52 protein-coding genes, 1 tRNA gene, 2 pseudogenes and 1 other annotated feature (1 of these 56 running past the window's edge) are annotated in these 57671 nt (G+C 51.9%); of the genes and pseudogenes, 38 read left to right on the forward strand and 17 right to left on the reverse strand.

Going from position 1 to position 57671, the window contains the following annotated elements; genetic code table 11:
- The first annotated feature begins 12 nt into the window (after window positions 1–12).
- From dnaA to yidA, 6 genes are all read left to right on the forward strand, one after another.
- Window positions 13–1416 carry a chromosomal replication initiator protein DnaA gene (dnaA, locus tag ACU8XX_RS00005; RefSeq protein ID WP_000059111.1) on the forward strand — a complete coding sequence of 468 codons (1404 nt, stop codon included), beginning with the start codon at window positions 13–15 and terminating at the stop codon, window positions 1414–1416.
- A gap of 4 nt (window positions 1417–1420) precedes the next feature.
- On the forward strand, window positions 1421–2521 hold the full coding sequence (gene dnaN / locus ACU8XX_RS00010; RefSeq protein ID WP_000673464.1) for a DNA polymerase III subunit beta: 1101 nt from the start codon (window positions 1421–1423) through the stop codon (window positions 2519–2521).
- The gene (recF, locus tag ACU8XX_RS00015) at window positions 2521–3594 is read left to right on the forward strand and encodes a DNA replication/repair protein RecF (protein WP_000060112.1); all 1074 of its coding nucleotides are present in this window, start codon (window positions 2521–2523) and stop codon (window positions 3592–3594) included. Before dnaN ends, recF begins: the two co-directional genes overlap by 1 nt.
- Before the next feature lie 28 nt (window positions 3595–3622).
- On the forward strand, window positions 3623–6037 hold the full coding sequence (gene gyrB, locus ACU8XX_RS00020; RefSeq protein WP_000072067.1) for a DNA topoisomerase (ATP-hydrolyzing) subunit B: 2415 nt from the start codon (window positions 3623–3625) through the stop codon (window positions 6035–6037).
- Window positions 6038–6276: 239 nt separating this feature from the next.
- A complete protein-coding gene (locus ACU8XX_RS00025; protein WP_000522208.1) occupies window positions 6277–6675 on the forward strand; it encodes a YidB family protein in 399 nt (132 codons plus the stop codon).
- Between the two features lie 114 nt (window positions 6676–6789).
- Window positions 6790–7602 (forward strand): sugar-phosphatase, encoded by an 813-nt coding sequence (gene yidA, locus ACU8XX_RS00030; RefSeq protein ID WP_000985541.1) that lies wholly within the window; start codon window positions 6790–6792, stop codon window positions 7600–7602.
- A 45-nt stretch (window positions 7603–7647) separates the two neighbouring features.
- Here yidA and ACU8XX_RS00035 read toward each other — a convergent pair whose 3' ends face one another.
- Entirely contained in the window at window positions 7648–8304 is a 657-nt protein-coding gene (locus ACU8XX_RS00035; RefSeq protein WP_000772934.1) for a YidX family protein, read from the reverse strand.
- Window positions 8305–8581: 277 nt separating this feature from the next.
- Here ACU8XX_RS00035 and dgoR point away from each other — a divergent pair, with 277 nt between their 5' ends.
- The 5 genes from dgoR to ACU8XX_RS00060 all read left to right on the forward strand — a co-directional run bounded on the left by dgoR (window position 8582) and on the right by ACU8XX_RS00060 (window position 13304).
- Window positions 8582–9271 carry a D-galactonate utilization transcriptional regulator DgoR gene (dgoR, locus tag ACU8XX_RS00040; protein WP_000174305.1) on the forward strand — a complete coding sequence of 230 codons (690 nt, stop codon included), beginning with the start codon at window positions 8582–8584 and terminating at the stop codon, window positions 9269–9271.
- A complete protein-coding gene (gene dgoK / locus ACU8XX_RS00045) occupies window positions 9268–10146 on the forward strand; it encodes a 2-dehydro-3-deoxygalactonokinase (RefSeq protein WP_000127105.1) in 879 nt (292 codons plus the stop codon). Before dgoR ends, dgoK begins: the two co-directional genes overlap by 4 nt.
- Window positions 10130–10747, forward strand: a complete 618-nt coding sequence (gene dgoA / locus ACU8XX_RS00050; protein WP_001198699.1) for a 2-dehydro-3-deoxy-6-phosphogalactonate aldolase — start codon at window positions 10130–10132, stop codon at window positions 10745–10747. The genes dgoK and dgoA overlap by 17 nt, the downstream gene beginning before the upstream one ends.
- The gene (gene dgoD, locus ACU8XX_RS00055) at window positions 10744–11892 is read left to right on the forward strand and encodes a galactonate dehydratase (RefSeq protein ID WP_001514670.1); all 1149 of its coding nucleotides are present in this window, start codon (window positions 10744–10746) and stop codon (window positions 11890–11892) included. The genes dgoA and dgoD overlap by 4 nt, the downstream gene beginning before the upstream one ends.
- Before the next feature lie 74 nt (window positions 11893–11966).
- On the forward strand, window positions 11967–13304 hold the full coding sequence (locus tag ACU8XX_RS00060; protein WP_000253468.1) for an MFS transporter: 1338 nt from the start codon (window positions 11967–11969) through the stop codon (window positions 13302–13304).
- Here the strand turns inward: ACU8XX_RS00060 and cbrA are convergent.
- On the reverse strand, window positions 13301–14365 hold the full coding sequence (gene cbrA / locus ACU8XX_RS00065; protein WP_001411759.1) for a colicin M resistance lipid reductase CbrA: 1065 nt from the start codon (window positions 14363–14365) through the stop codon (window positions 13301–13303). The two genes, ACU8XX_RS00060 and cbrA, sit on opposite strands and share 4 nt — an antisense overlap.
- A gap of 100 nt (window positions 14366–14465) precedes the next feature.
- Here cbrA and ACU8XX_RS00070 point away from each other — a divergent pair, with 100 nt between their 5' ends.
- The gene (locus ACU8XX_RS00070; RefSeq protein WP_001488452.1) at window positions 14466–15680 is read left to right on the forward strand and encodes a DUF3748 domain-containing protein; all 1215 of its coding nucleotides are present in this window, start codon (window positions 14466–14468) and stop codon (window positions 15678–15680) included.
- A 1-nt stretch (window position 15681) separates the two neighbouring features.
- On the opposite strand, the gene ACU8XX_RS00075 is transcribed toward ACU8XX_RS00070, so the two are convergent.
- A complete protein-coding gene (locus ACU8XX_RS00075) occupies window positions 15682–16014 on the reverse strand; it encodes a YceK/YidQ family lipoprotein (RefSeq protein WP_001313407.1) in 333 nt (110 codons plus the stop codon).
- 239 nt (window positions 16015–16253) lie between these two features.
- Window positions 16254–16326, forward strand: a sequence feature (ROSE (Repression Of Heat Shock gene Expression) occurs in the 5'-region of heat shock genes and acts as an RNA thermometer to modulate expression.).
- Here ACU8XX_RS00075 and ibpA point away from each other — a divergent pair.
- The 3 genes from ibpA (at window position 16320) to ACU8XX_RS00090 (ending at window position 19130) form a co-directional block, all read left to right on the forward strand.
- Complete coding sequence (gene ibpA, locus ACU8XX_RS00080; protein WP_001243437.1) at window positions 16320–16733, forward strand: small heat shock chaperone IbpA; 414 nt, start codon at window positions 16320–16322, stop codon at window positions 16731–16733. Its footprint overlaps the feature before it by 7 nt.
- Window positions 16734–16844: 111 nt before the next feature.
- Window positions 16845–17273 (forward strand): small heat shock chaperone IbpB, encoded by a 429-nt coding sequence (gene ibpB / locus ACU8XX_RS00085; RefSeq protein WP_001243431.1) that lies wholly within the window; start codon window positions 16845–16847, stop codon window positions 17271–17273.
- Window positions 17274–17468: 195 nt separating this feature from the next.
- Window positions 17469–19130 carry a putative transporter gene (locus ACU8XX_RS00090; protein ID WP_001279763.1) on the forward strand — a complete coding sequence of 554 codons (1662 nt, stop codon included), beginning with the start codon at window positions 17469–17471 and terminating at the stop codon, window positions 19128–19130.
- Here ACU8XX_RS00090 and ACU8XX_RS00095 read toward each other — a convergent pair.
- Window positions 19127–19764: pseudogene (locus ACU8XX_RS00095) on the reverse strand (GntR family transcriptional regulator). The gene ACU8XX_RS00090 and the pseudogene ACU8XX_RS00095 sit on opposite strands and share 4 nt — an antisense overlap.
- Window positions 19765–20059: 295 nt before the next feature.
- On the opposite strand from ACU8XX_RS00095, the gene ACU8XX_RS00100 reads away from it, so the two are divergent.
- Complete coding sequence (locus ACU8XX_RS00100; RefSeq protein WP_016241721.1) at window positions 20060–21676, forward strand: PTS sugar transporter subunit IIB; 1617 nt, start codon at window positions 20060–20062, stop codon at window positions 21674–21676.
- Window positions 21676–22998: a 6-phospho-alpha-glucosidase gene (locus ACU8XX_RS00105; protein ID WP_097466564.1), complete on the forward strand. Its 1323-nt coding sequence runs from the start codon at window positions 21676–21678 to the stop codon at window positions 22996–22998. Before ACU8XX_RS00100 ends, ACU8XX_RS00105 begins: the two co-directional genes overlap by 1 nt.
- Here ACU8XX_RS00105 and ACU8XX_RS00110 read toward each other — a convergent pair.
- On the reverse strand, window positions 22995–23888 hold the full coding sequence (locus ACU8XX_RS00110) for a helix-turn-helix transcriptional regulator (protein WP_001013540.1): 894 nt from the start codon (window positions 23886–23888) through the stop codon (window positions 22995–22997). The two genes, ACU8XX_RS00105 and ACU8XX_RS00110, sit on opposite strands and share 4 nt — an antisense overlap.
- A 166-nt stretch (window positions 23889–24054) precedes the next feature.
- Between ACU8XX_RS00110 and ACU8XX_RS00115 the strand changes: the two genes are divergently transcribed.
- Both ACU8XX_RS00115 and ACU8XX_RS00120 read left to right on the forward strand, forming a co-directional pair.
- The gene (locus tag ACU8XX_RS00115) at window positions 24055–25770 is read left to right on the forward strand and encodes a solute:sodium symporter family transporter (protein ID WP_001087145.1); all 1716 of its coding nucleotides are present in this window, start codon (window positions 24055–24057) and stop codon (window positions 25768–25770) included.
- Window positions 25767–27260: a sulfatase-like hydrolase/transferase gene (locus tag ACU8XX_RS00120; protein ID WP_000828527.1), complete on the forward strand. Its 1494-nt coding sequence runs from the start codon at window positions 25767–25769 to the stop codon at window positions 27258–27260. Before ACU8XX_RS00115 ends, ACU8XX_RS00120 begins: the two co-directional genes overlap by 4 nt.
- 46 nt (window positions 27261–27306) lie before the next feature.
- On the opposite strand, the gene yidI is transcribed toward ACU8XX_RS00120, so the two are convergent.
- Window positions 27307–27756, reverse strand: coding sequence for a protein YidI (gene yidI / locus ACU8XX_RS00125; RefSeq protein WP_000511289.1), 450 nt, complete (start codon window positions 27754–27756; stop codon window positions 27307–27309).
- A 107-nt stretch (window positions 27757–27863) separates the two neighbouring features.
- On the opposite strand from yidI, the gene ACU8XX_RS00130 reads away from it, so the two are divergent.
- Genes ACU8XX_RS00130 through ACU8XX_RS00140 form a run of 3 tightly spaced genes read left to right on the forward strand, consistent with a single transcriptional unit; the run spans window position 27864 to window position 29057 of the window.
- Window positions 27864–28211, forward strand: coding sequence for a YidH family protein (locus ACU8XX_RS00130; RefSeq protein WP_000703959.1), 348 nt, complete (start codon window positions 27864–27866; stop codon window positions 28209–28211).
- Window positions 28201–28563, forward strand: a complete 363-nt coding sequence (locus tag ACU8XX_RS00135) for a DUF202 domain-containing protein (RefSeq protein WP_001113432.1) — start codon at window positions 28201–28203, stop codon at window positions 28561–28563. The genes ACU8XX_RS00130 and ACU8XX_RS00135 overlap by 11 nt, the downstream gene beginning before the upstream one ends.
- Entirely contained in the window at window positions 28560–29057 is a 498-nt protein-coding gene (locus ACU8XX_RS00140) for a radical SAM protein (RefSeq protein ID WP_000148061.1), read from the forward strand. Before ACU8XX_RS00135 ends, ACU8XX_RS00140 begins: the two co-directional genes overlap by 4 nt.
- Window positions 29058–29064: 7 nt before the next feature.
- On the opposite strand, the gene emrD is transcribed toward ACU8XX_RS00140, so the two are convergent.
- A complete protein-coding gene (gene emrD / locus ACU8XX_RS00145) occupies window positions 29065–30249 on the reverse strand; it encodes a multidrug efflux MFS transporter EmrD (RefSeq protein WP_112033970.1) in 1185 nt (394 codons plus the stop codon).
- Window positions 30250–30330: 81 nt separating this feature from the next.
- Here emrD and ysdE point away from each other — a divergent pair, with 81 nt between their 5' ends.
- Window positions 30331–30405 (forward strand): protein YsdE, encoded by a 75-nt coding sequence (gene ysdE / locus ACU8XX_RS00150; protein WP_211180519.1) that lies wholly within the window; start codon window positions 30331–30333, stop codon window positions 30403–30405.
- Window positions 30406–30528: 123 nt separating this feature from the next.
- Here the strand turns inward: ysdE and tisB are convergent, their stop codons facing one another.
- The gene (gene tisB / locus ACU8XX_RS00155; protein WP_000060506.1) at window positions 30529–30618 is read right to left on the reverse strand and encodes a type I toxin-antitoxin system toxin TisB; all 90 of its coding nucleotides are present in this window, start codon (window positions 30616–30618) and stop codon (window positions 30529–30531) included.
- A gap of 564 nt (window positions 30619–31182) precedes the next feature.
- Between tisB and ivbL the strand changes: the two genes are divergently transcribed.
- The 7 genes from ivbL (at window position 31183) to uhpT (ending at window position 38394) form a co-directional block, all read left to right on the forward strand.
- Window positions 31183–31281, forward strand: coding sequence for an ilvB operon leader peptide IvbL (gene ivbL, locus ACU8XX_RS00160; RefSeq protein WP_001300753.1), 99 nt, complete (start codon window positions 31183–31185; stop codon window positions 31279–31281).
- Between the two features lie 105 nt (window positions 31282–31386).
- The gene (gene ilvB / locus ACU8XX_RS00165; protein ID WP_000168475.1) at window positions 31387–33075 is read left to right on the forward strand and encodes an acetolactate synthase large subunit; all 1689 of its coding nucleotides are present in this window, start codon (window positions 31387–31389) and stop codon (window positions 33073–33075) included.
- 3 nt (window positions 33076–33078) lie between these two features.
- A complete protein-coding gene (gene ilvN / locus ACU8XX_RS00170) occupies window positions 33079–33369 on the forward strand; it encodes an acetolactate synthase small subunit (protein WP_001181706.1) in 291 nt (96 codons plus the stop codon).
- 74 nt (window positions 33370–33443) lie between these two features.
- Entirely contained in the window at window positions 33444–34034 is a 591-nt protein-coding gene (uhpA, locus tag ACU8XX_RS00175) for a transcriptional regulator UhpA (RefSeq protein WP_000633668.1), read from the forward strand.
- Complete coding sequence (uhpB, locus tag ACU8XX_RS00180) at window positions 34034–35536, forward strand: signal transduction histidine-protein kinase/phosphatase UhpB (protein ID WP_001295243.1); 1503 nt, start codon at window positions 34034–34036, stop codon at window positions 35534–35536. The genes uhpA and uhpB overlap by 1 nt, the downstream gene beginning before the upstream one ends.
- Window positions 35537–35545: 9 nt before the next feature.
- Window positions 35546–36865, forward strand: coding sequence for an MFS transporter family glucose-6-phosphate receptor UhpC (gene uhpC / locus ACU8XX_RS00185; protein ID WP_000936566.1), 1320 nt, complete (start codon window positions 35546–35548; stop codon window positions 36863–36865).
- Between the two features lie 137 nt (window positions 36866–37002).
- Entirely contained in the window at window positions 37003–38394 is a 1392-nt protein-coding gene (gene uhpT / locus ACU8XX_RS00190; RefSeq protein WP_000879194.1) for a hexose-6-phosphate:phosphate antiporter, read from the forward strand.
- Window positions 38395–38439: 45 nt separating this feature from the next.
- Here the strand turns inward: uhpT and adeD are convergent, their stop codons facing one another.
- Window positions 38440–40206: an adenine deaminase gene (gene adeD, locus ACU8XX_RS00195; RefSeq protein WP_001065695.1), complete on the reverse strand. Its 1767-nt coding sequence runs from the start codon at window positions 40204–40206 to the stop codon at window positions 38440–38442.
- A gap of 174 nt (window positions 40207–40380) precedes the next feature.
- Between adeD and adeQ the strand changes: the two genes are divergently transcribed.
- The 3 genes from adeQ (at window position 40381) to nepI (ending at window position 43621) form a co-directional block, all read left to right on the forward strand.
- Window positions 40381–41715 carry an adenine permease AdeQ gene (gene adeQ / locus ACU8XX_RS00200; RefSeq protein WP_001058151.1) on the forward strand — a complete coding sequence of 445 codons (1335 nt, stop codon included), beginning with the start codon at window positions 40381–40383 and terminating at the stop codon, window positions 41713–41715.
- Between the two features lie 52 nt (window positions 41716–41767).
- Window positions 41768–42220, forward strand: coding sequence for a DUF1198 domain-containing protein (locus ACU8XX_RS00205; protein ID WP_001300927.1), 453 nt, complete (start codon window positions 41768–41770; stop codon window positions 42218–42220).
- A gap of 210 nt (window positions 42221–42430) precedes the next feature.
- On the forward strand, window positions 42431–43621 hold the full coding sequence (nepI, locus tag ACU8XX_RS00210) for a purine ribonucleoside efflux pump NepI (RefSeq protein ID WP_001288549.1): 1191 nt from the start codon (window positions 42431–42433) through the stop codon (window positions 43619–43621).
- A gap of 40 nt (window positions 43622–43661) precedes the next feature.
- On the opposite strand, the gene yicS is transcribed toward nepI, so the two are convergent.
- Complete coding sequence (gene yicS, locus ACU8XX_RS00215; RefSeq protein ID WP_000805509.1) at window positions 43662–43955, reverse strand: protein YicS; 294 nt, start codon at window positions 43953–43955, stop codon at window positions 43662–43664.
- A 221-nt stretch (window positions 43956–44176) separates the two neighbouring features.
- On the opposite strand from yicS, the gene nlpA reads away from it, so the two are divergent.
- Window positions 44177–44995 (forward strand): lipoprotein NlpA, encoded by an 819-nt coding sequence (gene nlpA, locus ACU8XX_RS00220; protein ID WP_000779426.1) that lies wholly within the window; start codon window positions 44177–44179, stop codon window positions 44993–44995.
- Between the two features lie 3 nt (window positions 44996–44998).
- Here the strand turns inward: nlpA and ACU8XX_RS00225 are convergent, their stop codons facing one another.
- From ACU8XX_RS00225 to ACU8XX_RS00240, 4 genes and pseudogenes are all read right to left on the reverse strand, one after another.
- A complete protein-coding gene (locus ACU8XX_RS00225) occupies window positions 44999–45922 on the reverse strand; it encodes a carboxylate/amino acid/amine transporter (protein WP_000535960.1) in 924 nt (307 codons plus the stop codon).
- 110 nt (window positions 45923–46032) lie between these two features.
- Window positions 46033–47217, reverse strand: a complete 1185-nt coding sequence (locus tag ACU8XX_RS00230; RefSeq protein ID WP_001172876.1) for a sugar efflux transporter — start codon at window positions 47215–47217, stop codon at window positions 46033–46035.
- Window positions 47218–47613: 396 nt separating this feature from the next.
- Window positions 47614–47775: pseudogene (gene rhuM, locus ACU8XX_RS00235) on the reverse strand (RhuM family protein); the annotation flags it as partial.
- Window positions 47776–47853: 78 nt separating this feature from the next.
- Window positions 47854–47948: transfer RNA gene (locus ACU8XX_RS00240), tRNA-Sec, on the reverse strand.
- Between the two features lie 292 nt (window positions 47949–48240).
- Between ACU8XX_RS00240 and ACU8XX_RS00245 the strand changes: the two genes are divergently transcribed.
- Window positions 48241–49623: a glycoside-pentoside-hexuronide family transporter gene (locus tag ACU8XX_RS00245; protein ID WP_000834433.1), complete on the forward strand. Its 1383-nt coding sequence runs from the start codon at window positions 48241–48243 to the stop codon at window positions 49621–49623.
- 9 nt (window positions 49624–49632) lie between these two features.
- Window positions 49633–51951: an alpha-xylosidase gene (gene yicI, locus ACU8XX_RS00250; RefSeq protein ID WP_000702898.1), complete on the forward strand. Its 2319-nt coding sequence runs from the start codon at window positions 49633–49635 to the stop codon at window positions 51949–51951.
- Window positions 51952–52003: 52 nt separating this feature from the next.
- Here yicI and ACU8XX_RS00255 read toward each other — a convergent pair whose 3' ends face one another.
- Complete coding sequence (locus ACU8XX_RS00255; RefSeq protein ID WP_001338683.1) at window positions 52004–53713, reverse strand: AsmA family protein; 1710 nt, start codon at window positions 53711–53713, stop codon at window positions 52004–52006.
- Window positions 53714–53833: 120 nt separating this feature from the next.
- Window positions 53834–55225, reverse strand: coding sequence for a xanthine/proton symporter XanP (xanP, locus tag ACU8XX_RS00260; RefSeq protein ID WP_001295238.1), 1392 nt, complete (start codon window positions 55223–55225; stop codon window positions 53834–53836).
- Window positions 55226–55504: 279 nt separating this feature from the next.
- Here xanP and gltS point away from each other — a divergent pair, with 279 nt between their 5' ends.
- Together gltS and ACU8XX_RS00270 are read left to right on the forward strand one after the other, a co-directional pair.
- The gene (gene gltS, locus ACU8XX_RS00265) at window positions 55505–56710 is read left to right on the forward strand and encodes a sodium/glutamate symporter (protein ID WP_000468836.1); all 1206 of its coding nucleotides are present in this window, start codon (window positions 55505–55507) and stop codon (window positions 56708–56710) included.
- A 2-nt stretch (window positions 56711–56712) separates the two neighbouring features.
- Entirely contained in the window at window positions 56713–57579 is an 867-nt protein-coding gene (locus ACU8XX_RS00270; RefSeq protein ID WP_000747329.1) for a hypothetical protein, read from the forward strand.
- On the opposite strand, the gene recG is transcribed toward ACU8XX_RS00270, so the two are convergent.
- Window positions 57564–57671, reverse strand: the 3' portion of a protein-coding gene (recG, locus tag ACU8XX_RS00275; RefSeq protein ID WP_000678419.1) for an ATP-dependent DNA helicase RecG. The gene runs 1974 nt beyond the window's last position; only the last 108 of its 2082 coding nucleotides appear in the window; the start codon falls outside the window, past its right edge; it ends in the stop codon at window positions 57564–57566. The genes ACU8XX_RS00270 and recG overlap by 16 nt on opposite strands.

Here is a 57671-nt window from a genome sequence, read left to right on the forward strand (position 1 = left end):
GTGGAGTCCGCCGTGTCACTTTCGCTTTGGCAGCAGTGTCTTGCCCGATTGCAGGATGAGTTACCAGCCACAGAATTCAGTATGTGGATACGCCCATTGCAGGCGGAACTGAGCGATAACACGCTGGCCCTGTACGCGCCAAACCGTTTTGTCCTCGATTGGGTACGGGACAAGTACCTTAATAATATCAATGGACTGCTAACCAGTTTCTGCGGAGCGGATGCCCCACAGCTGCGTTTTGAAGTCGGCACCAAACCGGTGACGCAAACGCCACAAGCGGCAGTGACGAGCAACGTCGCGGCCCCTGCACAGGTGGCGCAAACGCAGCCGCAACGTGCTGCGCCTTCTACGCGCTCAGGTTGGGATAACGTCCCGGCCCCGGCAGAACCGACCTATCGTTCTAACGTAAACGTCAAACACACGTTTGATAACTTCGTTGAAGGTAAATCTAACCAACTGGCGCGCGCGGCGGCTCGCCAGGTGGCGGATAACCCTGGCGGTGCCTATAACCCGTTGTTCCTTTATGGCGGCACGGGTCTGGGTAAAACTCACCTGCTGCATGCGGTGGGTAACGGCATTATGGCGCGCAAGCCGAATGCCAAAGTGGTTTATATGCACTCCGAGCGCTTTGTTCAGGACATGGTTAAAGCCCTGCAAAACAACGCGATCGAAGAGTTTAAACGCTACTACCGTTCCGTAGATGCACTGCTGATCGACGATATTCAGTTTTTTGCTAATAAAGAACGATCTCAGGAAGAGTTTTTCCACACCTTCAACGCCCTGCTGGAAGGTAATCAACAGATCATTCTCACCTCGGATCGCTATCCGAAAGAGATCAACGGCGTTGAGGATCGTTTGAAATCCCGCTTCGGTTGGGGACTGACTGTGGCGATCGAACCGCCAGAGCTGGAAACCCGTGTGGCGATCCTGATGAAAAAGGCCGACGAAAACGACATTCGTTTGCCGGGCGAAGTGGCGTTCTTTATCGCCAAGCGTCTACGATCTAACGTACGTGAGCTGGAAGGGGCGCTGAACCGCGTCATTGCCAATGCCAACTTTACCGGACGGGCGATCACCATCGACTTCGTGCGTGAGGCGCTGCGCGACTTGCTGGCATTGCAGGAAAAACTGGTCACCATCGACAATATTCAGAAGACGGTGGCGGAGTACTACAAGATCAAAGTCGCGGATCTCCTTTCCAAGCGTCGATCCCGCTCGGTGGCGCGTCCGCGCCAGATGGCGATGGCGCTGGCGAAAGAGCTGACTAACCACAGTCTGCCGGAGATTGGCGATGCGTTTGGTGGTCGTGACCACACGACGGTGCTTCATGCCTGCCGTAAGATCGAGCAGTTGCGTGAAGAGAGCCACGATATCAAAGAAGATTTTTCAAATTTAATCAGAACATTGTCATCGTAAACCTATGAAATTTACCGTAGAACGTGAGCATTTATTAAAACCGCTACAACAGGTGAGCGGTCCGTTAGGTGGTCGTCCTACGCTACCGATTCTCGGTAATCTGCTGTTACAGGTTGCTGACGGTACGTTGTCGCTGACCGGTACTGATCTCGAGATGGAAATGGTGGCACGTGTTGCGCTGGTTCAGCCACACGAGCCAGGAGCGACGACCGTTCCGGCGCGCAAATTCTTTGATATCTGCCGTGGTCTGCCTGAAGGCGCGGAAATTGCCGTGCAGCTGGAAGGTGAACGGATGCTGGTACGCTCCGGGCGTAGCCGTTTTTCGCTGTCTACCCTGCCAGCGGCGGATTTCCCGAACCTCGATGACTGGCAGAGTGAAGTCGAATTTACCCTGCCGCAGGCAACGATGAAGCGTCTGATTGAAGCGACCCAGTTTTCTATGGCGCATCAGGACGTTCGCTATTACTTAAATGGTATGCTGTTTGAAACCGAAGGTGAAGAACTGCGCACCGTGGCAACCGACGGCCACCGTCTGGCGGTCTGTTCAATGCCAATTGGTCAATCTTTGCCAAGCCATTCGGTGATCGTACCGCGTAAAGGCGTGATTGAACTGATGCGTATGCTCGACGGCGGCGACAATCCGCTGCGCGTACAGATTGGCAGCAACAACATTCGCGCCCACGTTGGCGACTTTATCTTCACCTCCAAACTGGTGGATGGTCGCTTCCCGGATTATCGCCGCGTTCTGCCGAAGAACCCGGACAAACATCTGGAAGCTGGCTGCGATCTGCTCAAGCAGGCGTTTGCTCGCGCGGCGATTCTCTCTAACGAGAAATTCCGCGGCGTACGTCTTTATGTCAGCGAAAACCAGCTGAAAATCACCGCCAACAACCCGGAACAGGAAGAAGCGGAAGAGATCCTCGACGTTACCTATAGCGGTGCGGAGATGGAAATCGGCTTCAACGTCAGTTATGTGCTGGATGTTCTGAACGCGCTGAAATGCGAAAACGTCCGCATGATGCTGACCGATTCGGTTTCCAGCGTGCAGATTGAAGATGCGGCCAGCCAGAGCGCGGCTTATGTTGTCATGCCAATGAGACTGTAATGTCCCTCACCCGCTTGTTGATCCGCGATTTCCGCAACATTGAAACCGCGGATCTCGCCTTATCTCCCGGCTTTAACTTTCTGGTAGGTGCCAACGGCAGTGGCAAAACCAGCGTGCTGGAAGCCATCTATACGCTCGGCCATGGTCGGGCGTTTCGCAGTTTGCAGATTGGTCGCGTCATTCGCCATGAGCAGGAGGCGTTTGTTCTCCACGGGCGATTACAGGGCGAAGAGCGCGAGACAGCGATTGGCTTAACCAAAGACAAACAGGGCGACAGCAAAGTCCGCATCGACGGTACAGACGGGCATAAGGTCGCGGAACTGGCGCACCTGATGCCAATGCAGTTGATAACGCCAGAAGGGTTTACTTTACTCAACGGCGGCCCCAAATACAGAAGAGCATTCCTCGACTGGGGATGCTTTCACAACGAACCCGGATTTTTCACCGCCTGGAGCAATCTCAAGCGATTGCTCAAGCAGCGCAATGCGGCGCTGCGCCAGGTGACACGTTACGAACAGCTACGCCCGTGGGATAAAGAGCTGATCCCGCTGGCGGAGCAAATCAGCACCTGGCGCGCGGAGTATAGCGCCGGTATCGCGGCCGATATGGCTGATACCTGTAAGCAATTTCTCCCTGAGTTTTCTCTGACTTTCTCTTTCCAGCGCGGCTGGGAGAAAGAGACAGAATATGCTGAGGTGCTGGAACGTAATTTTGAACGCGATCGCCAGCTAACCTACACCGCGCACGGCCCGCACAAAGCGGACTTACGCATTCGCGCCGACGGTGCGCCGGTGGAAGATACCTTATCGCGTGGGCAGCTTAAGCTGTTGATGTGCGCCTTACGTCTGGCGCAAGGAGAGTTCCTCACCCGTGAAAGCGGGCGGCGGTGTCTCTACCTGATAGATGATTTTGCCTCTGAGCTTGATGATGAGCGTCGCGGGCTGCTTGCCAGCCGCTTAAAAGCGACGCAATCACAGGTCTTTGTCAGCGCGATCAGTGCTGAACACGTTATAGACATGTCGGACGAAAATTCGAAGATGTTTACCGTGGAAAAGGGTAAAATAACGGATTAACCCAAGTATAAATGAGCGAGAAACGTTGATGTCGAATTCTTATGACTCCTCCAGTATCAAAGTCCTGAAAGGGCTGGATGCGGTGCGTAAGCGCCCGGGTATGTATATCGGCGACACGGATGACGGCACCGGTCTGCACCACATGGTATTCGAGGTGGTAGATAACGCTATCGACGAAGCGCTCGCGGGTCACTGTAAAGAAATTATCGTCACCATTCACGCCGATAACTCTGTCTCTGTACAGGATGACGGGCGCGGCATTCCGACCGGTATTCACCCGGAAGAGGGCGTATCGGCGGCGGAAGTGATCATGACCGTTCTGCACGCAGGCGGTAAATTTGACGATAACTCCTATAAAGTGTCCGGCGGTCTGCACGGCGTTGGTGTTTCGGTAGTAAACGCCCTGTCGCAAAAACTGGAGCTGGTTATCCAGCGCGAGGGTAAAATTCACCGTCAGATCTACGAACACGGTGTACCGCAGGCCCCGCTGGCGGTTACCGGCGAGACTGAAAAAACCGGCACCATGGTGCGTTTCTGGCCCAGCCTCGAAACCTTCACCAATGTGACCGAGTTCGAATATGAAATTCTGGCGAAACGTCTGCGTGAGTTGTCGTTCCTCAACTCCGGCGTTTCCATTCGTCTGCGCGACAAGCGCGACGGCAAAGAAGACCACTTCCACTATGAAGGCGGCATCAAGGCGTTCGTTGAATATCTAAACAAGAACAAAACGCCGATTCACCCGAATATCTTCTACTTCTCCACTGAAAAAGACGGTATTGGCGTTGAAGTGGCGCTGCAGTGGAACGATGGCTTCCAGGAAAACATCTACTGCTTTACCAACAATATTCCGCAGCGTGACGGCGGTACTCACCTGGCAGGCTTCCGTGCGGCGATGACCCGTACCCTGAATGCCTACATGGACAAAGAAGGCTACAGCAAAAAAGCCAAAGTCAGCGCCACCGGTGACGATGCGCGTGAAGGCTTGATTGCGGTCGTTTCCGTGAAAGTGCCGGACCCGAAATTCTCCTCCCAGACCAAAGACAAACTGGTTTCTTCTGAGGTGAAATCGGCGGTTGAACAGCAGATGAACGAACTGCTGGCAGAATACCTGCTGGAAAACCCAACCGACGCGAAAATCGTAGTTGGCAAAATTATCGATGCTGCCCGTGCCCGTGAAGCTGCGCGTCGCGCGCGTGAAATGACCCGCCGTAAAGGTGCGCTCGACTTAGCGGGCCTGCCGGGCAAACTGGCAGACTGCCAGGAACGCGATCCGGCGCTTTCCGAACTGTACCTGGTGGAAGGGGACTCCGCGGGCGGCTCTGCGAAGCAGGGGCGTAACCGCAAGAACCAGGCGATTCTGCCGCTGAAGGGTAAAATCCTCAACGTCGAGAAAGCGCGCTTCGATAAGATGCTCTCTTCTCAGGAAGTGGCGACGCTTATCACCGCGCTTGGCTGTGGTATCGGTCGTGACGAGTACAACCCGGACAAACTGCGTTATCACAGCATCATCATCATGACCGATGCGGACGTCGACGGCTCGCACATTCGTACGCTGCTGTTGACCTTCTTCTATCGTCAGATGCCGGAAATCGTTGAACGTGGTCACGTCTACATCGCTCAGCCGCCGCTGTACAAAGTGAAGAAAGGCAAGCAGGAACAGTACATTAAAGACGACGAAGCGATGGATCAGTACCAGATCTCTATCGCGCTGGACGGCGCAACGCTGCACACCAACGCCAGCGCACCGGCATTGGCTGGCGAAGCGTTAGAGAAACTGGTGTCTGAGTACAACGCGACGCAGAAAATGATCAACCGCATGGAGCGTCGTTATCCGAAAGCAATGCTGAAAGAGCTTATCTATCAGCCGACGCTGACGGAAGCCGACCTCTCTGATGAGCAGACCGTTACCCGCTGGGTGAACGCGCTGGTCAGCGAACTGAACGACAAAGAACAGCACGGCAGCCAGTGGAAGTTTGATGTCCACACCAATGCCGAACAAAACCTGTTCGAGCCGATTGTTCGCGTGCGTACCCACGGTGTGGATACTGACTATCCGCTGGATCACGAGTTTATCACCGGTGGCGAATATCGTCGTATCTGCACGCTGGGTGAGAAACTGCGTGGCTTGCTGGAAGAAGATGCGTTTATCGAACGTGGCGAGCGTCGTCAGCCGGTAGCCAGCTTCGAGCAGGCGCTGGACTGGCTGGTGAAAGAGTCCCGTCGCGGCCTCTCCATCCAGCGTTATAAAGGTCTGGGCGAGATGAACCCGGAACAGCTGTGGGAAACCACTATGGACCCGGAAAGTCGTCGTATGCTGCGCGTTACCGTTAAAGATGCGATTGCTGCCGACCAGTTGTTCACCACGCTGATGGGCGACGCCGTTGAACCGCGCCGTGCGTTTATTGAAGAGAACGCCCTGAAAGCGGCGAATATCGATATTTAATGGCGCTAACCATGCGAGCGTGCCTGATGCGCTACGCTTATCAGGCCTACGAAAATCTTGCAATGTATTGAATTTTCATGATTTTGTAGGCCGGATAAGGCGTTCACGCCGCATCCGGCAAGAAACTATAAGAAAAGGGCGGAGATCATCTCCGCCCTTTTTATTTCTGCAATCCGCAATTATCATCCCGCAAATCTATACTTTTTGGGTCAACACGTAACGCTTTACAGGTGATTATCATGGGGCTTTTTGATGAAGTTGTCGGTGCCTTTCTGAAAGGCGATGCGGGGAAATATCAGGCTATTTTAAGTTGGGTTGAGGAGCAGGGCGGCATTCAGGTGCTGCTGGAAAAACTGCAAAGTGGCGGCTTAGGGGCCATTCTCTCAACCTGGCTGAGTAATCAACAGGGCAATCAATCGGTTAGTGGCGAGCAACTGGAATCGGCACTCGGCACAAATGCGGTGTCCGATCTCGGGCAAAAACTTGGCGTGGATACCAGTACAGCTTCCAGTTTACTGGCAGAGCAATTGCCGAAGATTATTGATGCGCTCTCACCGCAAGGTGAAGTGTCACCACAAGCCAATAACGATCTGCTTTCCGCAGGCATGGAACTGCTGAAAGGGAAACTCTTCCGCTAAGCAAATGGGGAGCATGCAACCCGCGTTGCATCCCCCTTTTCCCTCGGGTGTTGTACTGATTTTTGAGCGGAATCGCGTTAGCATGGGTCAGGAACTAATCTACCTGGGGAACTCATGGCTATCAAACTCATTGCTATCGATATGGATGGCACCCTTCTGCTACCCGATCACACCATTTCACCCGCCGTTAAAAATGCGATTGCCGCAGCTCGCGCCCGTGGCGTGAATGTCGTGCTAACGACGGGTCGCCCTTATGCAGGTGTTCACAATTACCTGAAAGAGCTGCATATGGAACTGCCGGGCGACTACTGCATTACTTATAACGGCGCGCTGGTACAGAAGGCCGCTGATGGTAGCACCGTGGCGCAAACCGCTCTCAGCTATGACGACTACCGTTTCCTGGAAAAACTCTCTCGCGAAGTCGGTTCTCATTTCCACGCCCTGGACCGCACCACGCTGTACACCGCCAACCGTGATATCAGCTACTACACGGTGCATGAATCCTTCGTTGCCACAATTCCGCTGGTGTTCTGCGAAGCGGAGAAAATGGACCCCAATACCCAGTTCCTGAAAGTGATGATGATTGATGAACCCGCCATCCTCGACCAGGCTATCGCGCGTATTCCGCAGGAAGTGAAAGAGAAATATACCGTGCTGAAAAGTGCGCCGTACTTCCTCGAAATCCTCGATAAACGCGTTAACAAAGGTACGGGGGTGAAATCACTGGCCGACGTGTTAGGTATTAAACCGGAAGAAATCATGGCGATTGGCGATCAGGAAAACGATATCGCAATGATTGAATATGCAGGCGTCGGTGTGGCGATGGATAACGCTATTCCTTCAGTGAAAGAAGTGGCGAACTTTGTCACCAAATCTAACCTTGAAGATGGCGTGGCGTTTGCTATTGAGAAGTATGTGCTGAATTAATCTGTGGGCGGGCAAACAGCATAAACGCGTTTGCCCGCTTACTGATTATTGGTTTACTGCATATACAACCAGAAATTGCAGCGGTGCAGTAATGATGTCCAGCGTAACAGTCACTGGCAGTAATGCTGCGGAAACACCATCCGGAATGCCTCTGGGTGAATAGTATTCATAAAATCGCACTTTAAATGGATGGTAGAACGCCATCACCTTTGAGTAATCCATGTTTTTATTTTTCTCATGGATTGTGCCTTTTAGGTTTTCCAGTGACCTGGTACAGTGTTGAACACCACAGGCAAAACCATAATGCGTTGCCAGTGCCTTTTCTTCTTCGTTATTCCAGTAGTAGTAAAGCGATATTGTGCCGGTAAATTTCTTTTTCCCTGCATTTAAAACAAATCTTGCGTCATCGGCAACCTGAATATTGTGCCGGTTAAGTGCTGGATCATTGAGCATCTTAACGATGTCATCGGCACCATCAGTGATAAGGTAATCCAGCGATTCCCCTACAAAAACATAGCCTTTTGTTCCATTACTATCTTTTGCCTGCGATAGCCCAGTGATGGTGTCTGACTGCGATTGATACTTTCCTGAACTACCCTTTGCGGTATGGGAAACCAGAGCATACGAGATACAGCCTGAAAGCATCAGCGCCAGTGGGAATAAACCGGCAGCCTTAAAAAATCCCTTAAAATTCAACTTCATGATTAATCCTTTAAACGAGTAGCTAAGCCGTTGAAAGCATACTCTTCTTTCCCTCCTGTTTAGCGCCTGATATCCCTTTTCAGATTTCTGCCCGACGCATGTCATTTTTTTATGCATTGTTCTTTTTGTGATCTAAATTGTAGTACAACAATATAAGTTTGTACTACATTACGCACACGGCAAACGCGAACGTCATCACGCTGGTACTACAAAGTTGCCGCGTTATGCATCGATCGGGGTAAAGTAGAGAAGAACATACAGAGCACAAGGACTCTCCATGACTCTCAATAAAACCGATCGCATTGTCATTACGCTGGGTAAACAGATCGTTCACGGCAAATACGTACCTGGCTCGCCACTTCCGGCTGAGGCGGAGCTCTGTGAAGAGTTTGCAACCTCGCGCAACATCATCCGTGAGGTGTTCCGTTCGTTGATGGCGAAACGGCTGATTGAAATGAAACGTTATCGCGGCGCGTTTGTGGCACCGCGTAACCAGTGGAATTACCTCGACACTGACGTACTGCAATGGGTGCTGGAAAACGACTACGACCCACGGCTTATCAGTGCCATGAGCGAAGTGCGAAATCTGGTGGAACCGGCGATTGCCCGTTGGGCAGCAGAGCGCGCGACCTCCAGCGATCTGGCGCAGATTGAATCGGCGCTGAACGAGATGATTGCCAACAATCAGGACCGCGAAGCGTTTAACGAAGCGGATATTCGCTACCACGAGGCGGTGCTGCAGTCGGTGCATAACCCGGTGTTACAGCAACTTAGCATTGCGATCAGTTCGCTGCAGCGGGCGGTTTTTGAACGAACCTGGATGGGCGATGAGGCCAACATGCCGCAAACGCTCCAGGAACATAAGGCGCTGTTCGATGCGATACGGCATCAGGACGGCGATGCGGCAGAGCAGGCGGCGCTTACCATGATCGCCAGCTCGACACGAAGGTTAAAGGAAATCACATGACAGCTCGCTACATCGCAATTGACTGGGGATCGACCAATCTGCGCGCCTGGCTTTATCAGGGCGACCACTGCCTGGAGAGCAGGCAATCAGAAGCAGGCGTCACGCGCCTGAACGGAAAATCTCCGGCTGCGGTGTTAGCAGAAGTCACGACCGACTGGCGTGAAGAGAATACGCCAGTGGTAATGGCAGGAATGGTCGGCAGCAATGTCGGCTGGAAAGTTGCTCCGTATTTATCTGTTCCTGCCCGTTTTTCGTCTATTGGCGAACAATTAACGTCTGTTGGCGACAATATCTGGATTATTCCCGGATTATGCGTCTCTCATGACGATAACCACAATGTGATGCGCGGCGAAGAAACACAATTGATCGGCGCGCGAGCTCTGGCTCCTTCCTCTCTTTATGTTATGCCCGGTACGCATTGCAAATGGGTGCAGGCCGATAGCCAGCAAATCAACGATTTTCGCACCGTGATGACCGGTGAACTACATCATTTACTGTTAAATCACTCATTGATTGGCGCAGGTTTGCCGCCGCAGGAAAACTCTGCCGATGCCTTCGCGGCTGGCCTTGAGCGCGGCCTTAATGCGCCCGCCATATTGCCGCAGCTTTTTGAAGTTCGCGCCTCGCATGTGCTGGGAACACTTCCCCGCGAACAGGTCAGCGAATTTCTCTCTGGTTTGTTGATTGGCGCAGAGGTTGCCAGTATGCGCGACTATGTGACCCATCAACACGCCATCACCCTTGTCGCCGGAACATCGCTGACCGCGCGCTACCAGCAAGCCTTTCAGGCGATGGGTTGCGACGTGACGGCGGTGGCGGGCGACACGGCATTTCAGGCTGGTATAAGGAGCATCGCTCATGCAGTGGCAAACTAAACTTCCGCTGATCGCCATTTTGCGCGGCATTAAGCCCGACGAGGCGCTGGCGCATGTTGGCGCGGTGATTGACGCCGGGTTCGACGCGGTTGAAATCCCGCTGAATTCCCCACAATGGGAGCAAAGCATTCCCGCCATCGTTGATGCGTATGGCGACAAGGCGTTGATTGGCGCAGGTACGGTACTGAAACCTGAACAGGTCGATGCGCTCGCCAGGATGGGCTGTCAGCTCATCGTTACGCCCAATATCCATAGTGAAGTGATCCGCCGTGCGGTGGGCTACGGCATGACCGTCTGCCCCGGCTGCGCGACGGCGACCGAAGCCTTTACCGCGCTCGAAGCGGGCGCGCAGGCGCTGAAAATATTTCCGTCATCGGCTTTTGGTCCGCAATACATCAAAGCGTTAAAAGCGGTATTGCCATCGGACATCGCAGTCTTTGCCGTTGGCGGCGTGACGCCAGAAAACCTGGCGCAGTGGATAGACGCAGGTTGTGCTGGGGCGGGCTTAGGCAGCGATCTCTATCGCGCCGGGCAGTCCGTAGAACGCACCGCGCAGCAGGCAGCAGCATTTGTTAAGGCGTATCGAGAGGCAGTGCAATGAAAATCACCAAAATTACCACGTATCGTTTACCTCCCCGCTGGATGTTCCTGAAAATTGAAACCGATGAAGGCGTCGTCGGCTGGGGCGAGCCAGTGATTGAAGGCCGCGCCCGCACGGTGGAAGCGGCAGTTCACGAGCTGGGTGACTATTTGATTGGTCAGGAGCCATCGCGCATCAATGACTTATGGCAAGTGATGTATCGCGCCGGATTTTATCGTGGCGGTCCAATCCTGATGAGCGCCATCGCCGGGATCGACCAGGCGTTATGGGATATCAAAGGTAAAGTGCTGAATGCGCCGGTCTGGCAACTGATGGGCGGCCTGGTTCGCGACAAAATTAAAGCCTACAGTTGGGTCGGCGGCGATCGTCCGGCGGATGTTATCGACGGCATTAAAACGCTACGCGAAATCGGCTTCGATACCTTCAAACTGAACGGTTGTGAAGAACTGGGGCTAATTGATAACTCCCGCGCGGTAGATGCGGCGGTTAACACCGTGGCACAAATTCGTGAAGCTTTTGGCAATCAGATTGAGTTTGGTCTTGATTTCCACGGTCGCGTCAGCGCGCCGATGGCGAAAGTGCTGATTAAAGAACTGGAGCCGTATCGCCCGCTGTTTATTGAGGAGCCGGTGCTGGCGGAACAAGCCGAATACTACCCGAAACTGGCGGCACAAACGCATATTCCACTGGCGGCGGGTGAACGCATGTTCTCACGCTTCGATTTTAAACGCGTGCTGGAGGCAGGCGGTATTTCGATTCTGCAACCGGATCTCTCCCACGCGGGCGGTATTACCGAATGCTACAAAATCGCCGGAATGGCAGAAGCCTATGACGTGACCCTTGCGCCGCACTGTCCGCTCGGACCGATTGCACTGGCGGCTTGCCTGCATATCGACTTTGTTTCCTATAACGCCGTACTTCAGGAACAAAGTATGGGAATTCATTACAACAAAGGCGCGGAGTTACTCGACTTTGTGAAAAACAAAGAAGACTTCAGCATGGTCGGCGGCTTCTTTAAACCGTTAACGAAACCGGGCTTAGGCGTGGAAATCGACGAAGCTAAAGTGATTGAGTTCAGTAAAAATGCCCCGGACTGGCGTAATCCGCTCTGGCGTCATGAAGATAACAGCGTAGCAGAGTGGTAATTCCTGCCACGTAAGCCCCTCATCGGGCACTAAAACAGCAATACAAAAATATAACCCTCTGTAAATTACAGGGCATGGTGAGCGGCTTCGCTATGCCCAAAATCTGGAGAAAGCTCGCTATGGATATTCCCGTTAATGCAGCAAAGCCGGGGCGTCGGCGTTATCTGACGCTGGTGATGATCTTTATTACGGTAGTCATTTGTTATGTCGACCGCGCCAACCTGGCCGTGGCTTCCGCCCATATTCAGGAAGAGTTCGGTATTACCAAAGCGCAAATGGGCTATGTATTTTCGGCCTTCGCCTGGCTTTATACGCTATGTCAGATCCCCGGCGGTTGGTTTTTAGATCGCGTAGGTTCTCGCGTGACTTATTTTATTGCGATATTTGGCTGGTCAGTGGCGACTTTATTCCAGGGCTTTGCCTCGGGATTAATGTCATTAATTGGTCTGCGCGCGATAACCGGTATTTTCGAAGCGCCCGCTTTCCCGACCAATAACCGGATGGTGACCAGCTGGTTCCCGGAACATGAACGCGCTTCTGCCGTTGGTTTTTATACGTCTGGTCAGTTTGTCGGTCTGGCGTTTCTGACTCCGCTGCTGATCTGGATTCAGGAGATGTTGAGCTGGCACTGGGTGTTCATTGTCACTGGTGGTATCGGCATTATCTGGTCGCTGATTTGGTTTAAGGTTTATCAGCCGCCGCGCCTGACCAAAGGTATCAGCAAAGCTGAACTGGATTACATTCGTGATGGCGGCGGTCTGGTGGATGGTGATGCGCCGGTGAAGAAAGAGGCGCGTCAGCCGTTAACAGCCAAAGACTGGAAACTGGTGTTCCATCGGAAACTGATCGGCGTCTATCTTGGGCAATTTGCGGTGGCTTCTACACTGTGGTTTTTCTTAACCTGGTTCCCGAACTATTTAACCCAGGAAAAAGGAATCACGGCGCTGAAAGCAGGCTTTATGACCACGGTGCCATTCCTCGCGGCGTTTGTCGGCGTCCTGCTCTCTGGCTGGGTCGCGGATCTGCTGGTACGTAAGGGCTTTTCACTGGGCTTTGCGCGTAAAACGCCGATTATCTGCGGCTTGCTGATCTCCACCTGCATTATGGGCGCTAACTACACTAACGATCCGATGATGATTATGTGCCTGATGGCGCTGGCATTCTTCGGCAACGGTTTTGCTTCGATTACCTGGTCGCTGGTCTCTTCTCTGGCACCGATGCGCCTGATTGGTTTAACCGGTGGCGTGTTTAACTTCGCCGGTGGTCTGGGCGGCATCACCGTTCCGCTGGTGGTGGGGTACCTGGCGCAGGGTTACGGTTTCGCACCTGCACTGGTTTATATCTCCGCCGTCGCGTTGATTGGCGCGCTCTCTTACATCCTGCTGGTGGGCGATGTGAAGCGCGTTGGCTAATCTTTCAACTGTGGAATATGCGCCACACCACTGCGCATAATCCACTTTCTTAAAGCCGGTGCGGTCAGGCATCGGCTTTTTACTATCTTGCCGAAGAGTTTTAAACGCAGTTTGCGGGTGGCGCGCCAGTAAGCGGTATTGAGCTTCTCTGGCTGCTTCAGTAACACCGAACGCAGAATGTCTGCGCTATCCAGCGCATAGCTAATCCCCTCCAGCGAACTGGCGCTGATAAATCCTGCCGCTTCGCCAATCAGAAAGGCGTTGTCCTTACCGCAGACAAAATCCTGCCAGCGTGAGGGAAACAGCACCGTGCATTTTTCGCTTTTCACCGCCTTACCAAACTGGAACTGAAAGGCGCTCATTTTCTCTTTCAGCGTCGTGAAACGCGTCTGACCGTCTTTCATTGGATAAGCACCGCCAAAGATAAAATAACCGTCTTTGCTGATACTCCATGAATAACAGTTAGTTATCGAATTATCAAAGATGCAGGAGTAGAACGGCACCGGATGTTTCTCTGCGAACCACTGCTGGATAGCGACATATTTACGGATTTGATGATCCGGGTAGAGATGTCGCCGCACCATCGAGTTTGCGCCATCGGCACCGACCAGATAGCGGGCAGTAATATGTTGCTCCCAGCCGTCTGCACGAAAAATGACATGCCATTTATCATCCTCACGCCAGATTTTTCGACACAGGCTGTCGTGATAAACCTCAACGCTGGCGGGGATCAGCGATTTCATCCACAAGTCGAAAGCATGGCGATTAATATTGATATAGCTTCGCTGGTAGTTACGCGTGAGCGATGCGGCGACGTCGACGGTTTTGACGCTGAAAATCTGCGGATTAGCGATCACATCGACAGGAAGCGTCAGCCCATCGCGAATAAAAGATCGCTGCGCGTCCGGTGCCAGCAGACCGCCGCAGGGTTTGCTGAAACCTTCAGTACCACACTGGTGCTTTTTATCCAGCGCGATCACCTGCATTTTGCCTGCTAACTTTCGTGCCAACGCCGATCCTGCCGGGCCGAGGCCAATAATCGCCACGTCGAAATGTTCCATCTTTTCACTCACATTCATCACGATGGCAAAAGACTATTGTCTGAAAGTGAAGTCCTTGTGAAGTATGATGGCGGGAACCGTTTTGTATCAGGACCACGCCATGAAACAGATAACCTTTGCTCCCCGTAATCACCTGCTCACCAATACCAATACCTGGACGCCCGACAGCCAGTGGCTGGTATTTGACGTGCGTCCTTCTGGGGCGTCGTTTACCGGCGAGACCATTGAGCGTGTGAATATCCATACCGGCGAGGTCGAGGTTATCTATCGCGCGTCACAGGGCGCACATGTCGGCGTGGTGACCGTTCATCCGAAGTCAGATAAATATGTCTTTATTCACGGCCCTGAAAATCCTGATGAAACATGGCATTACGATTTCCATCATCGACGCGGAGTCATTGCTAAAGGCGGCAAGGTGAGCAATCTCGATGCAATGGATATTACTGCACCGTACACCCCAGGAGCGCTGCGCGGCGGCAGCCATGTACATGTCTTTAGCCCGGACGGTGAAAGGGTGAGCTTTACCTATAACGACCATGTAATGCATCAGCTCGATTCGGCGCTGGATTTGCGAAACGTCGGTGTTGCCGCACCGTTTGGTCCGGTGAATGTACAAAAGCAGCATCCGCGTGAATACAGCGGGAGCCACTGGTGTGTGCTGGTGAGCAAAACCACGCCCACGCCGCAGCCGGGCAGCGATGAAATCAATCGTGCTTATGAAGAAGGATGGGTAGGAAATCACGCGCTGGCGTTTATTGGCGACACACTTTCGCCAAAGGGCGAGAAAGTGCCGGAGCTGTTTATCGTTGAGTTACCGCAAGATGAAGCTGGCTGGAAAGCAGCAGGTGATGCGCCGTTAAGTGGAACGGAAACAACCCTGCCCGCGCCACCGCGTGGCGTCGTGCAGCGACGTTTAACCTTTACCCACCATCGGGCTTATCCGGGGTTAGTCAACGTCCCGCGCCACTGGGTGCGCTGTAATCCGCAGGGTACACAAATCGCGTTTTTAATGCGAGATGATAACGGCATTGTGCAACTGTGGCTTATCTCGCCACAGGGCGGCGAGCCGCGCCAGTTAACCCATAACAAAACGGATATTCAGTCTGCATTTAACTGGCATCCATCAGGAGAATGGTTGGGCTTTGTGCTGGATAATCGAATTGCTTGTGCCCATGCGCAAAGCGGCGAGGTTGAGTATTTAACCGAAAACCACGCCAATCCACCTTCTGCGGACGCCGTGGTCTTCTCGCCGGATGGTCAATGGCTGGCGTGGATGGAAGGCGGCCAGCTGTGGATCACCGAAACTGATCGCTAAATCAGTTATCAGGCATTCTGGCCGGTGGAATAACCGCATTGGTGGCTTGCGCGTTGGCTTCGCTTTTTTCAACGCGTGAGCGCACCGAGCTGTCTTTGCGGAACACATCCCACGGTAATAAAAGCGTGTCCATCACAGCGGTAAACGGCATATCGAGAATCGCCAGCGACTTAGTGCCCCAGTTGGTTTCATCATCGCCAATCATGGTGGCGCTGGCGCGGGTGCCGGGATACGTTCCTTCTTTCCCTCCGGTATGGGACATCACGCTGGAGCATCCTCCGAGTAATGCCATTCCACTGCATATCATGAACGCTAACAACACATTTCTTATCATAATAAATTCATCTGTTGATCGTGGGTGTTGGCCTGATGAGTTATAGCGATCCCTTGCTGAAAATAACATCATCATTACGTCGCTCTGTGGCGGCAATCGCACTTTAACGTTTCGTGCTGCCCCCTCAGTCTATGCAATAGACCATAAACTGCAAAAAAAAGTCCGCTGATAAGGCTTGAAAAGTTCATTTCCAGACCCATTTTTACATCGTAGTCGATGAGGACGCGCCTGATGGGTGTTCTGGCTACCTGACCTGTCCATTGTGGAAGGTCTTACATTCTCGCTGATTTCAGGAGCTATTGATTATGCGTAACTTTGATTTATCCCCGCTTTACCGTTCTGCTATTGGATTTGACCGTTTGTTTAACCACTTAGAAAACAACCAGAGCCAGAGTAATGGCGGCTACCCTCCGTATAACGTTGAACTGGTAGACGAAAACCATTACCGCATTGCTATCGCTGTGGCTGGTTTTGCTGAGAGCGAACTGGAAATTACCGCCCAGGATAATCTGCTGGTGGTGAAAGGTGCTCATGCCGACGAACAAAAAGAGCGCACCTATCTGTACCAGGGCATCGCTGAACGCAACTTTGAACGCAAATTCCAGTTAGCTGAGAACATTCATGTTCGTGGTGCTAACCTGGTAAATGGTTTGCTGTATATCGATCTCGAACGCGTGATTCCGGAAGCGAAAAAACCGCGCCGTATCGAAATCAACTAATTCCCTAAGGCCGCCTGGCGCGGCCTGACATCTCCATGCTCGCCGTCAGGGAGCATATGCGAATCTTCGGATTTGCAGGTACTTACTCGCTTCTTAGAAGGAGAAATGACTATGCGTAACTTCGATTTATCCCCACTGATGCGTCAATGGATCGGTTTTGACAAACTGGCCAACGCACTGCAAAACGCCGGTGAAAGCCAGAGCTTCCCGCCGTACAACATTGAGAAAAGCGACGATAACCACTACCGCATTACCCTTGCGCTGGCAGGTTTCCGTCAGGAAGATTTAGAGATTCAACTGGAAGGTACGCGCCTGAGCGTAAAAGGCACGCCGGAGCAGCCAAAAGAAGAGAAAAAATGGCTGCATCAAGGGCTTATGAATCAGCCATTTAGCCTGAGCTTTACGCTGGCTGAAAATATGGAAGTCTCTGGCGCAACTTTCGTAAACGGTTTACTGCATATTGATTTAATTCGTAATGAGCCTGAACCCATCGCAGCGCAGCGTATCGCTATCAGCGAACGTCCCGCGTTAAATAGCTAACTAGCTATTCTCTTTGCCCCGCCATTCTGGTGGGGCTTTTTTTGTCTTTCTTCTTCAACAATGCGTTAAATTTCGACTGTTTAAGATATTTCGGCACGTTCTTTCCCGTGATAATGTGCGCTATAAGGCAAATCTGCTTCACCGATTCAGCCATAATCCGTAGCAATTAAAATGTTATCTCAAGAGAAATGGACGATGAGTGATATAGCATTAACGGTCAGTATTCTGGCTTTGGTGGCAGTCGTCGGTTTGTTTATCGGCAACGTCAAATTTCGCGGCATAGGATTAGGTATTGGCGGCGTGCTGTTTGGTGGGATCATCGTCGGCCATTTTGTTTCTCAGGCGGGGATGACATTAAGTAGCGATATGCTGCATGTTATTCAGGAATTTGGCCTGATCCTGTTCGTTTATACTATCGGGATTCAGGTAGGGCCGGGCTTCTTTGCCTCATTACGCGTCTCCGGATTACGCCTCAACCTGTTTGCTGTTCTGATCGTCATCATCGGTGGTCTGGTTACCGCCATCCTGCATAAACTGTTTGATATTCCACTGCCGGTAGTGCTGGGGATTTTCTCCGGTGCGGTAACCAATACGCCAGCGCTGGGGGCAGGGCAGCAGATCTTGCGCGACCTGGGTACACCAATGGAAATGGTCGATCAGATGGGGATGAGTTACGCGATGGCGTATCCATTCGGCATTTGCGGGATATTGTTCACCATGTGGATGTTGCGGGTTATTTTCCGCGTCAATGTCGAGACAGAAGCCCAGCAGCACGAGTCTTCACGCACCAATGGCGGCGCGCTGATCAGGACTATCAATATTCGCGTTGAGAACCCTAACCTGCATGATTTAGCCATTAAAGATGTACCGATTCTCAACGGCGACAAAATTATCTGCTCGCGTCTGAAACGCGAAGAAACCCTAAAAGTACCTTCGCCAGATACCATTATACAACTGGGCGATTTGCTGCATCTGGTGGGGCAGCCAGCGGATTTACATAATGCGCAACTGGTGATTGGTCAGGAGGTCGATACTTCGCTGTCCACGAAAGGCACTGATTTGCGCGTCGAGCGTGTGGTGGTCACCAATGAAAACGTGCTCGGAAAACGTATTCGCGACCTGCACTTTAAAGAACGCTATGACGTTGTTATCTCGCGCCTGAACCGTGCCGGGGTCGAACTGGTCGCCAGTGGCGATATCAGCCTGCAGTTCGGCGATATCCTCAATCTGGTGGGGCGTCCGTCCGCAATTGATGCCGTTGCCAATGTGCTGGGGAATGCGCAGCAAAAACTGCAACAGGTTCAGATGCTGCCAGTGTTTATTGGCATCGGGCTTGGCGTATTGTTAGGTTCTATTCCCGTCTTTGTGCCTGGGTTCCCGGCCGCGTTGAAACTGGGGCTGGCGGGCGGTCCGCTGATTATGGCGTTGATCCTCGGGCGTATCGGCAGTATCGGCAAGCTGTACTGGTTTATGCCTCCAAGTGCCAACCTCGCGCTGCGGGAGCTGGGGATCGTGCTGTTCCTCTCGGTCGTTGGTCTGAAATCTGGTGGGGATTTTGTAAATACCCTGGTCAATGGCGAAGGGCTAAGCTGGATTGGTTATGGTGCCCTGATCACCGCCGTTCCGCTGATTACTGTTGGCATTCTGGCGCGGATGTTAGCCAAAATGAATTACCTGACCATGTGCGGGATGCTGGCAGGTTCCATGACCGATCCTCCGGCGCTGGCGTTTGCTAATAATCTTCATCCAACCAGCGGTGCGGCGGCGCTCTCTTACGCCACTGTCTATCCGTTAGTGATGTTCCTGCGCATTATCACCCCCCAATTACTGGCGGTGCTCTTCTGGAGTATCGGTTAACTCTTTTCCGGGTGGAGTCGCCGTAAATGGTACTCCACCTGGTATTCGCTGGCATTTCTGAACATCACTGAATAATTCAAAAACTCCCCGCTCTCGCTATATGACAACGAGGTGATCCGCAGCAGTGGCGTGTGTTCCGCTACCTTCATTTGCCGCGCCAGCAGTCTATCGGCGAGCACTGGCGTCAGGCTTTCATAATTACCGACAATCAAAATCCCGCACTCTTGTTCAATATATTCAAACTTCGACCCTTCCAGATGTTGCAGCGAAAGATTACGGAACAGTTTTACCGGCATATAGCTGTCTTCCAGCATCAGCGGTTTCCCTTCCACAAAACGAACGCGACGGGAGAAGTAGATCTGCTCGTTGATTTGAATCCGTAACTGGCTGGCAATGGCCGGAGGCGCAGGCATGATTTCAAAAATCAGCACCTGGCTGGTGACCGTTTTTCCCTGCCGTGGCGGCGGACCACCAACCCCCACGCTACCAGCAGGTCAATGGCTTTACGGATGGTCATCCGCGATACCGCAAATTCTTCCGCCAACTTTTTTTCACCGGGAAGAAGGCTGTTTAGCGTGAAATCTGCGGAATTAAGTCGAATTCTTAACCGCTCCGCAATGCTTTTGTAGATCATCTCTAGATCTCTTTTTTGCCTGCAAGCCCGGGTAATGCGCCCACAAGTTCTGCTTAATCGATTGAAAAAACATCTTATTTTTAAAGATGTGTTCGATGCTGTGTACCTGTGCTCACAGAGGTCTACTTTTTCGCGAAAACGTAGATCTCTACCGCCCAACGAAAAGCATGAAAGCGATCACGAATCCCATTGGGTCGTCATGTTCTGCCGATCGCATCTTCCTATCCTCGCTCCAGGCCTGCCGCATAACCAATCAGGCTTCCTACTTACAGAATTGAGAAAAGAGGATGTGGAAATGCTCAGTCAAATTCAACGCTTTGGCGGCGCGATGTTCACGCCAGTGCTGCTGTTTCCCTTCGCCGGGATTGTGGTGGGTCTTGCCATCTTGCTGCAAAACCCGATGTTTGTCGGGGTATCACTGACCGATCCAAACAGTTTATTCGCGCAAATCGTACACATTATTGAAGAGGGCGGTTGGACGGTATTCCGTAATATGCCGCTGATTTTTGCTGTCGGTTTACCCATTGGCCTTGCTAAGCAAGCGCAGGGGCGTGCTTGTCTTGCGGTGATGGTGAGTTTCCTGACCTGGAACTATTTCATCAACGCGATGGGAATGACCTGGGGAAGCTACTTCGGCGTCGATTTCACTCAGGACGCGGTGGCAGGCAGCGGTCTGACAATGATGGCCGGGATTAAAACCCTCGATACCAGCATTATCGGCGCAATTATCATTTCCGGCATTGTGACGGCGCTGCATAACCGTCTGTTTGATAAAAAACTGCCGGTGTTTCTCGGCATTTTCCAGGGGACGTCTTATGTGGTGATTATCGCCTTCCTGGTGATGATCCCCTGTGCCTGGCTGACATTGCTCGGCTGGCCAAAAGTACAAATGGGGATTGAATCTCTGCAAGCGTTCCTGCGTTCGGCGGGTGCGCTTGGGGTGTGGGTTTACACCTTCCTCGAACGTATTCTGATCCCAACCGGTTTACACCACTTCATCTACGGACCGTTTATCTTTGGTCCGGCAGCTGTTGAAGGCGGCATTCAGATGTACTGGGCGCAGCATCTGCAAGAGTTCAGTTTGAGCGCCGAGCCGCTGAAATCATTGTTCCCGGAAGGCGGTTTTGCCCTGCACGGTAACTCAAAAATCTTTGGTGCCGTGGGCATTTCTTTAGCGATGTACTTCACTGCCGCACCGGAAAATCGGGTAAAAGTGGCGGGTTTGCTGATTCCCGCAACCTTAACCGCCATGCCGGTGGGAATTACCGAACCGCTGGAATTTACCTTCCTGTTCATTTCACCGTTGCTGTTTGCGGTACACGCTGTGCTTGCGGCCTCAATGTCGACCGTAATGTATCTCTTTAGTGTGGTGGGCAACATGGGCGGAGGTCTGATTGACCAGGTTTTACCGCAAAACTGGATCCCGATGTTCAGCAACCACGCGGATATGATGCTGACCCAAATCGCCATTGGGTTGTGCTTTACCCTGCTGTACTTCGTGGTTTTCCGCACCCTGATACTGCAGTTCAACATGTGTACGCCGGGACGTGAAGATGCGGAAGTGAAACTCTACTCAAAAGCCGAATATAAAGCCTCGCGAGGCCAAACCACCGCTGCAGAGCCAAAAAAAGAGTTGGATCAGGCTGCCGGTATCCTGCAAGCCCTGGGCGGGGTCGGCAATATCTCCAGCATCAACAATTGCGCGACGCGTCTACGTATTGCACTGCATGACATGTCACAAACGCTGGATGACGAAGTCTTTAAAAAGCTGGGAGCGCACGGCGTCTTCCGTAGTGGCGATGCCATTCAGGTGATCATTGGTCTGCATGTATCTCAGCTGCGTGAACAGCTCGATAGCTTAATTAATTCTCATCAATCAGCAGAAAATGTTGCCATTACGGAGGCAGTATAATGACCAAATTCTCAGTGGTTGTCGCAGGCGGTGGAAGCACCTTTACGCCAGGCATCGTGTTGATGCTCTTGGCGAATCAGGACCGTTTCCCGCTTCGTGCACTGAAATTTTATGATAACGATGGTGCGCGGCAGGAAGTGATTGCCGAAGCCTGTAAAGTCATCCTTAAAGAAAAAGCGCCGGACATTGCGTTTAGTTACACCACCGATCCTGAAGTAGCGTTCAGCGACGTTGATTTTGTTATGGCGCACATCCGCGTCGGCAAATACCCGATGCGCGAACTGGATGAAAAAATCCCGCTGCGCCACGGCGTTGTTGGTCAGGAAACTTGCGGACCCGGCGGAATAGCGTACGGCATGCGTTCCATTGGTGGCGTCCTGGAACTGGTGGATTATATGGAAAAATATTCACCAAATGCCTGGATGCTCAACTACTCCAACCCGGCAGCCATTGTCGCAGAAGCCACGCGTCGTCTGCGCCCGAATGCGAAAATCCTCAACATCTGTGACATGCCAATCGGTATTGAAAGCCGGATGGCGCAAATTGTTGGGCTGCAAGATCGCAAACAGATGCGCGTGCGCTACTACGGCCTGAACCACTTTGGCTGGTGGACATCAATTGAAGATTTGCAGGGCAACGACCTGATGCCCCAGCTGCGGCAATATGTCTCTAAGCATGGTTATGTTCCACCGCAGCAAGATACGCATACTGAAGCGAGCTGGAACGACACCTATGCAAAAGCGCGGGATGTCCAGGCACTGGCCCCGGATACATTACCAAACACCTATCTGAAATATTATCTCTTCCCGGATTACGTCGTTCAGCATTCTAACCCTGAACATACCCGCGCGAATGAGGTGATGGAATATCGCGAGAAACAGGTTTTCGATGCTTGCCGCGCCATTACGGCGGCAGGAAATTCAGCGGCGGGCAAGCTGGAAATTGACGAACATGCGTCATACATCGTCGATCTGGCGGCGGCAATTGCCTTCAACACTCAGGAGCGGATGTTGCTGATTGTGCCTAACAACGGGGCAATTCATAACTTTGATGATGAAGCGATGGTCGAGATCCCGTGTCTGGTTGGGCACAACGGACCAGAACCACTGGTGGTCGGCGATATCCCGCAGTTTCAGAAAGGGTTAATGAGTCAGCAAGTGGCGGTGGAAAAACTGGTCGTGGACGCCTGGGAACAGCGTTCATATCAGCACCTGTGGCAGGCGATTACGTTGTCGAAAACGGTACCGAGCGCCTCGGTCGCCAAAGCTATTCTGGATGAATTGCTGGAGGCCAACAAAGCGTACTGGCCAGAGTTACGTTAATTGTGTGGACTGGCATCCGTTGGGTGCTGGTCCGTATTCTTTAGCACGGCTGACGGCGCATAACCAAATTTATGTTTAAAGGCTTTGCTGAAATGAAAGGAGTCGAAGAAGTTGAGCGTATCAGCGACTTCGCCAACCGAGTTTCCTTGTTGCTTTAATAGCGATAGCGCCAGATCCAGACGCGCATCGAGGTAATATTCTTTCGGCGTCTTGCCGGTATAGCGTAAAAACAGACGACGCAACCAGGCTTCGCTACAGGGGATCGTGGCAGCCATATCGGCTACGCTCCAGCGTTGTTGCAGACTGGCATGTAAAGTGGCAATTAATTTTTCAATTTGCCGCCGTTGTGGATCTTTTTTACCGTCTGCGTACATAAGACAAATCCACTGATAAATAATTTTCGTCAGAAAAGCGACTGCCAGATTATTTTTTATTGCTTCTGGTGAAGTTATTAATTCAGCAACTTCAGTGAGTTCCTGATTATAAATTTCGCCATTATAAATAACGCTTTGCTGACCAACGGGAATATCCATCATACTGGTGGGGGTAAATTCCATCCAGTACTGTTCCCAGACTAAACCTTCACAGTGATAAGAGTGAATATCCATTGGCTTTAAAAATATAATACAGTTGCCATGCAGTGTTATTTGTTCGCCATTCTTTAAAAGAATTTTCCCACATCCTTGTACGGTATACACCGCAACCCATGAGTTGGCGATAAGCGGTTTCTTCTTGTCCCGCGGCCAGATCACCCGGTAATGCTCGTCGGCGTAGGTATGCCAGAGCGAGATCAGAGAAATTCCGCTGGAGATCACATTTTCGTTAATCAATAAGGGAATATTGTACGGAGTTTCGTTTTTTACATCTGAACTTTGCAATTTTCCATTCATTTTAATATCCCTCCGGCGAATTATGCTCACAACCTGAACTTAACAGAAAACAATCCGTTCAGGGATACGACGTTTGTATTTTAAGAATCTGACTGCCTGACCCGACGCATTTTACCTCTCCCTATATTCATGCGTCCGGGACATAAACATAAATAAGGGCTATGAGATGAATTCGTTACAAATCTTGAGTTTTGTCGGTTTTACGCTGCTGGTGGCGGTGATCACCTGGTGGAAGGTCCGCAAAACAGATACCGGATCGCAACAAGGCTATTTTCTTGCCGGACGTTCACTAAAAGCGCCGGTTATTGCCGCTTCGTTAATGCTAACCAACCTTTCCACGGAACAACTGGTCGGCCTTTCCGGGCAGGCCTACAAAAGCGGCATGTCGGTGATGGGCTGGGAAGTGACTTCAGCGGTGACGCTGATCTTCCTCGCGCTAATCTTTTTACCGCGCTATCTGAAGCGCGGCATTGCCACCATCCCCGATTTTCTGGAGGAACGTTATGATAAAACGACGCGTATTATCATCGACTTCTGCTTCCTAATTGCCACCGGCGTCTGCTTTCTGCCGATTGTTCTCTACTCCGGCGCGTTGGCGCTCAACAGCCTGTTTCACGTCGGGGAATCGCTACAGATTTCTCACGGTGCGGCTATCTGGCTACTGGTAATTTTGCTTGGTCTGGCGGGAATTTTGTATGCGGTGATCGGCGGACTGCGCGCAATGGCAGTGGCGGACTCCATCAACGGTATTGGGCTGGTTATCGGCGGGTTGATGGTGCCGGTATTTGGCCTGATCGCGATGGGCAAGGGCAGCTTTATGCAGGGCATTGAGCAACTCACCACCGTTCACGCCGAGAAATTAAACTCAATCGGTGGCCCGACCGATCCCTTGCCGATTGGCGCGGCATTTACCGGTTTGATTCTGGTGAACACCTTTTACTGGTGTACAAATCAGGGCATCGTGCAACGCACGCTGGCGTCAAAAAGCCTGGCGGAAGGGCAAAAGGGGGCGCTGTTAACGGCGGTGCTGAAAATGCTCGACCCGCTGGTACTGGTGCTGCCAGGGTTGATTGCGTTTCATCTGTATCAGGATTTACCGAAAGCCGACATGGCCTACCCGACGCTGGTCAATAACGTTCTGCCAGTGCCAATGGTGGGTTTCTTCGGCGCGGTGTTATTTGGTGCGGTGATCAGTACCTTCAACGGCTTTCTGAATAGCGCCAGTACGTTATTCAGTATGGGTATTTACCGTCGCATCATTAACCAGAATGCCGAGCCGCAGCAGCTGGTCACCGTCGGGCGCAAATTTGGTTTCTTTATCGCTATCGTTTCGGTGCTGGTCGCGCCGTGGATCGCCAACGCGCCGCAGGGGCTGTATAGCTGGATGAAACAGCTCAACGGCATTTACAACGTGCCGCTGGTTACCATCATCATTATGGGCTTTTTCTTCCCGCGCATCCCGGCGCTGGCGGCAAAAGTAGCGATGGGGATTGGCATAATCAGCTACATCACCATCAACTATCTGGTGAAGTTCGACTTCCATTTCCTCTATGTGCTGGCCTGTACGTTCTGCATCAACGTGGTCGTGATGCTGGTGATCGGTTTTATCAAACCGCGCGCCACGCCGTTCACCTTCAAAGATGCGTTTGCGGTGGACATGAAACCGTGGAAAAACGTCAAGATCGCGTCAATTGGCATCCTGTTCGCGATGATTGGCGTCTATGCCGGGCTGGCTGAATTCGGCGGCTACGGTACGCGCTGGTTAGCGATGATCAGTTATTTCATTGCCGCCGTAGTGATTGTCTACCTGATTTTTGACAGCTGGCGGCATCGTCACGACCCAGCCGTAACCTTTACTCCCGACGGGAAGGATAGCCTATGAAACGCCCCAATTTTCTGTTCGTCATGACCGATACCCAGGCCACCAATATGGTCGGTTGCTATAGCGGTAAACCGCTGAATACGCAAAATATTGATAGTCTGGCGGCGGAAGGTATTCGCTTTAATTCCGCCTACACCTGTTCACCGGTTTGTACGCCTGCACGGGCCGGACTATTTACCGGTATCTACGCTAACCAGTCCGGCCCGTGGACCAACAACGTCGCGCCAGGCAAAAACATCTCCACTATGGGGCGCTACTTTAAGGATGCCGGCTATCACACCTGTTACATCGGCAAATGGCATCTCGACGGTCATGACTATTTCGGCACTGGCGAGTGTCCGCCGGAGTGGGACGCTGATTACTGGTTCGATGGGGCGAACTATCTTAGCGAACTGACGGAAAAAGAGATTAGCCTGTGGCGCAATGGCCTAAACAGCGTCGAAGATTTACAGGCGAACCATATCGACGAAACCTTCACCTGGGCGCATCGTATCAGCAATCGGGCGGTGGATTTTCTGCAACAGCCTGCGCGCGCAGACGAGCCTTTCCTGATGGTGGTTTCGTATGATGAGCCGCATCACCCGTTCACCTGTCCGGTGGAGTATTTAGAGAAATACGCTGATTTTTACTACGAGCTGGGCGAGAAAGCACAGGATGACCTGGCTAACAAACCGGAACATCACCGCTTATGGGCGCAGGCGATGCCATCGCCAGTCGGTGATGACGGGCTTTATCACCATCCGCTCTATTTTGCCTGTAATGACTTTGTTGATGACCAAATCGGACGGGTCATCAATGCCTTAACGCCAGAGCAACGTGAAAATACGTGGGTTATTTATACCTCCGATCACGGCGAAATGATGGGCGCACATAAGCTGATCAGTAAAGGGGCGGCGATGTATGACGACATCACCCGCATTCCGCTGATCATCCGTTCGCCGCAAGGGGAGCGGCGACAGGTCGATACGCCAGTCAGTCATATCGATTTACTGCCGACAATGATGGCGCTGGCAGATATTGAAAAACCAGAGATTCTGCCGGGGGAAAATATCCTTGCCGTGAAAGAGCCACGCGGCGTGATGGTGGAATTTAACCGCTACGAGATTGAGCATGACAGCTTTGGCGGTTTTATTCCGGTGCGTTGCTGGGTGACGGATGACTTTAAACTGGTACTCAACCTCTTCACCAGTGATGAACTTTACGATCGCCGTAATGACCCAAATGAAATGCATAACCTGATCGATGATATCCGTTTTGCAGACGTTCGCAGCAAAATGCATGACGCCTTATTGGATTACATGGACAAAATTCGCGATCCGTTCCGCAGTTACCAATGGAGTCTGCGTCCGTGGCGTAAAGATGCACGGCCGCGCTGGATGGGGGCGTTTCGTCCACGTCCACAAGATGGCTATTCGCCAGTTGTACGCGACTATGACACCGGCCTACCGACACAAGGGGTGAAGGTGGAGGAGAAAAAACAGAAGTTCTGACGATAATGCCCGCTGATGATCACCCGGCGGGCATTATTCAGGCTGCTTAAACCAGTGAACCGCCGGTCAGGAAGGAAAAGATAAGGAATATCAGCAAAATGCTGCACACGATGCCGATACCAAAAAGCAAGGTATGGAAAGCCAGCGTCCCGCCGCCAAAAACCAGCGCGCCGCGAATGCCCCAGCGATTTTCCTTACGCATACCGCCAATAAATGCGCAAAGTAGCGCAGCAATGGCCAGTGCGATACCGCTTTGATTGAGGATTTTATCGACATCTACGTCCTCTTTTTTCTCCACGGTGGTAATTTTTTCGCCTTTTATTCCGGCGAGAAGACCTCTTTTAATTTCAGCCGTTTTGTCCGCCACGATGCTTTCAAACGTTGGCGGTGGTGCGGAGAAAGGGCCGAATGAAAAGTGGATAATCCCCATCATTAAAGCGATGGCACCGAACAGCATGCCCAATGAACTGATTTTATTTTGAGCTATGATACCCATCTGACCTCCTTGTAGCGGATGGCAAAAGCATATCAGGAAACGGGCGGACGAAATTCTTAAAAAAACCGCTAAAGGTAGAGCGTTAGTGAAATTGCAAAGGAGCAACAATGAAAATTTCCCGCCTCGGAGAAGCGCCTGATTACCGCTTCTCGCTGGCTAATGAGCGTACTTTTCTGGCGTGGATCCGTACTGCACTAGGATTTCTGGCGGCGGGGGTTGGGCTTGATCAACTTGCGCCAGATTTCGCCACGCCCGTCATTCGCGAACTGCTGGCGTTGTTGTTGTGTCTGTTTTCCGGCGGGTTAGCGATGTATGGCTACTTGCGCTGGTTACGCAATGAAAAAGCGATGCGTCTGAAAGAGGACCTGCCCTACACCAACAGCTTATTAATCATTAGCTTAATATTGATGGTCGTGGCGGTGATCGTTATGGGACTGGTGTTGTATGCCGGATAGCCGCAAAGCCAGACGCATTGCCGACCCAGGACTGCAGCCGGAGCGCACATCACTGGCGTGGTTTCGTACCATGCTGGGCTACGGCGCGTTGATGGCGTTGGCTATCAAACACAACTGGCACCAGGCGGGCATGTTATTCTGGATTTCGATTGGCATTCTCGCCATCGTGGCGCTGATCCTCTGGCACTACACCCGTAATCGCAATTTAATGGATGTCACGAATAGCGATTTTTCCCAATTTCACGTAGTCCGTGACAAATTTTTGATCTCCCTCGCGGTGTTATCTCTCGCAATACTGTTTGCTGTAACGCATATACATCAACTTATCGTATTTATTGAGAGAGTCGCATGACAGGAAGTCAGGTCATTGATGCTGAAGAGGACAGGCATAAACTGGTTGTAGAGTACAAGGATGCTCTGCAACCTGCCGATTTTTATCACAATTTCAAACAGCGGGGCATCCGCTCCGTACAGCTCATTCCCTATCTTGAATTTGATGACCGGGGCGATCTGACGGCCGCTTCGGTGACAGCAGAGCTGTGGGGGAAATTTTTAATTGCCCTGTTCGAGTGTTGGGTGCGGGCAGATATCAGTCGTATCTCGATTGAGCTTTTTGACGCCACCTTACAAAAATGGTGTGGCAGCGAAAACCCGCAACCGCGCTGTGACTGCCAGGCGTGCGACTGGCATCGCCTGTGCCCGCACGCTCGGCAGGAGACGCCAGACAGCGTGCTTTGTGCGGGCTATCAGGCGTTTTATTCTTACTCCGCACCGCATATGCGGGTGATGCGTGATCTGATAAAGCAGCATCGTTCTCCCATGGAGCTGATGACGATGCTGCGGTGACGTGCGCTTAAACGGGCTGCCCCTGATGCGACATCCGCGTCGCCAGCGGCAGCCAGCACAGCACGATCAACAATCCCATTAAGGTCATCAACAACCCCAGGCTGCCCTGACCGGTTTGCGGCAACATCGCAGAGAGCGACGCCAGCACGCCGGAACCAATGTTTTGCAGACCGCCGACCAGCGCGCCAGCCGTGCCCGCCAGGAAGGGGAACGGCTCCATCGCGCCGCTGGTCGCCAGCGGAAACAGCATCCCGGCACCGAAAAAGAACAGCGCGGCGGGAACGAGCAGCGTCCAGACATTCATCACGCCAAACCAGTCGGGGATCCACATCAGCAAGCCAGCCAGCAGGCAGCAGATAACCGACTGCCACATTAACGTGGAGAAGCGTTTATTGGGACGTCCGGCAAACCATGCGCCAAAAAACGCTGCCGGAATCGGCAGAATAAACAAAATACTGACCGTCATACTGCTCAGCCCTAACACCGCGCCCATCAGCACGCCGGAGCAGGCTTCAAAGGCGGCAATCCCGGCCAGACCGCCAATCAGCATCAGCAAATAACAGTTAAAACCGCTGTTACCGAAAAGCGTTTTATAACTGGTAAGCAGGCGCGTGTGCGGTGCATCGACCGGACGCGTTTCCGGCATCCAGCGGGCCATACTGAAGGTCACACCAGCACAAAGAACCAACAAAAAGAGATAACAGGCGCGCCAGTTCCACATCGTATCCAGCAGACCGCCGATTAGCGGTGCGAGCAACGGACTGACGAGAATCCCCATGTTTAACAGGCTGTTAGCATGGCGCAACTGTGTCCGTTCATATAAATCTCGCGGTAAAGTACGCGCCATTACGCCGCCAACGCCGGTGCCCATCCCCTGCATCGCGCTGGCGGCAATCAACACCGTCAAACTGGAGGTCGTGACCGCGACCAGCGTTGCCAGCATAAAAATGGACATTCCGACGAGGATCACCGGTCGGCGGCCCACGTGGTCGGAAATCGGGCCATAAAACAGCTGTGAGACACCGTAAGTCAGCAGATAAGCGCCCATTACGCTCTGCACCGCCCCTTCACGGACGTTGAGATCGCGCGCCATATCGGCAATAGCTGGAATATAAATGGTTTGCGCCATCTGACCGACGGCCACGAGTAATACCAACATCAATAACAAATTGACGTTTCTTTGCCTTTTCATTATCACGGATGCTTTTATAAAAATAATTAGAATAAGTCACTACGCATTCCCATAAATGCGGGAGAGGAATCTATCACATTGATGAATGTTAGCCAGATATACGCCAGGAATGGGGAATTGTTTAGCGGCAGAATATGTAAACAAAAGCGGCAATAAATGTTGCCGGGAGAGATGGTAGGGCGGATAAGATGCGTCAGCATCGCATCCGACACCAACCCGCACGCTAAATATAAAAGGGGAGCGGTTTCCCGCTCCCCTTTGGTGCGACTTGAATCTGAATTACTTCAGGTATTTCAGAACAGCATCAAGCAGTTGCAGTGCTGCAACAATGAGTTTGAGGATAAGAATGGCGATATCCACCAGGCTCATACGCGTCTCCTGTGGTTCAGGAGCACTGCCAGCTGACGTACCTTTCCGCTGCCTGTTGCCAGCTGTTGTGCACGCGGTATCTCAAGGAGAAACGTTGTGCTTGTTGACATAACACAGTGTGCTCACGCGGGGTTAAGGCGCTGACGGCACCACCCGTTTCAGCCAGGACTTAGTGCGCCGGGTAACGATGCGGCCCCCGCATAACACATTGCGTACAGTGATATTATAGAAGTTTACTGTATAAATAAACAGTAATATTTGGACAAAACGCAAACTGTGATCGATACTCAACTATGCACTAAATACGTCAAAATTCGTGCCGAAATTGCGCGTTCTGCGCGGAACACGTATACTTTCAGTGTTGACATAATACAGTGTGCTTTGCGGTTACCAGCCGCAGGCGACTGACGAAACCTCGCTCCGGCGGGGTTTTTTGTTATCTGCAATTCAGTACAAAACGTGATCAACCCCTCAATTTTCCCTTGCTGAAAAATTTTCCATTGTCTCCCCTGTAAAGCTGTGCTTGTATAAATATTGTTAAACACAAAACCAACAAGGTCCCCAATGACTACTTCCATGCTCAACGCAAAACTACTACCAACTGCGCCATCCGCCGCAGTGGTCGTCGTGCGTGTGGTGGTGGTCGTCGGCAATGCGCCGTAGGGACTGGAACAACACACGATTCCAAAACCCCGCCGGCGCAAACCGGGCGGGGTTTTTCGTTTAAGCACCTCCCGGAAAGTCGGCCCAGAAGAAAAGGACTGGAGCATGGCAAGTTCGGGCACAACATCGACGCGTAAGCGCTTTACCGGCGCAGAATTTATCGTTCATTTCCTGGAACAGCAGGGCATTAAGATTGTGACAGGCATTCCGGGCGGTTCTATCCTGCCTGTTTACGATGCCTTAAGCCAAAGCACGCAAATCCGCCATATTCTGGCCCGTCATGAACAGGGCGCGGGCTTTATCGCTCAGGGAATGGCGCGCACCGACGGTAAACCGGCGGTCTGTATGGCCTGTAGCGGACCGGGTGCGACTAACCTGGTGACCGCCATTGCCGATGCGCGGCTGGACTCCATCCCGCTGATTTGCATCACTGGTCAGGTTCCCGCCTCGATGATCGGCACCGACGCCTTCCAGGAAGTGGACACCTACGGCATCTCTATCCCCATCACCAAACACAACTATCTGGTCAGACATATCGAAGAACTCCCGCAGGTCATGAGCGATGCCTTCCGCATTGCGCAATCAGGCCGCCCAGGCCCGGTGTGGATAGACATTCCTAAGGATGTGCAAACGGCAGTTTTTGAGATTGAAACACAGCCCGCTATGGCAGAAAAAGCCGCCGCCCCCGCCTTTAGCGAAGAAAGCATTCGTGACGCAGCGGCGATGATTAACGCTGCCAAACGCCCGGTGCTTTATCTGGGCGGCGGTGTGATCAATGCGCCCGCACGGGTGCGTGAACTGGCGGAGAAAGCGCAACTGCCTACCACCATGACTTTAATGGCGCTGGGCATGTTGCCAAAAGCGCATCCGTTGTCGCTGGGTATGCTGGGGATGCACGGCGTGCGCAGCACCAACTATATTTTGCAGGAGGCGGATTTGTTGATAGTGCTCGGTGCGCGTTTTGATGACCGGGCGATTGGCAAAACCGAGCAGTTCTGTCCGAATGCCAAAATCATTCATGTCGATATCGACCGTGCAGAGCTGGGTAAAATCAAGCAGCCGCACGTGGCGATTCAGGCGGATGTTGATGACGTGCTGGCGCAGTTGATCCCGCTGGTGGAAGCGCAACCGCGTGCAGAGTGGCACCAGTTGGTAGCGGATTTGCAGCGTGAGTTTCCGTGTCCAATCCCGAAAGCGTGCGATCCGTTAAGCCATTACGGCCTGATCAACGCCGTTGCCGCCTGTGTCGATGACAATGCAATTATCACCACCGACGTTGGTCAGCATCAGATGTGGACCGCGCAAGCTTATCCGCTCAATCGCCCACGCCAGTGGCTGACCTCCGGTGGGCTGGGCACGATGGGTTTTGGCCTGCCTGCGGCGATTGGCGCTGCGCTGGCGAACCCGGATCGCAAAGTGTTGTGTTTCTCCGGCGACGGCAGCCTGATGATGAATATTCAGGAGATGGCGACCGCCAGTGAAAATCAGCTGGATGTCAAAATCATTCTGATGAACAACGAAGCGCTGGGGCTGGTGCATCAGCAACAGAGTCTGTTCTACGAGCAAGGCGTTTTTGCCGCCACCTATCCGGGCAAAATCAACTTTATGCAGATTGCCGCCGGATTCGGCCTCGAAACCTGTGATTTGAATAACGAAGCCGATCCGCAGGCTTCATTGCAGGAAATCATCAATCGCCCTGGCCCGGCGCTGATCCATGTGCGCATTGATGCCGAAGAAAAAGTTTACCCGATGGTGCCGCCAGGTGCGGCGAATACTGAAATGGTGGGGGAATAAGCCATGCAAAACACAACTCATGACAACGTAATTCTGGAGCTCACCGTTCGCAACCATCCGGGCGTAATGACCCACGTTTGTGGCCTTTTTGCCCGCCGCGCTTTTAACGTTGAAGGCATTCTTTGTCTGCCGATTCAGGACAGCGACAAAAGCCATATCTGGCTACTGGTCAATGACGACCAGCGTCTGGAGCAGATGATAAGCCAAATCGATAAGCTGGAAGATGTCGTGAAAGTGCAGCGTAATCAGTCCGATCCGACGATGTTTAACAAGATCGCGGTGTTTTTTCAGTAACCGCTCAAGGCTTGAACAACATCGCGCTTATCGTTAAGGTAAGCGCGTTTTTTTTTACCCGCCAGGACAAGACCATGATCACCGTTGCCCTTATAGACGATCACCTCATCGTCCGCTCCGGCTTTGCGCAGCTGCTGGGGCTGGAACCTGATTTGCAGGTAGTTGCCGAGTTTGGTTCGGGGCGCGAGGCGCTGGCGGGGCTGCCGGGGCGCGGTGTGCAGGTGTGTATTTGCGATATCTCCATGCCCGATATCTCCGGTCTGGAGCTGCTAAGCCAGCTGCCGAAAGGTATGGCGACGATTATGCTCTCCGTTCACGACAGTCCTGCGCTGGTTGAGCAGGCGCTTAACGCGGGGGCACGCGGCTTTCTTTCCAAACGCTGTAGTCCGGATGAACTCATTGCTGCGGTGCATACGGTTGCCACGGGCGGCTGTTATCTGACGCCGGATATTGCCATTAAACTGGCATCCGGTCGTCAGGACCCGCTAACCAAACGTGAACGCCAGGTGGCGGAAAAACTGGCGCAAGGAATGGCGGTGAAAGAGATTGCCGCCGAACTGGGCTTGTCACCGAAAACGGTACACGTCCATCGCGCCAATCTGATGGAAAAACTGGGCGTCAGTAACGACGTAGAGCTGGCGCGCCGCATGTTTGATGGCTGGTGATGAAGACGTTGTTCTCCCGCTTAATTACCGTTATTGCCTGCTTTTTTATCTTCTCTGCCGCATGGTTTTGCCTGTGGAGTATCAGCCTGCATCTGGTTGAGCGCCCTGATATGGCGGTGCTGTTATTTCCGTTTGGTCTGCGTCTGGGGCTAATGCTGCAATGCCCGCGCGGATACTGGCCGGTGCTGCTGGGCGCGGAGTGGCTGCTGATTTACTGGCTAACGCAGGCGGTCGGTTTAACCCATTTTCCGTTATTGATGATCGGTAGTTTACTGACGTTACTGCCCGTAGCGCTGATCTCGCGCTATCGCCATCAGCGTGACTGGCGCACCTTGCTGTTACAGGGGGCGGCGTTAACGGCGGCGGCGTTGTTGCAGTCGCTGCCCTGGCTTTGGCACGGCAAAGAGTCGTGGAATGCGCTGTTGCTGACTTTAACTGGCGGCCTGACGCTGGCCCCGATATGTCTGGTGTTCTGGCACTATCTCGCCAATAACACCTGGCTGCCGCTCGGCCCGTCACTGGTTTCTCAGCCAATCAACTGGCGCGGGCGACATCTGGTCTGGTACTTGCTGCTGTTTGTTATCAGTCTCTGGCTCCAGTTGGGATTGCCGGACGAACTGTCGCGCTTTACGCCATTCTGTCTGGCGCTGCCGATTATCGCGCTGGCCTGGCACTATGGTTGGCAAGGGGCGCTGATTGCGACGTTGATGAACGCCATCGCGCTGATCGCCAGTCAAACCTGGCGCGATCATCCGGTGGATTTATTGCTCTCGCTGCTGGTGCAAAGTCTGACAGGGTTGTTGCTTGGCGCTGGCATCCAGCGGTTGCGTGAACTTAACCAGTCGCTGCAAAAGGAACTGGCGCGCAATCAGCATCTGGCTGAACGGTTGCTGGAAACCGAAGAGAGCGTGCGCCGTGATGTGGCGCGTGAGCTGCATGATGATATCGGTCAGACCATCACTGCTATTCGTACTCAGGCGGGCATTGTTCAGCGGCTGGCGGCAGATAACGCCAGCGTGAAGCAGAGCGGGCAGCTCATCGAACAACTATCGCTGGGCGTTTACGACGCGGTGCGCCGTTTGTTGGGTCGGTTACGTCCGCGCCAGTTGGATGATCTCACCCTGGAGCAGGCCATCCGCTCACTGATGCGGGAAATGGAGCTGGAAGGGCGCGGTATTGTCAGCCATCTCGAATGGCGAATCGATGAATCAGCGTTAAGCGAAAACCAGCGCGTGACGCTGTTTCGTGTCTGCCAGGAAGGGCTGAACAACATTGTGAAACATGCTGATGCCAGCGCGGTCACCCTGCAAGGCTGGCAGCAGGATGAACGGTTGATGCTGGTTATTGAAGACGATGGCAGCGGTTTGCCGCCGGGTTCCGGGCAACAAGGTTTTGGCCTCACCGGAATGCGCGAGCGCGTAACGGCGCTGGGTGGCACATTACACATTTCCTGTCTGCACGGCACGCGTGTCAGCGTTTCTCTACCTCAACGCTATGTCTAAGGTTTGATGATGTTGCCGTTTCTGAAAGCGCCTGCCGATGCGCCATTAATGACTGATAAATATGAAATTGATGCCCGCTATCGCTACTGGCGTCGGCATATTCTGCTGACCATCTGGCTGGGTTACGCGCTGTTTTACTTCACGCGGAAAAGTTTTAACGCCGCCGTACCAGAAATCCTTGCTAACGGCGTGCTCAGCCGTAGCGATATCGGCCTGTTAGCGACCCTGTTTTACATTACCTATGGCGTGTCGAAGTTTGTCTCCGGCATTGTCAGCGATCGCTCAAATGCCCGTTATTTTATGGGGATAGGGCTTATCGCCACGGGCATTATCAACATTCTGTTTGGCTTCTCGACGTCGCTATGGGCGTTTGCCGTACTCTGGGTGCTGAACGCCTTTTTCCAGGGCTGGGGTTCACCGGTGTGTGCGCGTCTGTTAACCGCCTGGTATTCTCGTACCGAGCGCGGCGGTTGGTGGGCATTATGGAACACGGCGCATAACGTCGGCGGCGCACTCATTCCCATTGTGATGGCAGCGGCTGCACTACATTACGGCTGGCGTGCCGGGATGATGATTGCTGGTTGTATGGCGATCGTCGTGGGAATTTTTCTCTGCTGGCGGCTGCGCGATCGCCCGCAGGCGTTAGGTTTACCGGCGGTCGGTGAATGGCGACACGACGCGCTGGAGATAGCTCAACAACAAGAAGGGGCAGGGCTGACGCGTAAAGAGATCCTCACCAAATATGTGTTGCTGAATCCGTATATCTGGCTGCTTTCGTTTTGCTATGTGCTGGTCTATGTGGTCCGGGCGGCGATCAACGACTGGGGCAATTTGTATATGTCCGAGACGCTGGGCGTCGATCTGGTCACGGCGAATACGGCAGTGACGATGTTTGAACTGGGTGGATTTATCGGTGCGCTGGTAGCGGGTTGGGGCTCGGACAAATTGTTTAACGGCAACCGAGGGCCGATGAATTTGATTTTCGCCGCCGGAATTTTGCTTTCAGTCGGCTCCCTGTGGCTGATGCCATTTGCCAGCTACGTGATGCAGGCAACCTGCTTCTTCACCATTGGTTTTTTTGTCTTTGGCCCACAGATGTTAATCGGTATGGCGGCGGCAGAGTGTTCCCACAAAGAGGCGGCAGGGGCGGCGACGGGGTTTGTCGGCTTGTTTGCTTATCTGGGGGCGTCGCTTGCTGGTTGGCCGCTGGCGAAAGTACTCGATACCTGGCACTGGAGCGGATTTTTTGTGGTTATCTCTATCGCCGCCGGGATTTCCGCACTGCTGTTACTGCCCTTTTTGAACGCCCAGACACCGCGCGAAGCGTGATGCATCTCACCTTTTCACTTCATATCCGGCAAAACTAAGAAATTTTCCAGGTTTTGCCTGGACGCTATCTCAGGCCTGATTTGCTGCTGATTTTTACAATGCATGCCTCACGCAGGTATTCATTTCAGGAGTAACCCATGCTGGCTTTCTTAAACCAGGTTCGCAAGCCGACCCTGGACCTTCCGCTCGAAGTGCGGCGCAAAATGTGGTTCAAACCGTTCATGCAATCCTACCTGGTGGTCTTTATCGGCTACCTGACGATGTACCTGATTCGCAAGAACTTTAACATCGCGCAGAACGATATGATTTCGACCTACGGGTTGAGCATGACGCAGCTGGGGATGATCGGCCTGGGTTTCTCCATCACTTATGGCGTGGGTAAAACGCTGGTTTCCTACTACGCCGACGGCAAAAACACCAAACAATTCCTGCCGTTCATGCTGATCCTCTCTGCTATTTGTATGCTGGGCTTCAGTGCCAGTATGGGCAGCGGCTCGGTTAGCCTGTTCCTGATGATTGCCTTCTACGCCTTAAGCGGCTTTTTCCAGAGTACCGGCGGTTCGTGCAGTTACTCCACCATCACCAAATGGACGCCGCGTCGTAAACGCGGGACATTCCTCGGTTTCTGGAATATTTCTCACAACCTTGGCGGTGCAGGCGCAGCAGGTGTGGCGCTGTTCGGGGCAAATTACCTGTTCGATGGCCATGTCATCGGCATGTTTATCTTCCCGTCGATTATCGCGCTGATTGTCGGTTTTATCGGCCTGCGTTACGGCAGCGACTCCCCGGAATCTTATGGCCTCGGCAAAGCTGAAGAACTGTTCGGCGAGGAGATCAGCGAAGAGGACAAAGAGACAGAATCTACCGATATGACCAAGTGGCAGATCTTTGTTGAGTATGTGCTGAAAAACAAAGTGATCTGGCTGCTGTGCTTCGCCAACATTTTCCTCTATGTGGTACGTATTGGTATCGACCAGTGGTCAACCGTATACGCGTTCCAGGAACTGAAACTCTCTAAAGCGGTGGCGATTCAGGGCTTTACGCTGTTTGAAGCTGGTGCGCTGGTCGGTACGCTGCTGTGGGGCTGGCTCTCTGACCTGGCGAACGGTCGCCGTGGCCTGGTGGCCTGCATCGCGCTGGCGCTGATTATCGCCACGCTCGGTGTGTATCAACATGCCAGTAACGAATATATCTATCTGGCTTCTCTCTTTGCGTTGGGTTTCCTGGTCTTTGGCCCGCAATTGTTGATTGGTGTGGCTGCTGTTGGCTTTGTACCTAAAAAAGCGATTGGCGCTGCCGATGGTATTAAAGGCACCTTTGCTTACCTGATTGGTGACAGCTTTGCCAAGTTAGGTCTGGGAATGATTGCCGATGGGACGCCGGTATTCGGCCTTACCGGCTGGGCAGGCACCTTCGCCGCGCTGGATATCGCCGCGATTGGTTGTATCTGCCTGATGGCGATAGTGGCGGTAATGGAAGAACGCAAAATCCGCCGCGAGAAAAAAATTCAGCAGTTGACAGTGGCATAAACGTAACTGGTGACTTTTGCCCGGCATGACGCCGGGCTTTTTTTATTATTCCGTGACTTCCAGCGTAGTGAAGGCAAACTTCTCGCCATCAAATAGCCCCTGACTGGTTAGTTTTAGCGCGGGGATCACTGGCAGAGAAAGAAACGCCATCTGAATAAACGGCTCATCGGGTAACGGACCGCATTCACGGGCGGCGGCTTTCAAGGCGTCAATTTGTTCCGCCAGCGACTGCGCCGTGTCGGTGCTCATCAGCCCGGCAATGGGTAACGGCAGATGACTTTGTACCTGGCCGTTACGTACCACGCACAGCCCGCCGCCATCCTGAATCACCTGATTGACCGCCAGCGCCATCTCTTCGGCACTGCGACCGATCACCACAATATTATGGCTGTCATGGCTGACTGTCGCAGCCAGCGCGCCTTCATTCAGGCCAAAGCCGCCGAGCAAACCACAAGCCGGAGCCAGCCGTTGCCCGTAACGCTCAAGTACGGCAATAAAGCTCACATCATCGCGATCAAAACCATTTTCGCTGTAGACGCTGGAGTGGGAGTGCGTAATCAATTCGTTATGGATGACGTCAATGACCCGATAGCGTTTTCCGGGCGTAAATTGCAGGGCAAAGTCGCTGGCGGAAACTGGCTGGCGGGCAATGGTGTTGCCATATGGCGGAGCGGATTGTGCCAGTCTCGCCGACTCTTCCGCCTGTAAGGTTTGCGCATCAATCGGCTCGCCTTTCACCAGTACCTGCTGCACCGTGACCTTACGCGCATCGCTCAACAGGACGATATCGGCCTGCTTGCCGGGTGCCAGTAAACCGAGGTGATTCAGACCAAAGTGGCGCGCCGTCGACCAGCTGGCGACGCGATATGCCACATGCAGCGGCACATTGTGTTGTTCGATCAGGCGGCGAATTAAGGCATCGATGTGTCCTTCATGGGCGATCTCCCACGGGTTACGGTCATCGGTACAGAGCATGCATTGCGGGCTGTTAAATTCGTTGATCAACGGTGCCAGCGCGTTGAGATTGCGGGCAGCGGACCCTTCGCGGATCATCAACGACATGCCGAGTTGTAATTTCCGGCGTCCTTCTTCCAGCTGATAACTTTCGTGGCAGTTTTCAATACCCGCAGTAATATAGGCGTTAAGTTCTTTACCACCCAAACCCGGGCAGTGACCGTCCAGCGTCAGGTGGCGAAATGCATCCAGTTTATCGAGCAGCGCATTCTGCCCGCTAATTACGCCAGGGTAGTCCATCATTTCTGCAAGGCCGGTAACCTGCGGATGGTCCCGCCAGGCGAGCATCTGTTCAAGGGTAAAACTGGCACCGTTAACATCGCAGCCTTCCAGGGCGGGTACGCAAGAGCTGACCTGTAAGTACTGGTTTTGCCTTGCCTGTTCGGCACAGCGGGCAAACCAGGCGAATCCGGCTTCTCCCATCACGTTGACGATTTCATGAGGGTCGCAAATAACGGTCGTCAGGCCGCGCGGCAGGGTAGCGGTTTCAAAAGTGACCGGCGTCATCATGCTGGATTCAATATGCAGGTGAGCATCAATAAACCCTGGCACCGCCGTTGCGCCGCGAGCATCAATCCGCTGCAAAGCCGGAGCATCAGCGTATTCTGCGCCAACACCGGCAATGTAACGTCCTTTAATCACAATTGGGCCGGAAATTTCTCCGCCATTGATCAGGTCGAGAATAGAGACATTATCAATAATATAATCGGCAACAGCGTCGCCACGGGAAACGGCTAACAATTCCTGGTATTCAGCCCGGCTAATGTGATGAAATTTATGGTTAATAGAATTATTCATATTTTTCTCATTTTGATTTTATCAATTTGATTATTATTTATCATAAAGAAACGTCGCGAGATTATTAAAGAATATCCATTAATGTGCAATTGAAATGTGATAATTATCACTGAACCGTTGTTGTCATTTGTTTTACAAAAGCAAGGGATTAAATCTCCTCCAATGGACAAAAAAATGAATAATGACAATACCGATTACGTGAGTAATGAATCAGGGACGCTTTCGCGATTATTTAAACTACCTCAGCATGGGACCACCGTCCGCACAGAATTGATTGCGGGGATGACCACTTTTTTAACCATGGTGTACATCGTTTTTGTGAACCCGCAAATCCTCGGCGCGGCACAAATGGACCCGAAAGTGGTGTTTGTTACCACCTGTTTGATTGCCGGTATCGGCAGTATTGCGATGGGGATATTTGCTAACTTACCCGTGGCGCTGGCTCCGGCAATGGGGCTGAACGCCTTCTTTGCCTTCGTGGTCGTGGGGGCGATGGGCATCTCCTGGCAGACCGGGATGGGCGCAATATTCTGGGGCGCAGTTGGACTATTTTTGCTCACGCTGTTTCGTATCCGGTACTGGATGATCTCCAACATTCCCTTAAGTTTACGTATTGGTATCACCAGCGGAATTGGATTATTTATCGCCTTAATGGGATTAAAAAATACTGGCGTTATTGTCGCCAATAAAGACACGCTGGTGATGATTGGCGATTTAAGTTCTCACGGCGTGTTGTTAGGTATTTTAGGGTTTTTTATTATAACCGTGTTGTCATCACGTCATTTTCATGCCGCGGTGCTGGTTTCTATTGTGGTGACGTCTTGCTGTGGATTATTTTTCGGTGATGTTCATTTTAGCGGCGTCTATTCCATTCCGCCTGATATTAGCGGCGTCATTGGTGAAGTAGATTTGAGCGGCGCGTTAACACTTGAACTCGCCGGTATCATTTTCTCCTTTATGCTGATCAACCTATTTGATTCATCAGGAACATTAATTGGTGTAACTGATAAAGCGGGCTTAATAGATGGTAACGGTAAATTCCCCAATATGAATAAGGCGCTGTATGTTGATAGCGTCAGTTCGGTGGCGGGTGCGTTTATCGGCACCTCGTCTGTTACTGCCTATATTGAAAGTACTTCTGGTGTGGCAGTCGGTGGCCGCACGGGGCTGACTGCGGTTGTGGTTGGCGTTATGTTCCTGTTGGTTATGTTCTTCTCACCGCTGGTGGCGATGGTTCCTCCTTACGCAACCGCCGGAGCGTTAATCTTTGTTGGCGTGCTGATGACTTCGAGCCTGGCGCGCGTTAACTGGGATGATTTTACCGAATCGGTGCCTGCGTTTATTACCACGGTGATGATGCCCTTTACTTTCTCGATCACCGAAGGGATTGCACTCGGCTTTATGTCGTACTGCATCATGAAAGTGTGCACCGGGCGCTGGCGCGATCTGAACCTGTGTGTGGTGGTGGTCGCAGCTCTGTTTGCACTGAAGATTATTCTGGTGGATTAGTAACTGGCGAGGGTTTCCAGATATCATGAGTTCTGATTACGCAGGAGAACTCATGATCTGGATAATGCTCGCCACGCTGGCAGTGGTGTTTGTGGTTGGTTTTCGGGTGCTGACATCCGGGGCCAGAAAAGCGATTCGCCGTCTCAGCGATCGGCTGAATATCGATGTCATACCCGTGGAGTCGATGGTCGATCAAATGGGAAAGTCAGCCGGTGACGAATTTTTACGTTATTTGCATCGTCCGGATGAGTCGCACCTGCAAAACGCCGCGCAGGTGTTGCTCATCTGGCAAATTGTCATTGTCGATGGTAGCGAACAGAACCTGCTGCAATGGCATCGGATTTTACAAAAAGCCCGTCTTGCCGCGCCGATTACCGATGCTCAGGTCAGGCTGGCGCTGGGGTTTCTGCGCGAAACCGAACCTGAAATGCAGGATATTAATGCTTTTCAGATGCGCTATAACGCGTTCTTTCAGCCTGCCGAGGGCGTTCACTGGCTGCATTAAAACCGCTTCGTCTTATCAGCCTACAGACCGCGCCTGACCTGTCGGGTGGATAAGACGTTCACGCCGCATCCGGTAATCTTTGCCCTGTTCCGTTTCGATCTTAACTCCAGCTCAAGCAACACCGTAAAAGTTGCAAAAACGTTAAATGCGTCACACATTTCAATGTTAAAGTGGTCGGCTTTTCCCCTGAAACATGCCACGGGTAACACCATGAGTGAATTTATTGCCGAAAACCGCGGCGCGGATGCCATCACCCGACCGAACTGGTCAGCCGTTTTCTCGGTGGCGTTTTGTGTCGCCTGTCTGATTATCGTTGAGTTTTTGCCCGTCAGTTTGTTGACGCCAATGGCCCAGGATTTAGGCATTTCGGAAGGGGTTGCCGGGCAATCGGTGACCGTGACCGCCTTTGTGGCAATGTTTGCCAGTTTGTTTATTACCCAGACAATTCAGGCTACTGACCGCCGCTACGTTGTTATTTTGTTTGCCGTTTTGCTGACGCTCTCCTGCTTGCTGGTTTCCTTTGCTAACTCATTCAGTTTGCTTTTAATCGGTCGTGCCTGTCTGGGGCTGGCGCTGGGCGGGTTCTGGGCGATGTCGGCGTCGCTGACCATGCGTCTGGTGCCGCCGCGTACGGTGCCGAAGGCGCTGTCGGTGATCTTCGGCGCGGTTTCTATTGCGCTGGTGATTGCCGCGCCGTTGGGCAGTTTTTTAGGCGAGCTTATCGGTTGGCGCAATGTCTTTAATGCGGCGGCGGTGATGGGCGTGCTGTGTATTTTCTGGATTATCAAATCATTGCCTTCACTGCCAGGCGAACCCTCGCATCAGAAACAAAATACTTTCCGCTTATTACAACGTCCGGGTGTGATGGCAGGGATGATCGCCATCTTCATGTCTTTCGCCGGGCAGTTTGCTTTCTTCACGTATATTCGCCCGGTGTATATGAACCTGGCGGGATTCGGCGTGGATGGCTTAACGCTGGTGCTGTTGAGTTTTGGTATCGCCAGCTTTATTGGTACGTCGCTTTCGTCGTTCATTCTTAAACGTTCGGTAAAACTGGCCTTAGCAGGCGCGCCGTTAATACTGGCTGTGAGTGCGTTGGTACTGACGTTGTGGGGAAGCGATAAAATCGTTGCTACCGGCGTGGCGATTATCTGGGGGCTAACTTTTGCATTGGTTCCCGTCGGCTGGTCAACGTGGATCACCCGCTCGCTGGCCGATCAGGCAGAAAAAGCCGGGTCTATTCAGGTGGCGGTTATTCAGCTTGCTAATACCTGTGGCGCGGCAATCGGCGGTTATGCGCTGGATAATATTGGTCTGACTTCGCCGTTGATGTTGTCCGGCACATTGATGTTGCTGACTGCATTGTTGGTTACTGCAAAGGTGAAAATGAAGAAATCCTGATATCAGGTAAAGAAGCGTTGGTCAGTAGTTGTTGCTGTTCTTACATATCCGGGCATTCTACCTTACCCAACGCTTCCCAATAATTGCTCTGATTATTACGTTCCATCGCCACGATGGCCTCGCGTATATGTTGTTTATTGTTTTCATCTGACAACATTAACTTTTCCCACGCTTCATCTGATAATGACGCCTGTGGCGTGCAAATTTTACGTAAATCTTGTAATACCGTGGTTTTCTCTTTTGCGGACTGCAGTGAGCTAAAAGGCGACTCGGCGTATACGATGCCTGGCATAGCGAAAAAAGTGAAAATAAGCAGTAGTGTCGTTGGTTTCATGGATTCAACCTTTTACAAATGTGTATCGAATGAAGCATAAGTGTAGTTTGCTTTCATCGCTCTCATCATGCTGTACGAAACGCGCTTGCGTGGTCAGTAAGAAGTGCCAGACTTTATATTCCACTTTTATTCCTTTTTATTCTTATCGATAGCGTTTCGTTTTTTAAACCGCAGCGACCTTACCGCTATAGTCAGGTAATCATTAATAAAAGGATAAAAAAATGAAACTGACAACACATCATCTACGGACAGGGGCCGCATTATTGCTGGCCGGAATTCTGCTGGCAGGTTGCGACCAGAGTAGCAGCGATGCAAAACACATTAAAGTTGGCGTTATAAATGGCGCAGAACAAGATGTCGCGGAAGTCGCTAAAAAGGTGGCAAAAGAGAAATATGGCCTCGATGTTGAACTGGTAGGATTTAGCGGTTCGTTGCTACCGAACGATGCGACAAATCATGGCGAACTTGATGCGAATGTCTTCCAGCATCGACCCTTTCTTGAACAAGATAATCAGGCGCATGGTTATAAACTGGTAGCGGTGGGAAATACGTTTGTCTTCCCTATGGCGGGTTATTCCAAAAAAATCAAAACCGTGGCGCAAATAAAAGAAGGCGCGACAGTGGCGATCCCCAACGACCCGACCAACCTTGGTCGCGCACTTTTACTGTTGCAAAAAGAGAAGCTAATTACTCTGAAAGAGGGAAAAGGGTTATTACCTACCGCGCTGGATATAACCGATAATCCTCGTCATTTGCAGATTATGGAACTCGAGGGGGCGCAGCTCCCGCGCGTACTGGATGATCCCAAAGTTGATGTAGCGATTATCAGCACCACTTACATTCAGCAGACAGGGCTTTCTCCGGTGCACGACAGCGTATTTATTGAAGATAAGAATTCGCCGTATGTGAATATTTTGGTGGCACGGGAAGATAATAAGAATGCAGAAAACGTGAAGGAATTTCTGCAATCTTATCAATCACCCGAAGTCGCTAAAGCGGCAGAAACCATTTTTAACGGTGGCGCGGTGCCTGGCTGGTAATTCTCACTCATGCCGCGCCGGACGATTTATTTTTCTGGCGCGGCGACGGGAATCCATTGAAATCAAAATCACCGATGACAGAATCAGCAGCGTTCCCAGCCAGTCCGGTAATGTGAACGTGATCCCCAGCAACAGCAAAGAGAGTAGCGCGCTACTTAATGGTTCTGCACAGCTCAAAATGCTGGCTTTTGGACCGCCAATTAATTGTGCTCCTTTCAGGTACAGACTAAATGTCAGGGACGTACCAATGACCACCAAATAAAAAAACGCCAGAATCAAACTGCCGTTAACGACAAAGTTTGTTCCTTGTCTGGCATAAAAAGGCAACAGAATCAGACCGCCAATCAGCATACTCCAGCCGACGACTGGTAACGTGCCATAGCGGGCAATTAGCGTTGAGGGATAGGTGGTATAGAATGCAGCAGCAAATGCCGAGGCAATGCCCCAGAACAACGCGGCAGGAGAGATCGATAATGACGTCGGATTACCGTGTGTCACCAATAAAAAAGTCCCGACCAGCGATGTCAAAATAGCGCAGAAAACCAGAATGCCCGGGCGCGATTTACGCACCAGTGAGAACCAGGCGACGATAATCGTCGGTGAGAGGAATTGCAGCACCGTTGCCGTGGCTGCGTTCGATTTTTCGATGGTTAGCAAAAAAGTGAGCTGTACAGTTAGCGCGCCAACCACGGAAAAAATCAGCAGGCTAATGGCATCTTTATGATTGTTAATAATAGAAAAGATTTTATCGCCATGAACAAATGACAGCGTCAGTAGAATCAAACCGGCGAATATCAAACGCGTCATAGTCAAAAACTGCGACGACATCTGGCTTTGCTCCATGATGTATTGCGCGCAGACCCCTGAACTTCCCCACAACACGGCGGCAATCAGAACGTTCAGCATCCCCTTTCTGGTGGAACCCATTTTTCCCTCTGCATACTGTTTTGTCGTTTATGTATGCAGGCATGATAGCAAAAATGGCGAGGATGGCTCTGTTTGCGCCACGCCGATTTTTCTTAGCCCAGACTGGTGAGCTAAATATCTTTAATAAACAGCAGGCAAATCATCGCAATACCCAACATCCCTATCGCCAGCCAGAACAACGCATGGTAGCTCCAGATTTCAACCATAATTCCGTCAACAGAGCCGGCGATAATCCAGCCGACGCGTGAAGTATTTGCATATAACGTTGTCGCAGAGCCTATTTTTTCAGGCATCAAGTCCTGAAAATAAAGCATGCCGATACCACAGAGAATACCAAGGAAGATGGCATTAAGAATTTGCAATTCCAGCTCAACCGCCGGAGTCGTCGCCATGAGTACGCTGGCGTAAAAACACATTCCACTCACGATAGCAATGAGCATTAATAGTCGCTTGCCAATACGTTTCATGTAATAGCCTGCGATTAACATCATCGGAATTTCCAGACCGGCAGCGATACCAATCATTTCCCCAGCCAGTTTATCGGTTAGATGCAGTTCATCAATAATAAATAGCGGCATATTTATCATGTAGAGATTATTCGCCGCCCACATCATTGAACAGACCACAAAAAGTAGCCGCGTATCCCGCTTCCTGTGGGTGGAGGGTAAAATTTCTACGGGTTGGGTAACGACAGGAATATTTCTTTGTATTGATGGCAAAAACAACCAGACTATCAGTCCGCAAACAACAAATGCGATGGCAGCGGTGAGATACATCACTTTAAAACTAAATCCCATTGCCAGTTCATAAGCGAGCGGTGGCCCGATAACCCAGGCAAGCGAGATCTGAGCACGTAAAAATGTACTGAACATGACCGTCTCACGGCCTGTTCTGTCGGCGTGTTCACGGGCGAGGGCGAACATTTGCGGGTTTGCGGTGGAAGCAAAACTACTCAGAAGTACGCCCGTTGAGAGGAGAATGAAGTAGTTGCGATTCCACGCAAAAAGCGTGCAGGCCAGCACTCCAAATAAGCAACATAGCAGAATCAGTAATTTACGGTCGCCTTGTTTATCGGAGTGCCTTGCCAGAAATTGACTGACCAGAATTCCCATAATAGCGCTACCGGTGAAGAAAAAACCTACCATTATAGGACGGGCTTTCAGTTCATCTGCGAGGAATATACTTAGGGTAGGAGTCTGAAGAGCGCCCGCAATACCCGTCAGAAAGGCGACAAGTAAAAATGCCGCGGCAGTGAGATCAAGTATTTTTGATGGAGTGGTAGCCGTTTTTTGCATTCTTCTGAATCACCGGGCGAAAAAATATAACTGAGTTACAAATAAGTACCAGTCGAATGAGTATTGTATTAAGAATTTTTGAGTATCGCTGATACAACCAGAAAGCAATGCTAGCGCAATATTATAGGGCCAGCAATTGAGATTATTAGCAAAAGCATGTTAAGAATTAATTACCGAATTTATATATTAATTATAGTAAGGTAATGAGCTATTTTTGATAGTAAAAATAAAACAAGTTGATTTGATATATTAAATGAACAAATTAATCTTGATGGCAGTCTGATTATTGGTGAAGTTTATAGTCAGTTTTTTTCGCCAGCGGTTAAAGAAATAGAATAGTCGTATAAAAAAGGGTGTTCTGGGGCGAGTAAAACAACATCTTCACCTTAATGGCGATACAGTTGGCTGAGAGTCAGCAGGGGGGCAAATCACCTGCAAATAAACACGGCGCATACTGGCGTGAATATCGCGGATGCGTTCGAGGACAGAAGAACCGACAGGCGGATTCTTCAGCCGCTCATCGTCCATCACAAAACCTTAGACCAGGTATTCCTGAAGCCGATTGAATATTGAGCAGTAGAAAATATCTGGATTGACAGTATTACAAGGGGTTGGAGAACGTCAGGAGAGGCATTTTGGCGGAAGATCACAGGAGTCGAACCTGCCCGGGACCGCTGGCGGCCCCAACTGGATTTGAAGTCCAGCCGCCTCACCGGAGACGACGATCTTCCGCGCCTCGATTGCTACATGGAGGCGGGGCGCATTATAGCTACTTCCTTGAGTTTCTACATCCCCCAGATCAGTTTTTTCCGCCTAATACACGCAGCGTATTATCACGAAAGCATTATAGTTCATATAAAACCCATATTTTACAATGATATATGAGCGGAATTAACGCTACCACGATCACATAAAACAAGAATCATAAATTAATAACCAGATATCGGAATATTCGCTCTCACAGGGATGGTTTACAAAATGCGTTATCGGTCTCAGCACCCCTATAGCATCAAGGAAAAGCAGATGAAGAGTGAAGTGTTGTCCGTTAAAGAGAAAATTGGTTATGGCATGGGAGACGCCGCCAGCCACATTATTTTCGATAACGTAATGTTATATATGATGTTCTTTTATACCGATATTTTTGGCATTCCTGCCGGTTTTGTCGGAACCATGTTTTTGGTCGCTCGTGCACTGGATGCGATTTCCGATCCTTGCATGGGGTTGTTGGCCGATCGAACGCGCTCTCGCTGGGGTAAATTTCGTCCGTGGGTACTGTTTGGCGCACTGCCATTCGGGATCGTCTGTGTACTGGCCTATAGCACGCCAGATCTCAGTATGAACGGCAAAATGATCTATGCAGCAATTACTTACACCCTACTTACCTTACTTTATACCGTCGTCAATATCCCTTACTGCGCATTGGGTGGTGTAATCACCAATGACCCGACTCAGCGTATCTCGCTGCAATCCTGGCGTTTTGTGCTGGCGACCGCGGGAGGCATGCTTTCTACTGTTCTGATGATGCCACTGGTTAATTTAATTGGCGGTGATAATAAACCACTCGGTTTCCAGGGCGGTATCGCGGTCCTTTCCGTGGTGGCATTCATGATGCTGGCATTTTGTTTCTTCACCACTAAAGAACGCGTTGAAGCACCACCTACAACAACGTCTATGCGGGAAGATTTACGTGATATCTGGCAAAACGACCAGTGGCGGATTGTCGGTTTACTAACCATTTTCAATATCCTGGCGGTGTGCGTACGCGGTGGGGCGATGATGTATTACGTCACATGGATTTTGGGCTCGCCGGAAGTGTTTGTCGCTTTTCTCACCACTTATTGCGTGGGTAACCTGATTGGTTCCGCACTGGCAAAACCTCTGACCGACTGGAAATGTAAAGTCACTATCTTCTGGTGGACGAACGCCCTGCTGGCAGTGATTAGCCTCGCGATGTTCTTTGTTCCCATGCAGGCCAGCATCACTATGTTTGTCTTCATCTTCGTGATTGGTGTGTTGCATCAACTGGTGACACCTATCCAGTGGGTAATGATGTCCGATACCGTCGACTACGGCGAGTGGTGCAATGGTAAACGCCTGACCGGGATCAGTTTTGCTGGCACGCTGTTTGTGCTCAAACTGGGGTTGGCCTTCGGCGGCGCTCTTATCGGCTGGATGCTGGCTTATGGCGGATATGATGCGGCAGAAAAAGCGCAGAACAGCGCCACGATTAGCATCATTATTGCGCTATTCACGATTGTTCCGGCGATCTGTTATTTGCTGAGCGCGATTATCGCTAAACGCTACTACTCACTCACGACGCACAATCTGAAAACCGTTATGGAACAGCTGGCTCAGGGTAAACGCCGTTGCCAGCAACAATTCACCTCTCAAGAAGTGCAGAACTAAGGAACGGCAATGAAAATTAGCGATGGAAACTGGTTGATTCAACCTGGCCTCAATTTGATTCACCCGCTTCAGGTGTTCGAGGTTGAACAGCAGGATAATGAAATGGTGGTCTATGCTGCCCCCCGTGATGTACGTGAACGTACCTGGCAGCTTGACACGCCTTTATTTACGCTGCGCTTTTTCTCCCCACAGGAAGGTATTGTCGGTGTGCGGATTGAGCATTTTCAGGGGGCGCTGAATAACGGTCCTCATTACCCGCTCAATATTTTGCAGGACGTGAAGGTCACAATCGAAAACACAGAACGTTATGCTGAGTTTAAAAGTGGCAACTTAAGCGCGCGTGTCAGCAAAGGTGAGTTCTGGTCACTGGATTTTCTGCGCAACGGCGAACGTATTACCGGTAGTCAGGTGAAAAATAATGGCTACGTGCAGGACACGAATAATCAACGCAATTATATGTTTGAGCGGCTTGATCTTGGCGTTGGCGAAACAGTTTACGGTCTGGGAGAGCGCTTTACTGCCCTGGTGCGCAATGGCCAGACGGTAGAGACCTGGAACCGGGACGGCGGCACAAGTACTGAACAGGCGTATAAAAATATCCCGTTCTACATGACTAACCGTGGTTATGGGGTACTGGTCAATCATCCCCAGTGTGTCTCTTTTGAAGTGGGATCGGAGAAAGTCTCCAAAGTGCAGTTCAGCGTTGAGAGTGAATATCTCGAATACTTTGTTATCGACGGCCCGACGCCGAAAGCGGTACTTGATCGTTATACCCGCTTTACTGGTCGTCCGGCGCTGCCGCCCGCGTGGTCCTTCGGCCTGTGGCTAACCACTTCATTTACCACCAACTACGACGAAGCGACGGTAAACAGCTTTATCGATGGTATGGCGGAACGCAATCTGCCGCTGCATGTTTTCCACTTTGACTGTTTCTGGATGAAAGCCTTCCAGTGGTGCGATTTTGAGTGGGACCCGCTGACTTTCCCTGACCCGGAAGGGATGATCCGCCGCCTGAAAGCGAAAGGGCTGAAAATCTGCGTCTGGATTAACCCCTATATCGGTCAAAAATCCCCCGTCTTTAAAGAGTTACAAGAGAAAGGCTATTTACTCAAACGCCCGGACGGTTCGCTATGGCAGTGGGATAAATGGCAGCCAGGTCTGGCGATTTATGACTTTACCAATCCGGATGCCTGCAAATGGTACGCCGACAAACTGAAAGGTCTGGTCGCGATGGGCGTTGATTGCTTTAAGACCGACTTTGGCGAACGTATCCCAACTGATGTTCAGTGGTTTGACGGTTCCGATCCGCAGAAAATGCATAACCATTATGCGTACATCTACAACGAACTGGTGTGGAACGTGCTCAAGGACACCGTTGGTGAGGAAGAAGCTGTCTTGTTTGCCCGCTCGGCCTCCGTCGGTGCGCAGAAATTCCCGGTACACTGGGGTGGCGATTGTTACGCTAACTACGAATCAATGGCGGAAAGCCTGCGCGGTGGTTTGTCTATTGGCCTTTCAGGTTTTGGCTTCTGGAGCCACGATATCGGCGGCTTTGAAAATACCGCTCCGGCGCACGTTTACAAACGCTGGTGCGCGTTTGGTTTGCTCTCCAGCCATAGCCGTTTGCACGGTAGCAAATCTTATCGTGTGCCGTGGGCCTACGATGATGAGTCCTGTGATGTGGTGCGCTTCTTCACGCAACTGAAATGCCGCATGATGCCGTATCTGTATCGTGAAGCTGCGCGTGCGAACGCGCGGGGTACGCCGATGATGCGGGCCATGATGATGGAGTTCCCGGACGATCCGGCTTGTGATTACCTTGACCGTCAATACATGTTAGGCGACAACGTGATGGTTGCGCCGGTGTTCACTGAAGCGGGCGATGTGCAGTTCTACCTGCCGGAAGGTCGCTGGACACACCTGTGGCACAACGATGAACTCGACGGTAGTCGCTGGCATAAACAGCAGCACGGCTTCCTGAGTCTGCCCGTTTATGTGCGTGATAACACTCTACTGGCGCTGGGCAACAACGATCAACGTCCCGATTACGTGTGGCACGAAGGCACGGCATTCCACCTCTTTAATCTGCAAGACGGGCATGAAGCCGTCTGTGAAGTGCCCGCTGCTGACGGATCGGTGATCTTTACTTTAAAAGCAGCACGTACTGGCAACACGATTACTGTGACTGGTGCGGGCGAGGCGAAGAACTGGACACTGTGCCTGCGCAATGTTGTGAAAGTAAATGGTCTGCAAGACGGTTCGCAGGCTGAAAGTGAGCAGGGGCTGGTGGTGAAGCCTCAAGGGAATGCGCTGACAATTACGTTGTAATCTATTGATGGAATGCCGGGTACGTCTGAGTCGTACCCGGCGAGATTGATGTTTACCGCACCGGCTCCGTCGATGTAACTTCACCGCTGGAAACGATGCCAGCATTCATGGTTTGAGTCACTTGCTGCTTTGCGGCGTTCACGGCATGCAATTGCCCGCTAACCGTAGGTTTCAACGGGACATTGGCCTGAATATCGCCACTGGCGGTAAGCTGAATATTGCCGTCGCCAGTCAACGGTAATTTAGGCCATCCCCACTGTTGCAAAATATTCACCGGCACACCGCGTCCATTCAGGCTGATATGTGTCTGACGTTGTGGCGTTTGTGAAACACTGGCGGTGGCTTCCAGAATGCCTTTTTCAGTAAATGCACTCAGTTCGCTGATATTCACCGTGCTGCTGTTGGCGGTCAGCGCCAGCGACGGGCGACGAACATCAACACGATTGAATGTCGCGGCGGCGGCATTCAGATTCGCCGAGCCACTCCAGACGCCCCATTTATGATCGGTAACCAGCGTCAGGTTGGCACCGTAACCATCGAGCGCGGTGAGCTGCCACGGGAAGTCAGGGTCGATATCAATGATCAGATTGCGGCTGGCGCTAAATCTCTTCAGTTGCAGGCTGTTTAACCAACCGGGTGTCGTTTCCATCCACAACTGTTGCCAGTTTTTCGGCAAGGTATATTCCAGCCCGGCAATTGCCGCATCATCAAGGATCAACGTTTTCCCGTCACGCAGCCAGTTCCCTGACGTTCTGACCATACCCCCTTCCCAGCGGCTGGTGAACTGGCGCAGCGCTACGCCCTGCGGGGAAAATTCCGTGTTTATAATCGGGTCAAATAAATGCAGCGAACCATAAATGAACTCGCTAGCGTTCATCGACAGTTTGCCTTCCTGTGTCTGCCAGTCATCTTTACTGAAGGTCATGTTGCGCAAGCTGAGATCGAGGTCGGTCACCGCCCAGTCCGGACCTTGCAAACGAGCATCGATCACTTCCAGGCGACCAATCTGCAACGACGGGACAGAGCGTAATGGCGCAAAGAAGTCGGTTAGCGATTTTTCGCTTTGTAGACGTATATCCGCCATGCGCAGGTTTTCCACTTGCCAGCTGCCGTCGGCGTTACGCTGCGCGTTTCCGGTTAATGTCCCGCGGGCGATGTCGGCACCCAGGTTAGTCAGCGTAACGCGATCGTTATCAATACTGCCTTCAATCAGTACATTGGTGGCAGGAACATCATTGAGCGAAAGCGATCCGGCACTAAACTGAATCTGCGCCTTCGTACCCAGCACTTTACCGGCTTTTGGTGACCACGGAACTACGCCGCCATTTACCCGCTGCGCGCTCAGTTTCCATTCGCTATTCGGGCTATTAAACGCCATATCACGCAGTTGCAGACGATCGGCTTTGAACGGTAGCGGCGCGGTCTGGTCGGTGAGATTCAGCGTCCCGTTTTCCAGCAGGATGGTATCGACATGGCGTGGTTCGGTCAGTTGCCGACTGCTTAGCGCAATGTCGACACTTTTGGCCACCAGGGTCGCGGGCTGGCCATCACGACCAAACGTGACGTTCTCCAGCACGATATGAGATGGCGCGGAAAAACGGTGATCCATCGCCCCGAAGGCCAGATGATAGTCGCTATTCTCGGAAACCCATGCGCTGATATGTTCTGCTCCCCAGCGGGTTTGCAGAAGAAAATAGAGGCCAGCGATCGCCACTAACAGAGCGATGAGAATGTAGAGAAGCAGCTTCCCAATAAATTTCATGGTCTTCCATCCCGTGAAATGCACATAAGGGAGTTATGCACGATTTACGCGCAATCCTCAAGGCGGGAATGGTTAAAGAGGTGAGACTGCGGCGGTAATTATCTTACCGCCGCCAGTGAATTACTGTTTTTCTGGTGGGAAAATCAGATTCAGCACGATGGCAGTAATACCGCCCGCGGCGATCCCGGAGGAGAGCAGGTTTTTCAGCCATTCAGGGGCAAACTGCAAAATCAGCGGCTGCTGAGACACGCCCAGACCAACCGCCAGCGACAGCGCGATAATCAGAATCGCCCGACGGTTCAGCGGCTCACGAGAAACGATACGCACACCGGAGGCGGCGATGGTGCCAAACATTACAAGCGTTGCGCCGCCCAGAACCGGTTCTGGAATGTGTTGTACAAAACCGCTCACTGCCGGGAACAGACCCAGCACGATCAACATCAGCGCGACGACAAAACCGACATAGCGGCTGGCAACACCAGTCAACTGGATCACTCCGTTGTTTTGCCCGAAGCAGGAGTTCGGGAAGGTGTTAAACACCGCCGAAACAAACGAGTTCAGGCCGTTTGCCAGCACGCCGCCTTTCAGGCGTTTCATGTACAGCGGACCGGACACTGGCTGTTCGGAAACGTCAGAGGTCGCCGTGATATCGCCAATGGTTTCCAGCGAAGTGATCATAAAGACCAGCATCAGCGGCAGCAGCAGACTCCATTCAATGCCAAGACCGTAATAGAGCGGCGTTGGCACCATAATCAGTTCTTGCGTCATCGGTTCGTTGCTTTCTGGCAACATGCCCATAAACCACGCCAGCGCATATCCGGCCGCCATCGCAATTACCAGTGAGGCCACGCGTAAGTAAGGGTTACGTTGACGGTTAAGCAGGATAATTAAGGCTAAGACCACGCCTGCCAGCAGCAGATTTTTCGGTGCGCCGAAGGTGTTATCGCTCATGGCTGCGTAACCGCCGCCAATGGACGTTAACCCAACCTGAATTAGCGACAGGCCGATAATCATCACCACAACGCCAGAAACCAGCGGCGTAATAATGCGGCGCGCCAGATGCAGAACGCGGGAGATCACCATCTCGGTGCAACTTGCCAGCATCAACGTGCCGAACAAAGCCGCCATCATGGTAGGAACATCAGCACCACCGGTTTTCAGCGCGGTACCGCCCATAATCAGCGGGGCAACAAAGTTGAAGCTGGTGCCCTGAATAGACAACAGCCCGGAGCCAACCGGACCCCAGGCCTTAATTTGAATAATCGATGCCACACCGGAGGCAAACAGCGACATACTAATAATGTGTTGCGTGTCTTGTGCCGGCAAACCCAGCGCCTGGCAGATTAATAGCGCTGGCGTGATCACCGCAACGAACATCGCCAGCAAATGCTGACAGGCGGCAAACAGGGTTTGAGGAAGCGGCGGACGATCTTCAAGACGGTAAATCAGTTCGCTGTTTTGAGTCTGCGCAACCGGTTGCGCATTTTCTGACTCGAGGGTGGAAACAGACATCGAAAACAATCCCGTGGTAGCAAAGCGGGCATTTTAGCTGACCGAAAGAGAAAAGCAAACGTTTGCCACATCCTCATCTAAATATTTAAATGAGATAAATGCACTTTTTTATATAACTTTTGGTATTTTTCTGCTTAAAATCCATGCCATTTGTTCATTAACAGCTGAGAATTTGACCCAGGAAAGCATAACTCGATACCCGTCATAGTTCATGAGGTTGCCACTGCGCGATGAAGTATGACGAGTATGAAAGAGTGATGCGGATACAAAGGAGTAACTATGTTTCATCTCGATACTTTAGCAACGCTTGTTGCCGCAACGCTGACGTTGCTGCTCGGGCGTAAGTTGGTCCATTCCGTCTCCTTTTTGAAGAAATACACCATACCGGAACCTGTTGCGGGTGGTTTGTTGGTGGCGCTGGCGCTACTAGTACTGAAAAAAAGCATGGGCTGGGAAGTCAACTTTGATATGTCCCTGCGCGATCCGTTAATGCTGGCTTTCTTCGCCACCATTGGCCTGAACGCCAACATTGCCAGTTTGCGTGCCGGTGGGCGTGTGGTTGGCATCTTCTTGATTGTGGTTGTTGGTCTGTTGGTGATGCAAAATGCCATTGGCATTGGTATGGCTAGCCTGTTAGGGCTTGATCCGCTGATGGGGCTGTTGGCCGGTTCTATTACGCTTTCCGGCGGTCACGGTACGGGCGCTGCGTGGAGTAAATTGTTCATTGAACGTTATGGCTTCACCAATGCGACGGAAGTGGCGATGGCCTGTGCAACGTTCGGTCTGGTGCTGGGCGGCTTGATTGGCGGTCCGGTGGCGCGCTATCTGGTGAAACACTCCACCACGCCGAACGGTATTCCGGATGACCAGGAAGTCCCGACGGCGTTTGAAAAGCCGGATGTGGGCCGCATGATCACCTCGCTGGTGCTGATTGAAACTATCGCGCTGATTGCTATCTGCCTGACGGTGGGGAAAATTGTTGCGCAACTTTTGGCTGGCACTGCTTTTGAACTGCCGACCTTCGTCTGTGTACTGTTTGTTGGCGTGATTCTGAGCAACGGTCTGTCAATGATGGGCTTTTACCGCGTCTTTGAGCGTGCGGTATCCGTGCTGGGTAACGTAAGCCTGTCGTTGTTCCTGGCGATGGCGCTGATGGGGCTGAAACTGTGGGAGCTGGCTTCGCTGGCGCTGCCGATGCTGGCGATTCTGGTGGTACAGACCATCTTCATGGCGTTGTATGCCATCTTCGTTACCTGGCGCATGATGGGCAAAAACTACGATGCGGCAGTGCTGGCTGCGGGTCACTGTGGTTTTGGCCTCGGTGCAACGCCAACGGCAATCGCCAACATGCAGGCGATCACTGAACGCTTTGGCCCGTCGCACATGGCGTTTTTGGTGGTGCCGATGGTCGGTGCGTTCTTTATCGATATCGTCAATGCGCTGGTGATTAAGCTGTATTTAATGTTGCCGATTTTTGCCGGTTAAAAATGAAAAAGCGTCGGAAGGAACCGGAAACGCTACGTGAACACTGTCGCCATATTTTTGGTGATGAGCCGCCAGTGCTCTGTGTATGGGAAACGGAATTTGATTACGCAGATGCCGAACTCAAGGCGCTGGCGGCTAAAGAGTGGCAGCAGATCAGCGAATGGGATTTGAGTGCTTACTATGTACTCAATCTCGTTTATAACGAACCGATGCAAATAGAGTTGTTTCGCTATCTGTTTCCGCTCTGCCTGGCGCAATGGCATGAAACCGTTTTAGCTGGCGGTTATGGTGATCACTTCGAAGAATCCTTAATGAAGGCATTGTGTCGGCCCTATCTCTGGCAGGAGATGATGAATGCTTCCCAACGCCAGCAGGTACGGCAATTTTTACTGGACACCGCGTTGCAGCGTATGGATAACGAGCGTGGTTTCAATAACGTTCTTTGCTGGCTGGCGGTGTTCAATACTCTGGGTGGGGCCGCGCCGTTAATTCGTTCTCTCTGGTCGCGCTGGTGGGCGCTGGATACGCCAGGAAAAGCGGTGTGTGCTATTCAGTATGCCGCGCATCTAATTTATCCCATAGAAGCCAATCCGTTATGGTCGCAAGAATGGATAGGCTGGGGGCATCCATTAGGCCATAAAGATGGCTGGTCCTCTGATAATCGCGCTTTTCTTCGCCAAATGTTAACACCTGAAATGATTGTGGCTGGCGTACAGGCAGCGGCTGAAATTCTGCGTGGTGAACCGGAAGGCGCAATGGCGGCGCGAATTGCACAGGATGCGTATGAGGCAATGGATATCCTCACTATCCAGATTGAAGATTTACTGCGTGACTTGTCTTGTGATGAGTCTGGTCATGCGTTGGAGTAACGTTCCGTCTCCGGCATCCAGCGTTCTATCAGGGCTTTTGCTTGTTGTGGGTAACGTTCGTGAATATGTCGCGCCAGGCGCTGAACTTCCGG

The sequence above is a fragment of the Escherichia sp. MAL-1 genome, from assembly GCF_052948035.1.

Excerpts from the sequence above, each read along its gene's own strand:
- dnaN (WP_000673464.1), top strand. The coding sequence starts at position 1,421 with ATGAAATTTACCGTAGAACGTGAGCATTTATTAAAACCGCTACAACAG.
- recF (WP_000060112.1), top strand. The coding sequence starts at position 2,521 with ATGTCCCTCACCCGCTTGTTGATCCGCGATTTCCGCAACATTGAAACC.
- gyrB (WP_000072067.1), top strand. The coding sequence starts at position 3,623 with ATGTCGAATTCTTATGACTCCTCCAGTATCAAAGTCCTGAAAGGGCTG.
- ACU8XX_RS00025 (WP_000522208.1), top strand. The coding sequence starts at position 6,277 with ATGGGGCTTTTTGATGAAGTTGTCGGTGCCTTTCTGAAAGGCGATGCG.
- yidA (WP_000985541.1), top strand. The coding sequence starts at position 6,790 with ATGGCTATCAAACTCATTGCTATCGATATGGATGGCACCCTTCTGCTA.
- ACU8XX_RS00035 (WP_000772934.1), bottom strand. The coding sequence starts at position 8,304 with ATGAAGTTGAATTTTAAGGGATTTTTTAAGGCTGCCGGTTTATTCCCA.
- dgoR (WP_000174305.1), top strand. The coding sequence starts at position 8,582 with ATGACTCTCAATAAAACCGATCGCATTGTCATTACGCTGGGTAAACAG.
- dgoK (WP_000127105.1), top strand. The coding sequence starts at position 9,268 with ATGACAGCTCGCTACATCGCAATTGACTGGGGATCGACCAATCTGCGC.
- dgoA (WP_001198699.1), top strand. The coding sequence starts at position 10,130 with ATGCAGTGGCAAACTAAACTTCCGCTGATCGCCATTTTGCGCGGCATT.
- dgoD (WP_001514670.1), top strand. The coding sequence starts at position 10,744 with ATGAAAATCACCAAAATTACCACGTATCGTTTACCTCCCCGCTGGATG.
- ACU8XX_RS00060 (WP_000253468.1), top strand. The coding sequence starts at position 11,967 with ATGGTGAGCGGCTTCGCTATGCCCAAAATCTGGAGAAAGCTCGCTATG.
- cbrA (WP_001411759.1), bottom strand. The coding sequence starts at position 14,365 with ATGGAACATTTCGACGTGGCGATTATTGGCCTCGGCCCGGCAGGATCG.
- ACU8XX_RS00070 (WP_001488452.1), top strand. The coding sequence starts at position 14,466 with ATGAAACAGATAACCTTTGCTCCCCGTAATCACCTGCTCACCAATACC.
- ACU8XX_RS00075 (WP_001313407.1), bottom strand. The coding sequence starts at position 16,014 with ATGATAAGAAATGTGTTGTTAGCGTTCATGATATGCAGTGGAATGGCA.
- ibpA (WP_001243437.1), top strand. The coding sequence starts at position 16,320 with ATGCGTAACTTTGATTTATCCCCGCTTTACCGTTCTGCTATTGGATTT.
- ibpB (WP_001243431.1), top strand. The coding sequence starts at position 16,845 with ATGCGTAACTTCGATTTATCCCCACTGATGCGTCAATGGATCGGTTTT.
- ACU8XX_RS00090 (WP_001279763.1), top strand. The coding sequence starts at position 17,469 with ATGAGTGATATAGCATTAACGGTCAGTATTCTGGCTTTGGTGGCAGTC.
- ACU8XX_RS00100 (WP_016241721.1), top strand. The coding sequence starts at position 20,060 with ATGCTCAGTCAAATTCAACGCTTTGGCGGCGCGATGTTCACGCCAGTG.
- ACU8XX_RS00105 (WP_097466564.1), top strand. The coding sequence starts at position 21,676 with ATGACCAAATTCTCAGTGGTTGTCGCAGGCGGTGGAAGCACCTTTACG.
- ACU8XX_RS00110 (WP_001013540.1), bottom strand. The coding sequence starts at position 23,888 with ATGAATGGAAAATTGCAAAGTTCAGATGTAAAAAACGAAACTCCGTAC.
- ACU8XX_RS00115 (WP_001087145.1), top strand. The coding sequence starts at position 24,055 with ATGAATTCGTTACAAATCTTGAGTTTTGTCGGTTTTACGCTGCTGGTG.
- ACU8XX_RS00120 (WP_000828527.1), top strand. The coding sequence starts at position 25,767 with ATGAAACGCCCCAATTTTCTGTTCGTCATGACCGATACCCAGGCCACC.
- yidI (WP_000511289.1), bottom strand. The coding sequence starts at position 27,756 with ATGGGTATCATAGCTCAAAATAAAATCAGTTCATTGGGCATGCTGTTC.
- ACU8XX_RS00130 (WP_000703959.1), top strand. The coding sequence starts at position 27,864 with ATGAAAATTTCCCGCCTCGGAGAAGCGCCTGATTACCGCTTCTCGCTG.
- ACU8XX_RS00135 (WP_001113432.1), top strand. The coding sequence starts at position 28,201 with ATGCCGGATAGCCGCAAAGCCAGACGCATTGCCGACCCAGGACTGCAG.
- ACU8XX_RS00140 (WP_000148061.1), top strand. The coding sequence starts at position 28,560 with ATGACAGGAAGTCAGGTCATTGATGCTGAAGAGGACAGGCATAAACTG.
- emrD (WP_112033970.1), bottom strand. The coding sequence starts at position 30,249 with ATGAAAAGGCAAAGAAACGTCAATTTGTTATTGATGTTGGTATTACTC.
- tisB (WP_000060506.1), bottom strand. The coding sequence starts at position 30,618 with ATGAGCCTGGTGGATATCGCCATTCTTATCCTCAAACTCATTGTTGCA.
- ivbL (WP_001300753.1), top strand. The coding sequence starts at position 31,183 with ATGACTACTTCCATGCTCAACGCAAAACTACTACCAACTGCGCCATCC.
- ilvB (WP_000168475.1), top strand. The coding sequence starts at position 31,387 with ATGGCAAGTTCGGGCACAACATCGACGCGTAAGCGCTTTACCGGCGCA.
- ilvN (WP_001181706.1), top strand. The coding sequence starts at position 33,079 with ATGCAAAACACAACTCATGACAACGTAATTCTGGAGCTCACCGTTCGC.
- uhpA (WP_000633668.1), top strand. The coding sequence starts at position 33,444 with ATGATCACCGTTGCCCTTATAGACGATCACCTCATCGTCCGCTCCGGC.
- uhpB (WP_001295243.1), top strand. The coding sequence starts at position 34,034 with ATGAAGACGTTGTTCTCCCGCTTAATTACCGTTATTGCCTGCTTTTTT.
- uhpC (WP_000936566.1), top strand. The coding sequence starts at position 35,546 with ATGTTGCCGTTTCTGAAAGCGCCTGCCGATGCGCCATTAATGACTGAT.
- uhpT (WP_000879194.1), top strand. The coding sequence starts at position 37,003 with ATGCTGGCTTTCTTAAACCAGGTTCGCAAGCCGACCCTGGACCTTCCG.
- adeD (WP_001065695.1), bottom strand. The coding sequence starts at position 40,206 with ATGAATAATTCTATTAACCATAAATTTCATCACATTAGCCGGGCTGAA.
- adeQ (WP_001058151.1), top strand. The coding sequence starts at position 40,381 with ATGAATAATGACAATACCGATTACGTGAGTAATGAATCAGGGACGCTT.
- ACU8XX_RS00205 (WP_001300927.1), top strand. The coding sequence starts at position 41,768 with ATGATCTGGATAATGCTCGCCACGCTGGCAGTGGTGTTTGTGGTTGGT.
- nepI (WP_001288549.1), top strand. The coding sequence starts at position 42,431 with ATGAGTGAATTTATTGCCGAAAACCGCGGCGCGGATGCCATCACCCGA.
- yicS (WP_000805509.1), bottom strand. The coding sequence starts at position 43,955 with ATGAAACCAACGACACTACTGCTTATTTTCACTTTTTTCGCTATGCCA.
- nlpA (WP_000779426.1), top strand. The coding sequence starts at position 44,177 with ATGAAACTGACAACACATCATCTACGGACAGGGGCCGCATTATTGCTG.
- ACU8XX_RS00225 (WP_000535960.1), bottom strand. The coding sequence starts at position 45,922 with ATGGGTTCCACCAGAAAGGGGATGCTGAACGTTCTGATTGCCGCCGTG.
- ACU8XX_RS00230 (WP_001172876.1), bottom strand. The coding sequence starts at position 47,217 with ATGCAAAAAACGGCTACCACTCCATCAAAAATACTTGATCTCACTGCC.
- ACU8XX_RS00245 (WP_000834433.1), top strand. The coding sequence starts at position 48,241 with ATGAAGAGTGAAGTGTTGTCCGTTAAAGAGAAAATTGGTTATGGCATG.
- yicI (WP_000702898.1), top strand. The coding sequence starts at position 49,633 with ATGAAAATTAGCGATGGAAACTGGTTGATTCAACCTGGCCTCAATTTG.
- ACU8XX_RS00255 (WP_001338683.1), bottom strand. The coding sequence starts at position 53,713 with ATGAAATTTATTGGGAAGCTGCTTCTCTACATTCTCATCGCTCTGTTA.
- xanP (WP_001295238.1), bottom strand. The coding sequence starts at position 55,225 with ATGTCTGTTTCCACCCTCGAGTCAGAAAATGCGCAACCGGTTGCGCAG.
- gltS (WP_000468836.1), top strand. The coding sequence starts at position 55,505 with ATGTTTCATCTCGATACTTTAGCAACGCTTGTTGCCGCAACGCTGACG.
- ACU8XX_RS00270 (WP_000747329.1), top strand. The coding sequence starts at position 56,713 with ATGAAAAAGCGTCGGAAGGAACCGGAAACGCTACGTGAACACTGTCGC.